Here is a 57,671-nt window from a genome sequence, read left to right as displayed (position 1 = left end):
TCTTATTTGCTGTTCATTTAATGATTCGATGTGGATTTGCATCAGGCTGATACGTTGTCCAGAAGCATCATCAAGGATAGGGTGTGCAATCAAATAAATATGATTTGCGTGTTGATTGAAGATATTTAAAATGGAATCAAGGAGGAAAGGTTTGTTATCGTTGACGAGCGTGATAACGGTTATAGGTTTATCATTACGAGTCAGATTTTGCTCAAAGCAGATAGTATTTTTTCCTGTTTGGTGTAGATTAAAAGCTTCGATAGCGATGGTTGCAGCTTTTTGGAGTTCTTTGTCCTTATAACAGATAATATCTTCTTGATCGGTATGAGAAAACAAGATTTGTTTTATTTTATCCTGATTATTTTTTGCCTCTGACGCTGTTTGTTTTAACATAATAATCTTCCCTTTTTTGTGGCTTTTTTCTATCTATAAGAACAAGCTTTTATATTATTCCTCTACAGTGTATCATTTTCTTTGTGCAGGGAGTAAGTAGTTTATTAGATAATAAAATATTTTTTTCATTATTATAGTAATGATTTGACATTCTTAAGAAAATATTTTGCGACGGTAAAGGGACATTTTAGTGTTTTATATGTTAATAGTTTACTCTTTATACACAAAATGAAAGCAAATATAAAATGATGCATTTGCCAGATAGGCTTTTAAGAGGTTATCAATCCTTTATAAAAAATCATTTTTCATATAAAACAGAGCATTATCGAAAATTGGCGCTTGAAGGACAAAAACCAGAAGTTTTGGTAATTGCTTGCTGTGATTCGCGTGCGATACCAGAAATGATTTTTGATGCTAATCCAGGTGAAATTTTTATGCTGCGCAATGTAGCAAATTTGGTTCCCCCTTTTTCTCCTGATAGCAAATATCACGCAACATCAGCGGCAATCGAATATGCAGTACGGTTGCTTGAAGTAAAGCATATCGTTGTTTTAGGTCATGCCCGTTGCGGGGGGGTTAGGACTGCACTTGAGGGAACATGCAATTCTTTGCTATCAAGTGATTTTATTTGTCAATGGATAAGTCTTTTGGCGCCAGCAGCAAAAATAGTGGCCAGCAATAAATCGCGGATCACGCAAGAGGAACAAACAGCATTAGAGCAACTTTCTATTCTTCATTCATTGAGAAATTTGGAGACATTTCCATGGATAAAAGAGCGTAAAGATCAAGGCACTTTGATGTTGCATGGGGCGTGGTTTGATATTTTAAATGGCAGCTTGTGGAGTCTGGAGCCCGAAACCGGCAATTTTGTGCGCATCGAAGTTAAAAGTTTTGGGTAGCTGTGAAGGTTTTCTTATATCTTTTTGCTTCATATAAAGAGATACTGTATGATAAATCTTGACAAAGTAGGGGTTTTATTGTTTGAAGAAGCGAGCTTTCAGTGACAAAATTAGCTTGGAGCCACCGACTGGGACCCCGTTTACGGGTATAAGGAGATCTCAGAGGTCAACATCCGATGACGCGGTGCATTGTCGGATGCTGTTTTGGTTTGTTGTGATGTAGCAATGAGGTGAGGAATGTTTGAATCTCTGCAAGAGCGGCTTGGTTCCATTCTGTCTAGTTTGACAGGGCGTGGTGCTTTGTCAGATCAAGATGTCGTGGCGGCGCTGCGCGAAATTCGTCGCGCTTTATTGGAAGCTGATGTTGCCCTTGATGTTGCTCGTTCTTTTACCGATAGGGTTCGTGAAAAAGCTGTTGGATCCGCAATTGTTAAATCAATTAAACCCGGACAAATGGTTGTTAAGATTGTTCACGATGAGTTGGTCAATATCCTTGGAAGTGAAGGCGTCTTAAGCGATTTAAATGCTCCGGCTCCTGTTGTTATTATGATGGTTGGTTTGCAGGGGTCTGGAAAAACAACAACAACAGCAAAGCTTGCAAAGCGTTTTACGGATAAACACAATAAAAAGGTCTTAATGGCGTCCTTAGATACACGCCGTCCTGCAGCACAGGAACAATTACGTCAATTAGGTGAACAGGCAAAACTTGCAAGTCTGCCTATCATTGCAGGACAGTCCCCTGTCGATATTGCGGAGCGTGCAGTACAAGCAGCTAAATTGGGTGGTTATGATGTGCTTCTTCTTGATACAGCAGGTCGTAACCATGTTGATGAAGCTTTGATGATCGAGTTAACTGAAATTAAAGCTTTTTCCCTTCCTCATGAAATTATGTTGGTCGCTGATAGTCTTACGGGTCAAGATGCTGTTCATCTTGCGCGTTCTTTTGATGAGCGGGTAGGAGTTACAGGGATTATTTTAACACGTATGGATAGTGATGGCCGTGGTGGTGCCGCTCTTTCAATGCGTGCTGTTACCGGTAAGCCGATTAAAGCAATTGGAACTGGTGAAAAATTAGAGGATCTAGAAGAGTTTCATCCTAGTCGTGTTGCAGACCGTATTTTGGGAATGGGCGATATCGTTTCTTTAGTTGAAAAAGCAGCCGAAACGATGGATCATGAAAAGGCAGCAGCTTTTGCAAAAAAAATGCAAAGCGGAAAATTTGACCTTAATGATCTTGCAGATCAATTACAGAAAATGAAAAAGCTTGGAGGTATGGGGGGGCTTATGGGGATGCTCCCAGGTTTGGGGAAGATAAAAGATCAGATTGCAGCAGCAGGACTTGATGATCGTTTATTTAATCGTCAATTGGCTATTATTTCGTCAATGACGCCTACAGAACGTGCTAATCCAGAGATTTTGAAACATAGTCGTAAGCAGCGAATCGCGAAGGGATCTGGAACGAGTGCCGCTGATATTAATAAGCTTTTGAAGATGCATCGCCAAATGGCTGATATGGTAAAAGCTATGGGAAGTAAGGGCAAAAGTGGCTTGATGGGAAAAATGTTTGGAGGACTTGGTTCTAAAATAGGGCTTGGTGGTATGGGAAATTCTGGAACTATGCCTGATTTGTCAGAGTTTAATCCAAAACAATTATCAGCACTACAAAAGCAGATTGAAAATGGTAATGGAAGCAGAGCATTACCTGGACTTCCAGGGCATGAACCTATATTTCCTGGTCTTTTAAATAAGAGCACTGCCGATAATGGGGGAAAACTTCCTCAGCGTCCCAAGAAAAAGTGAGATGCAAAGAGGGAAGGAAATATGATGCAGGAGAAAATATTGGGCGAATTAACGAATTTAAGGGCGTCCATTGATAATTTTGATGCAACGTTAATTTATATTTTAGCAGAGCGTTTTCGTTGCACAGATGAGATTGGGAAATTAAAGGCTTGTCATAATTTGCCTGTTACAGATTCTCTGCGTGAGCAACGGCAAATAGCGCGTTTGCGTCGATTAGCCATAGACAGTCATCTTGATCCTGATTTTGCTGAGAGATTTTTAAAATTTATCATTAAAGAAGTTACGCAGCACCACAAAATTATTGCTGAAGAGCAAAGACCAAAGAAAGTAGATTTATTAAATGAAAGCCAGAACTGACAATAGGAGATAAAATATGGCATTGAAAATTCGTTTGTCCCGTGGAGGTTCAAAAAAGCGTCCTTACTATCATATTGTCGTTGCGGATGCACGTAGCTCGCGCGATGGGCGGTTTCTTGAGCGTGTTGGTGCGTGGGATCCAATGTTGCCTAAAGATGGGGTGCGTGTGAAACTTAACGAAGAGCGTATCCAATATTGGCTTGGTCAAGGTGCGCAGCCGACAGATCGCGTTTTGCGATTTTTGGATTCTGCTGGTTTAAAGAAGCGTCCAGCTCGTCATAATCCACGCAAAGGTGAACCTGGTGTAAAGGCACAAGAGCGTATAGCTGCAGCAAAGCAAGCTGCTGAGGAAGCAGCTGCTGCAGAAGGAGCGTGATTACCTCGAACATAATTTAAGTTACATTTAAAAGTTTTTATATAATAGCTATAATCTCGCGTTTTTATCTGTAAAAACAGATTCTCTATAATCTATAAGGAGAGAAGCTGATTTTTAAAAGTCAATGGCGCGGCCTTTAATTTCCCAATCTCCATAGCGTGAAGGGTCTTTGCCGCCGCGGCCGCTTTTCTCTAAGGGTTGGTCTTCATTTATTGCTTGTTTACGTCTTTCTTCAGCCTCATTTAATGCACGTTGTGCTTCAGGAGAAAGGGGTTGAAGTTTAGCGGCCATAGCATTTTGTTTGCATATTGTTTTGTCTTTGTTGTCCATTTTATACCTCTATTTTATTGAAGAAGCAGAGAGAAAATCCCATTATATAATGATTATATAATATAGAAAGATTATATTTTTACGGAGCTTTTGAGTAATGAATGTGATGCGTACCGCAATGCTTTTAGCTTTTATGACTGCTCTTTTTATGGCGGTTGGTTATCTCATTGGGGGGGGCAGTGGTATGGTTGTGGCGCTTTTAATAGCGGGAGGTTTAAACTTTTTTTCTTATTGGAACTCAGATAAAATCGTTTTACATATGTATGGTGCTCGTGAAGTTGATCAGCATTCGTCACCAGTTTATTATAAAATTGTAAGCGATTTAGCTCAAAAAGCTTCTCTTCCTCAACCAAAGGTTTACGTTATTGATAGTGCACAGCCAAATGCTTTTGCCACAGGACGTAATCCTGACAATGCAGCTGTTGCTGCGAGCACTGGATTGTTAAAACAGTTGAGTGTTGAGGAGGTTGCTGGGGTTATAGCTCACGAATTGGCACATATTGAGCATCGTGATACGTTAACAATGACGCTGACTGCAACAATTGCAGGAGCAATTTCAATGCTTGGTAATTTTGCTCTGTTTATAAGGGGGTCGCGTAGTTCTTCAGAACACCATCATGGTTCTGGAGTGCTCGGGAGTCTTATTGCTATGTTTGTCGCACCTTTTGCAGCTATGCTGGTGCAGATGGCTATTAGCCGCACGCGTGAATATGCTGCTGATCGCAGAGGTGCTGAAATATGTGGTAATCCCTTATGGTTGGCTTCGGCGTTGCATAAAATTTCCGGTGGTGGATATACGATCTATAATGAAACGGCTGAACATAATCCATCAACAGCACATATGTTTATTATTAATCCTCTGAGTGGTGGAGGAGCTGATAGCCTTTTTTCAACTCACCCATCGACAGAAAATCGCATTGCAGCTCTTTGTAAGCAAGCAGAAGAGATGAGGGGGTTAATGGCTAACAATATGAGGTGGAATGAAAAACATGCTTTTCATGAAAAAAATAAGGGTTTGGACTATGGAAATCTGAATTACAATGATAAATTCAGTGAATCAGGTGATCAGGAGCCAAATGCTTCCCAGCGTGTGACAAAGCGCCCTTCTTGGCTTTGTTATGGAGGGTCAAAAAAGTCTCATCGGTCATAACTTTTAGGAGAATACAGGCATTATTTTAAAACATAAAAAAAGTGGGGCGTGTGTTTGAAAAAAGCTGTTCCAGGATTAGAAGTGAGGCAAGTATGTGTTCGTTTGTTAGGGGCTGTAGTTAATAGGCATGTGTCTCTTTCTGGTTTAACGGATAATGAGCATGGACACCCTCGGTATTTAAAGCTTTCACATAGAGATCGCTTATTGTGTCGAGCTATTTTGGGCACGGCATTACGTTGTCGAGGGCAGATTATAGCTATTTTATCGCGCTTTTTGACGCGACCTATACCTTCACAAGCATTTTCTTTGCAGCATCTCCTGCATATTAGTGTGGCGCAAATTCTCTATCTTGATATTCCTGATCACGCTACGATTGATTTAGCAGTGCGTGTGGCTAAAATTGATCCTCGTATACGTCGTTTTTCAGGACTCGTGAATGCTCTTTTACGTAATATCGCACGTGAGGCGGTATTTTTACGTCAACAAACTCCTACTATTGAAATGATTCCAGGGTGGTTTAGACAAATTTTAGTGTCAAACTATGGAAAAGAAAAGGCTGATCAGATTTTAGCAATTCAAACCATTGAACCGCCTCTCGATTTGACTGTTAAATTTGATAGTGTTGGGTGGGCAAAACGGCTTGGAGGTGTTGTTTTGCCAAACGGTTCAATTCGTTTAAATCATTTGGATTGTTCTGTCTCCGATTTACCAGGATACGGAGAAGGCACTTGGTGGGTTCAGGATTTTGCAGCTGCTCTACCTGCTTGTTTACTAGGAGATATTCATGGCAAACAGGTTGCTGATCTTTGCGCGAGCCCGGGTGGAAAAACAGCTCAATTAGCTTTGCAAGGCGCTGATGTGACTGCAATTGAGATGTCTGCTAGTCGGATGAAGCGTTTAAAGGAAAATATGGAGAGACTGCATTTTTCAGTTTGCTATTTTGAGGGCGATGTAAGAGATTTCCGTCCTAACAAACTCTTTGATGCCGTTTTACTTGATGCTCCTTGTTCTTCTACAGGAACGATACGTCGTCATCCAGATATTTTATGGACTAAATCAGCTGATGATATTCTCCAACTAGCAGCATTGCAATATGATTTGCTTTTAGCAGCAGTTGCTTTGGTAAAAAAGGGGGGACGTATTATTTTTTCCAATTGCTCGCTGGCAAGAGAAGAAGGTGAAGATCTCATAGAGAAAATTTTATCGACATGCAATGACATTATTTTAGAGCCTATTTGTAGAGAAGAAATGGGCGCTATGGCGCATTTGCTTTCTGCTAAGGGAACTTTGCGTACGACACCTGCTGATAGTTGTCATGAAAATTTTTATGCCGAGAAAAAACTTTTTTTAGGAATGGATGGTTTTTTTGCAGCACGCTTCCGTAAAGTGATTTAATTAACGGTTCATTTACTAAAATGGCTGAAATTGTGCTTGGTGAAAGCATATACGGAGATGAGGTTGTGGCGGTTTTAGTAAAAAGTTCTCAAATAAAGGTATCAGATTTTGTATATATGACTCATCAATTGATGTGGCGTTTATGGGTAGGACCGTTATTTCGCTGGAGGTTTTCTGGATTTCGTCCTAATAAAATTTTGGCGCACCCCATTGATTTGTATGTAGCTGACCCGATGATGGCACATGAATTTTATCATGGTCGCTTTGCTTTTTCTGGTCGTATTGTTCATTCTGGTGCTGTATCACCTTTTTTATTAGTTCCACCAACATCAGAATGGGAAGCGGATCTTCATAACTTTCATTGGTTGCGGCATATGACAGCAGCAGATAGCGATTTAGCTGCAGCGCATGCGCGTTCGTTGGTAGAAGACTGGTTTGATCATACTGGGAAGAAGGTAAAAGGGATTCCTTGGAGTGGGTCAGTTGTGGCACGCCGTTTGATTTCGTGGATTGGTCATTCGCAAATGTTGTTGGAAGGTGCAAGTGAACGATTTAAAAAGCGTTTTTTGCGGGCGCTTGGTTTTCAATTTCGCTATTTACGTATAGTAATTTGCGGTATGGAGCGTAATGATCAACGCTTACAAGCAGCAGTAGCTTTGACATTTGCATCTCTTGCTTTGCCTGTTTCTGCGGCAATAAAGAAAAAGGTGCAAGCCTGCCTCATTGAAGAGCTTTCGAATCAGATTCTTCTTGATGGTGGACATATTTCGCGTAGCCCTGCAATTTTGCTCAATTTATTATCCGATTTATTATCTTTGCGTCATCTTTTTGCGCGCAGTAATGAAACAGCACCGCGTATTTTAATTGATTCTGTTGAGCGTATGTTGCCGGCTTTACGATTTTTTATTCATGAGGATCAAACATTAGCACATTTTAATGGCGTTGGATCTACTATGTCTGAACGCTTATCAACGGTTTTAAAGCTTGATGAAACGGCAGGGCATCCTTTTAGTTATGCACGTTACTCAGGATTTCAACGTTTACAAGTGAATCAAACAACCGTGCTGGCAGATACAGGGAAGTTTCCATCACGTTCTGCTGCAGAATATGCTTGTTCGGGGTGTTTGTCTTTCGAAATGTCTTCACAAGGAAGCCGCTTTATTATCAATACGGGTGTTAATCCCTATGGGGGGGAGGAGTATCGACAGTTTGGGCGTTTTACTGCAGCACATTCAACGGCAACGGTTAACGATTGTTCAGTCGGTACCTTTCGTAAAAAAAGAGGGAGCGATACTTCCTTTTTACTTGAAGGGTCAATGGATGTTAAAGTACGGCGCATAGAAGATGCAAAGAAGATTGGTTTTGTTGCAAGTCATGATGGTTATGTACGACCTTTTAATCTTATTCATGAACGTGGGCTTATTTTAGCGACAAATGGCGCAATAATTGAGGGTTTTGATCGCTTTTTTATGCCTCAAAAGGGGCGGTCAAATAGACAAAAAGTAGCTCAAAATCAACAAAATAATGTTGCTGTTCGGTTCCATCTTCATCCACAAGTTAAGGTCAATTATGATGGGAATTGTGTATATTTAACCGTAGATGATGAACAAGTATGGCAATTTATATCACCTGATGCTGATATTTGTCTTGAAGATTCGATTGATTTTACGGGATTAAAAGGCCCGCAGCGCACACAGCAAATTGTTTTATATTTTCGTCCTGCATTCCAAGAAAAAGTTCGTTGGCGTTTTATTCGCCGGCGGGTAAAACAATGATTCGCTTTTTTATGGTTTCGGTCAAAATGATATTATTCTTTATATGCTAAATGTGCTAGAGCAGAGGCATTTGTGCTCTTTTGATATCATTTGATTAATGTGAGTTACAGGCGCGTTTTTCTTAAGTTTTAACCATTTTATTTTGAGGTTTTTTGTATGGGTGTTGTTGCAAAAAATTTTCCTATCCCTGGTCTTCATCAGGTTCGTCGTGCTCTTCTTTCTGTGTTTGATAAAACTGGTTTAGTTGCGTTTGCCCAAGCACTTCACACTTACGGTATTGAATTAATTTCGACAGGAGGAACAGCTAAAGCATTACTGGCTGCTGGTTTGCCCATAAAAGATGTTTCTGAAGTTACTGGCTTTCCAGAAATAATGGATGGACGCGTAAAAACACTCCACCCTTTGATTCATGGCGCTTTGTTAGGAGTAAGACAAGATCCAAGTCACGCGGTTGCTATGGAAAAGCATGGCATCAATGGGATTGATCTTGTGGTTGTGAATCTTTACCCTTTTGAAGAGATCTCCCAATCTGGAGCTGATGAACACACAATTCTTGAAAATATTGATATTGGTGGGCCTGCAATGATTCGCGCTGCAGCGAAAAATCATGCTTATACCGGCATTATAACAGATATTAGTGATTATGATGTAGTTCTGGATGAATTAAAGGGGCATGATGGGTGTTTAAGTTTTGTGATGCGGCGTCAATTGGCATTGCGTGCTTATGAGCGTACAGCTGCCTATGATGCAGCTATTGCAGCGTGGTTCGCACGAGATTTAAAGGTTGAGACTCCATCTTGGCAGAGCTTTTCTGGCCATCTTGAAAGTGTCATGCGCTATGGGGAAAATCCGCATCAAAAGGCGGCATTTTATCGTAATAAAGACAAACGCTTTGGTGTTGCAACAGCAAAACTCGTGCAAGGAAAAGCGCTCTCTTATAACAATATGAATGATACAGATGCGGCATTTGAACTTGTGGCAGAATTTGATCCGAAAAAAAAAGCTGCTGTTGCTATCATTAAACATGCCAATCCTTGTGGTGTTGCAGAAGGCCACAGTTTGAAAGAAGCTTATTTAAAAGCACTTATGTGTGATAATGTTTCAGCATTTGGTGGAATTGTTGCTTTAAATCAGCCCCTTGATGAAGAATGCGCCAAAGAGATTATCAAGATTTTTACAGAAGTGATTATTGCTCCTGATGCGACAATGGCTGCGTGTGAAGTTATTGCACAGAAAAAAAATCTTCGTTTGTTGATAACAGGTGGTGTTCCTGATCCACGTTATGGAGGGTTGATTGCAAAGACACTTTCAGGGGGGATTTTAGTGCAATCACGTGATAATGTTGTTGTTGATGATCTTAAATTAAAAGTGGTGACAAAGCGTGCTCCAACTCAGGATGAAGTGCGTGATCTTCAATTTGCTTTTCGTGTAGTGAAGCATGCTAAATCAAATGCTATTGTTTATGCGAAAAATGGTGCAACAGTTGGAATTGGTGCTGGTCAGATGAGTCGAGTTGATTCAGCTAAAATTGCTGCGCGTAAAGCTAAGGAAAGTGCGCAAAGAGCAGGATTAACAGACTCTCTCGCTAAAGATTCTGTGGTTGCATCGGATGCATTTTTTCCTTTTGCAGATGGTTTATTAGCAGCCGTTCAAGCTGGTGCAACAGCCGTTATTCAACCTGGAGGATCCATGCGTGATGAGGAAGTTATTGCAGCTGCTGACGCGCATGATCTGGCTATGGTTTTTACGGGTGTGAGGCATTTTCGCCATTAATAACTTTTTTAATACTTGATTTTTGGGGACAGACAAGTTTTTTATGAGCTAGGTGCACGTTAGTTTGCAATTACCTCACATTTGTAATTTTTCCTACTTTATACCTATAAAGGTGTAAAACTGTCTCTTTAAATTTATAAACTAATACTGAGTGGTCTTGGTATTAATTGTGGTGATATTGATTCGATTGCATAACGTTATGTACACAAATTTTATTGATTTTTAGTGGTTGCTTAAAAGCGTGTTTTCTTTGAAAAAATTGTATTTTTTAGATTACAAATTACAAGTTTAGCGATGGGAAAAGAGGATGTGTTTGTGTACCTTGTTCAGGGTATTTTGAGAAAAATAATTATAAAAAGTATGTTTTATGAAAAATATTTAACACAATTTTTTAAGGATAGAGAGGGTATTAGGTGTGTGTTTTTAGATTAACTTTTCTGTTGTAATAAGAAAAGAGAAGCACCTAAAATACCAGCAGCTAAGGTAAACCAAGTGATCGCATAGATAAGATGGTTATTTGAAAAATGTACAACAGTTAGACCAGCAATGGGAAGTTTTTCCTGCGTTGCTGTTTTTTTGCCAGCATCAATGAAATAGGGAGCAACAGTGGATAGGTCAAGTTTTTTTGCCATGGCTGGGAGGTCGCGTGTATACCATAAGTCATGGGCGGGATTATTTTTACGTGGAAAAAGACCATTTTTTTCACTCATGCGTAGAAGCCCTATGATTGTAGTTTGCTCCGTGCTGGTGATAGGATGTGGGTTAGGTGTGCTATTCGTAAATGATTGTTCTGGATTCTTAAAATGATTGCGTGCATCCATAGGAATAAAGCCACGATTTATGAAGGTTAGGGCATTGTCTTCTGTCTGTAAGGGGGTTAAAACCCAATAGCCACTGGTATTTTGAGCGACAGCAGTGACGAGAATATTTTTACCGATTAGAAACTTTCCAGTAATGATAACAGGTTGATATTCATCTTTTTCAAAAGTAACATCTGCCCATTGGTTTTGCGGTGGTGCTTTGATAGGAGCTAAATGAATACGCTGATTAGCGCTTGTGATCAAATTGGTTTTCCAATTTAATCTTTGTATTTGCCACACACCTAGTGCACTGAAGATCAGAAAAAAAAATGCACATAATATACTAAACAAAATAGAAGAGAAGCTGATATGTCTATGTTGAAATTCTGTCATGGGGCACAGTTTATTTTCTTCATAATTAATAGTCCCTTTTAGCACGATGCGCGCTGAAAAAAAACATTTTGTATGTACTTTAATAGGAAAAGATGAGAAAATCAGCAGATAGGGAGTCTAAAAGGTTTTAATAAAAGGCTTGACCTTTTGTTGCCAACACCTTATTAGAAACACAAATTTCTTAGTGATACTCAGTTAAAGCGGGCTGTTTTTTGTTTATTCATTCTGTTGTGCTGACATTAGGATTTTAGAGTTTTTTTAGTTTAAAGGTGAAGTTTATGTCTCGTGCGTGCGAATTGACAGGAAAAACGGTTCAATATGGCAATAATGTTAGCCACGCGAATAATAAAACCCGTCGTCGTTTTTTACCAAATCTTTGCCATGTAACGTTGATTTCAGAAGCATTACAGCAAAATTATCGTTTGCGTATTGCGGCAAGTGCTTTGCGTTCTGTTGAACATCGCGGTGGCCTTGATGGCTTTTTGATTAAAGCTGATGATAGGGAGCTATCGCAACGGGCGCGTTTGTTAAAACGTCAAATCGTTAAGAAAAAGGCGGAACAAGTTGCGTAACCGCTTGTGTCAATTACCACAGTTCTAGACTATTTGCTTTTATTTTCTATCATTTGATCGCTAGTTTTTGGTTGATTCTGTTTGCTAGGTTAAAAGTCTGTTCTCAGAATGTGGTTTTTGCCGAGTAGTAAGAGACATATATGTCGTTTTCTAGCTTTGCAGTGTGTTTTGTTTTGACTGTTTCTGATGTTTTTTGTTCTCAGTAATTATCTATTGGTTCGAATGGGTTCTTGAAGCTTATAGTGCTCTTTACGTATCTAGTAGCTTTTCTGATCAATGATATGACGAATCGTTTTTATATAGTTTGGTTGTGTCGCGGCAATATAGGCTTATGCTGATTTTTGTTTAGATGACTTCTCAATACGGTTGTCATTTCTGGCTTTATGACGTCAAGTAAGGTGAAAGGCTCTTTGGAAGCAGAATGGGTCAACTGTTATCGTTGTATTTTTTCCTTTGTTTTTTATTGAGCAGATAACAGGCTATGGTTAAGTGTTCTATTGTGGGAAATATGGAAGTCTTTGAGTTTGAAGTTCCAGTTTGATTCTCTTTTGCTTTTTGTAATTTTTTCAGTAAAAAGACGTTATAAATTTATTTATCTAGTCCTCTATGGAGTAGTTCTTAGTTTTAAAATTCCTTATTTATCAAAATAGTTCAAAAGGTAATTTGCGTTTGAGGTGTCAAATAATAACGTCTACTCTTTTGTGTTATTTAAAATAAAGAATGTTTCTGTTGTTCTTTGTGAAGGAAACACTTTAGGGTGTATTTATATTTGATCGTGTATGCGCTTAAATATTTAAGTACAGCCTATATAACTTAAAGCCGATGATTTCATAGAACTTTTCTTAAAGTTCTTTATGAGGGTAAATTTTTTTATTGCTAAAGAGTTCTGCTAATTGTTTTGTTATTGCGCCGGCTAGTTCTTCTGCATTCATAATAGTGACAGCACGTTTATAATAGCGTGTGACGTCATGACCAATTCCAATGGCAATAAGTTCTATGGGTGAATGTGTTTGGATTTTTTGAATAACTGCGCGCAAATGTTTTTCAAGATAATTGCTGAAATTAACAGACAACGTTGAATCATCAACAGGTGCTCCATCAGAAATGACCATGAGGATGCGACGTTGTTCATGTCGTGATAGAAGACGTTGGTGAGCCCAAATGAGTGCTTCACCATCAATGTTTTCTTTCAGCAATCCTTCCTGCATCATTAAACCTAAATTGCGTCGTGCTCGACGCCAAGGTGTATCAGCACTTTTATAAATGATATGACATAAATCATTAAGACGTCCAGGATTACTGGGTTTGCGTTGATTAATCCATTGTTCGCGCGATTTTCCTCCTTTCCAAGTTTTGGTAGTAAAGCCTAAAATTTCAACTTTGACTCCACAACGTTCAAGAGTTTGCGCCAAAATATCTGCACAACCGGCCGCAACAGCAATAGGCCGTCCTCGCATTGATCCTGAATTATCAACGAGCAAGGAAACAACGGTATCACGAAATTGAATACTGCTCTCCATTTTAAAAGAGAGTGGGTGCATTGGATCAATAATAAGACGTGGAAGTTGTGCTGTATCGAGATATCCTTCCTCAAGATCAAAATTCCAACTACGATTTTGTTGCGCCATAAGACGGCGCTGTAAGCGGTTTGCTAAGCGTCCAACAATGCTTTGAAGATGATTAATTTGCTTATCAAGATTATGACGCAAATGATCTAATTCGTTTTCAGAACAAAAATCTGTTGCTTCTAAAATTTCATCAAATTGACGTGTAAAAATTTTATAATCAGCAAGCTCTTCCATTTGTTCTGAAACAGCGAGAAAACGCTTAGATTTGTTTAATTTTTCTTGTTCAAAGCTTTCTTGATTGTCTTCAGTTTTATTATTGGCGTTTAATTGAGTCGTTTGTGTTTTTCCCTCTTCTTGTACATCGCTTTCTTGTTGAGCAATTGCTTGCTCTTTACTTTGAGCATGTTTTTCGTTTTCGCTTTCTTCTTCTCCTTGGTCTTGAGGTTTATGTTCGTTTTTTAATTTGTTATTGTTGACACTGTCAGAATTTTCTTCTTCTAGTTGATGAGTTAACATCTTGAGTGAAATAAGAATTTGACGAACGATTTGTGCAAAGGCACGTTGATTGTGAATATGGCGTGTAAGTTCATTGAGTTCTGCTGCGGCTTTTTGCTCAATTGTGTGGCGCCATAATTCTAATACAGGTCCAGCTTCTTTAGGGGGAGGGCGCTTTGTTGCTTTTTCGCGCAATAAAAGTGCAAGTGCTTCTTGGATGGGAGCTTCACTTTGTGTACTAATCTTTTGATAATGAGCTCTTTGATATTTGTCAGCAAGCATGATATCAATATTTTTTGCAATTCCCTCCATGGATAAAGTGCCAATCGCTTCAACACGTGTTTGTTCGAGGGCGTTAAAGACGGCACGTGCTTCTAATTCTACCGGAACAAATCGCATGTGAATATGGCTATTATGCCATGCTTTATATAAGGCCATAGAATCGCCTAATCCGCGAGTGACAAATATATCTTTATTTGTGGTATGTTGTGGCAGTTCTGGTAAGCGTGCATAATTTTCATTGAGCGATGGTTTATTATGACTAAAGGTAACTTCAAGGTTTCTTGCGCCGGAAATTGCGCGAATACAATTGGAAATAGCTTTCTGAAAAGCTTTAGCATCAAGGGTGTTGGAGGAGGGGTTTTTTGTCCGATTTTGGCTGTTATTGCCAGCTCCTGCGGTCATGGTTGACGTATTCCTTAAGGCAAGACACTATGAATGAGCGATTCAGGAAGCTCTTGTCCAAAGGCACGTTGATAAAATTCTGCAACAGTGGAGCGTTCGAGCTCATCGCATTTATTGAGAAAGGTTAAACGAAAGGCAAACCCAATATTTTGAAAAATTGTGGTATTTTCCGCCCAAGTAATAACAGTGCGCGGGCTCATGACTGTTGAAAGGTCTCCGTTTATAAAAGATTGGCGTACCATATTAGCAACATGAACCATTTGTGAGATTGTTTTTTTCCCTTCAGCTGTCTGAAAAGATTTTACCTTTGAATAAACAATATCAACTTCTTTGTCATGAGGAAGATAATTTAATATCGTGACAATAGACCAGCGATCCATTTGGGCTTGATTGATTTGTTGTGTTCCATGGTAAAGACCTGTTGTATCACCAAGACCGATTGTATTGGCTGTTGCAAAAAGACGAAATGCCGGGTGAGGGGCAATGACACGGCTTTGATCGAGTAAGCTTAGCCGCCCAGAAGCTTCAAGAACGCGTTGAATGACGAACATAACATCGGGTCGACCTGCATCATATTCATCAAAAACAAGCGCAATATTGTTTTGATAAGCCCACGGTAAAATGCCTTCTTTAAACTCAGTAATTTGTAGGCCATCTTTTAAGACAATGGCATCTTTTCCCACTAAATCAATACGGCTGACATGGCTATCTAGATTAATCCGAATACAAGGCCAGTTAAGACGTGCTGCAACTTGTTCTATATGCGTCGATTTTCCTGTACCGTGATAGCCAGAAATCATAACACGACGGTTAAATGCAAAGCCTGCTAAAATCGCTAAAGTTGTTTGCTGATCAAAGCGATAATTGGGATCTAAATCAGGAACGTGAGAGCTCTTTGTACTAAAAGCAGGTACTTTCATATCAGTATCGATATTAAATAGATCACAAGCACAGAGCGTAATATCGGGCACGTTTTTAACTGTAGGATTTGTTTTTGTCATTATTTTTCTAAAGGGAAAGAGATGCTATTTATTTAACTTTTTTATTCATTGGAAAACGATACAAGAGTTAGAGCACTTATGCAATGCTCTATAATGGGAGTCTTTTGTATGAAAGGGATATTTTGCCATATATTTTCTTGAGTAGGCAATAATCGTCTGAGTTAGAGCATTGTTTCGTGCGGGTGGGCACTTGTCTTAAATTAACAGAGACCAGATTTTTTGAGTAAATTATAGGCGTTTAGAACATCGCGAAAGCGCTCTTCTGAAGATCGATTGCCACCATTGGTATCTGGATGGTGCCTTTTGACCAATTCTTTGTATTTTGTTTTGATATCTTCAGCTGAAGCGTTCGCTTTTAAGCCCAATGTATCAAAAGCTTTGGCTTCTAAAGGTTTCAATTTTCTTGAAAAACGACTGGAGGAGTGGCGTTGGGTAAATAGAGAAAATGGGTCGCGCATACGGTTTTGGTAGGCAGCTGTTCCAGAGCGAATTTTTGCATAGTTGGCTGCTGTTTTTTTCGATACGCTATTGCTATTGCTAAGATCGGTAGGCCATGTGGGGCGATGCCCAGTAAGAGCATCTTTTTGAAATTTCGCTATATCTTTATCGCTAATATTAGAAAAATAATCAAAGTTTTTATTATAAGCACGCACATGATCAAGACAAAAGTATAGATATTGTCCCTCATAATTTCGACCTGCTGGTGCTTTATGAAGGCCTGATTTTTCACAACCTTCCCATTGACACGGTTGTGTTTGTGCTTCAGTAGGTTTCTTTTTACTAGAGCTGACTCGAATTGAGTCAAATAATTTAGATGTCGTTACCATATGTTTGGTGTATGCAAAATTGATTGATTTTACAAGAATTGACTTTTGAAAAATTTATTTTCACACTGATTTGCTGATAAAAAGACTCAATTTCTGTTGTCCATTTAATAAAGGAACAAAAATGTCTGCTGTAATTAAAACAACAATTACGACGAAGCTCCAAGATGCTTTTTGTCCGCAGAAACTTGAAGTGATTAATGAAAGTCACCTTCATGCTGGACATCCTCATGAGGAACATGCTTTTGATGGTAAAGGGGAAACGCATTTTCGAGTGAAAATTGTATCTTCTTCTTTTTCAGGTATGACTCGAGTCGAGATACATCGGGCGATTTATAAAGTTTTACAGAAAGAGTTAGCAACATGCGTTCATGCTTTAGCAATTGAGGTTGAAGTTATTTAACGTATTTTGGGGTTCAAAAATTTTTCAGGCACGAGGATGGGCTTTTTGATAAACTTCCAACAGACGATCTGTATCAACGTGAGTATAGACCTGTGTGGTGGATAAACAAGCATGGCCGAGGAGTTCTTGAATAGTACGTAAATCACCTCCGCGTGCTAAAAGATGTGTTGCGAAAGAATGACGTAGTGTATGGGGTGTAGTGGTTGCTGGTAGCCCAAGGTTTGCACGTAAGTTGCGAACGACTCGTTGAATAATTTCTGGCTTTAAAGTGCCTCCTCGAATACCGCGAAACATTGGTTGGTTATCCGTTAAAGGGTACGGGCAGCATTTGAGATAATTCTGAACTGCTTCGTAAACAACTTTGATGAGAGGTACAAGGCGTGTTTTTCCACCTTTTCCAGTTACGAATAAACTTACCTTGTCAGGATCAGAAAATTGTTTTGGTGTAAGTGCTAGAGCTTCTGATATTCTCATACCACAGCCATAAAGAAGCATTAAAACAGCAGTATTGCGTGCAATGACCCATGTTTCATTTTCCTGTTGATTATCTTGTTTTACAATATGAAGTGCTAATTTGACAGGCAGAGGCTTTGGTAAAGATTTTGGCTGTTTTGGAGTTCGAACAAGTTTAGCAGCAGGAATCTTTACAATACCCTCACGCGATAAGTAGTTGAAAAAAGAGCGTAAACCAGCCATTCCTCGATTTAAAGAGCGCGAGCTTATATTGTGCGTGCGGCGATAAGCCAGATAAGCGCGAAAGTCAATTACGCGTAAATTGGCAAGATCATCAAATGCTGGTTCGTGCCCAAGGTGTTGACAGAGAAAAGACAAAAATTGTCGTGTATCACGTTCATAAGCTTGTACTGTTTGTTCAGACAGACGACGTGTTTGTAAAAGGTTATCTAACCAGCTTTTCCTTATGGATAAAACGGCGTGATCTGCTGGAACAAAAGAGATATTTTTGTCTTTTCTACTATCATTTTTGGTAGACATTTTTAGTTAAGAGTCTCTTTCTTTTTAGATTTTTCGTTATCTAAGTTATCATCCTTTTTCTGAGATTTCGTTTCTTGGTTTTTATCACTTTTTAGAGAGAGTATTTTTAAAAGATTATTCATTGACATAAGATGTGCAAAAATCTGCCCTAAAAAGCCGTTTTTATGAAGCTTAGCAAGCTGATGAGCAGATAGTTTATTTAGTTTTTCTTCATCAACAATCCAAAAATCTTCTAATTGTGCTGAAAGACCTTTTTCATTTTTAACATTAATTGATTTTTGGCTCAAGAGATCCATCTCCACAAGCGTATCAATAAACTCAGAGGTTTTTTCCATTGCAACTTTAAAGCTTTCAAGAAATTGAATGCGCTCTTCCATAAAGGGTGAAATAGATCCATCTGAATTAAAAAGTTCTGTTCCTGTAACCTCATTAAACATGCCTGATTGTTGATCAAAACAAACAGAAAGTTCTTTTTCATTTGGAATTTGTGCCAGGACGAAAGGATAACGACGGACAAAAGCCGGAACATAAGTATTTTGTTTCCAATTTTCGTTGGAAACGATATAGTCATTTTCGTCGTTAGAAAGACCTACAAGAGCAGCAGATGTATAGTGCTGTTTCTCTTGTTCATCTTTTGCGGACATAAATAGAATTGGATAGTCTAAAGCAGCTCGAAAATATTCACTGCTGGCTAAAGGAACCCAATGGGTATCTTTGGCAAAAGACATGTTATTTGGAGGAGCAAACTTTAGATTTTTATGAGTCATTTTGTTGATTGGGGTTACATCTTTGTAGAAGAGCATAATATTTGCCATAAGATTTCTCCTTTTATTAACTTTTGTCACCAAAAAAGGTCTTTGAGGAAGATTTTGATATGGCAACAAGATTTAATAGGTAGTTTAGAGATTTAAAGATCCATTTGAAAAGAAAACTTTTGTATGGAAGATAATCGAAAAAAGCTTAAAAATAAAGTCCATCTTGCTACTGTTGGCTTAGCACACGGCATAAAAGGGCACGTTTTGGTTAAAATATTAGGTACTGAGCCACAGCGTTTACGTACTTATGGTGTTCTTTATGATGATCTAGGGCGTTCTTATGAGATTGTAACTCTTAGAATGAAAAAAAATAACGCGGTTATACGGTTTAAAGGGGTTGAAGAGCGCGCAGCTGCTGAAGCTTTAACGGGGATTCGTCTTCATATTATGCGTGATCAGTTGATTGATGATTTAGATGAAGATGAATTTTATCAAATAGATTTAATAGGACTTCAGGTTCAAGATTGTGTAGGGCAAGTTTTAGGTGAAGTAAGCGGTTTTTTTAATTTCGGAGCTGGTGATTTGCTTGAAGTGCGTTTAAATACACGCAAAACAGTGTTCATTCCATTTAGTAAGGCAGCGGTACCAAAAATTTGCATTGCTTCTGGTTTTCTTGTTGTCGATTCTTTAGCAGCTGGTTTAAGCAATGGGGAAGAAAATAATGGAAGGAAGGAATCAAGTTCAAAAATCAAGGCGTCAAAAAAATATGAGAGAATGCAAAAATGACGTTTCAAGCTCGTGTGTTAACACTTTATCCTGAAATGTTCCCTGGGTTATTAGGATATTCTTTAGCAGGGCAAGCTTTAGAAAAGGGGATATGGTCGCTAGAGACAGTGCAGATTCGGGATTTTTCTTTAGATAAGCATCGAAGTGTTGATGACACACCAGCTGGTGGTGGTGCAGGTATGGTGATGCGGGCTGATATTTTAGCTGCTGCACTTGATAGTTGTCCACACGATTCGCCAAGATTATTGATGAGTCCACGTGGGCGGCCTTTGAATCAAGCTTATGCACGTTCTTTAGCACAGGGTTCAGGCGTTACATTGGTTTGTGGACGTTTTGAAGGAGTGGATGAGCGAGTCATAGAAGCGCGGGAATTGGAAGAAGTATCTATTGGTGATTATATTCTTTCAGGTGGAGAAACAGCAGCCTTAGTTCTCTTAGATGTTATTGTGCGCCTTTTACCTGGGGTGATGGGGAATAAGCTTTCTGCCGAGTATGAAAGTTTTGAGAATGGGTTACTTGAGTATCCTCAATATACGCGTCCTTCTATTTTTGAAGGGCGTGGTATTCCACCGGTGTTGATGTCGGGTCATCACAAAGTTATCGCCGAGTGGCGTCAACAGCAAGCCGAATTGTTAACATATCAACGTCGTCCTGATCTTTATGCTCTTTATGATAAAAATCGTCGGAAAACTTGATTCATTTTGCAAGATGGTGTATTGCACGGCACACTTTCTGGAGAATTTTTTCGTAAAGGGTAAGGGTAGATCCAAGTTAGAATTAGGGGATGGTGTATTCGCTCCTGTGTAAGGCATAGCCTAGAGAGTTTCTTTTCTACGTGTAGAAAATGCTTTTGTGGCAAGAGTTGAGCGCTCTGACTGTTCGAAAAGAACATGAAGTATAAAGGATAGACAAATGAATATTATTGCCCAGCTTGAAGCTGAACAATGTGCAAAAATTGAAGCAAAACGCCAGTTGCCAACATTTCAGCCAGGAGATACAGTACGCGTCTTGGTTCGTGTAACTGAAGGGACAAGGACACGTGTTCAAGCTTATGAGGGAGTTTGTATTGCACGTTCCGGAGGTGGTCTAAATGAGACCTTTACAGTGCGCAAAATTTCTTATGGTGAAGGCGTTGAACGTGTGTTTCCAGTTTATTCTCCCTTGATTGAAGGAGTTGAGTTGGTGCGTCGAGGTAAAGTTCGTCGTGCGAAGCTCTATTATCTGCGTGCTTTGAGAGGTAAAGCTGCACGTATCGCTGAAAAAAGAGATTATAGGAAAAAAAGTGCAAAGCTTGTCGAAAAGGTAGAAAAAGCACCTGCTGAAGCAGATGGTGGTGCGACGCAAACTGCTGAATAAGTATTTAAACTGCTTGCTACTGGAGTTTATGAAAAAGCGGCTTTTGTCGCTTTTTTGTATGGTAAATTGATGTTGTTTGCCATTAATGGAGGGGCTCCAGTATTAGAATCATAGAAAGTTACATGCCATTGATTTGTGTTAGTAGAACTGAAAACAATGGAAAAAATGCTTGTTTATATTTGATAAACGATGTTAGACCTTTGACGTGAAGAGAAAATTATACTAAACAAGGTGAGTTTTATGACTTTTGTTTGTAAAACAATCGGTTTTTTTCTGCGCGACCTTTAATCCGTTATTTGAGACAACCGACCTGTAGTTATTGGTCATTTAGATGCCAAACAAGTAGAAACGATAATGCATTTGGTCGTTTTGTACGAATCTCCTCGTTCATGACGCAGTTGCAGTAAAAGTTCAGGTCAGGATATTTTATGACAAAGACAACTAGGACAAAAGAGCGCCCTCGCGCCCCCCATTTAACTGTTTATCGTTGGTCTATAACTATGGCGATGTCAATTGCTCATCGTATAACAGGTATAGCACTTTATTTTGGAATAGTATTCCTCGCTATTTGGTTAATTTCGGTTGCTAGCGGGAGTGAGACTTTTAGGATGGTTAATGGAATTTATGGTTCTATGCCTGGGCTTTGTATTCTATTTCTTTACACACTTGCTGGAGTTCATCACATAGTTGGCAGCATTCGCCACATTATTTGGGATATGAAGCCTTGTCTGTTGATGAAGGAAAAGGCAACATTAACGGCTTGGACGACAGTGTTTATTTCTCTTATTGTCACTCTTATGATTTGGATTATTGGATATAGCGTTGTATAAATTTGAGGGGTGGAGAAAGCATGAAGGAAGATTTTCGAACAGAACTTGGAAAGGCGCGTGGACTTGGGAGCGCGCATGAAGGAACAGAGCATTTTTGGCGAGAGCGTTTGTTAAGCTTTATTAATTTGCCGTTTTTGGTATTTTTTATTGTTTTGATTCTTTCACTCGTTGGAAAAGACTATAGCGTTGTGCATGCAAGGCTTTCACATCCTGCTGTTTCTGTCGTGATGATCTTGATGATTTTGTCATTCCTCTATTATATGAAGCTTGGAATGCAGGTTGTTATTGAAGATTATATTCCGCATGAAGCTGTGCGGATATTATTTTTTGCATTAAATATTCTATTCTGCTTTATTTTGGGTGGTGTAATTATTTTTGCTCTTTTAAGAATTGCATTAGGGGGTTAATAATATGGCGGATACACGATCATCTCTGAGTGCGAGAGCAGGTAACACCTCTTATCAGTGTGTAGATCATAAATTTGACGTTGTTGTTGTTGGTGCAGGGGGCGCGGGTTTGCGTGCGACGCTCGGTATGGCTGAACAAGGATTAAAAACTGCGTGTATTACAAAAGTTTTTCCAACGAGGTCACACACAGTTGCAGCACAGGGTGGTATTGCAGCGTCACTTTCTAATATGGGACCCGACAATTGGCAATGGCACTTGTACGATACAGTGAAAGGGTCTGATTGGCTGGGCGATACTGATGCGATGGAATATTTGGTGCGGAATGCACCGGCTGCTGTCTACGAATTAGAGCATTATGGGGTTCCTTTCTCGCGTACACAAGATGGAAAAATTTATCAAAGACCCTTTGGAGGGCATACGACAGAGTTTGGAGAAGGACCTCCAGTTCAACGGACTTGTGCTGCAGCAGATCGTACTGGGCATGCAATTTTACATACGCTTTATGGGCAGAGTTTAAAGCATAAAGCACAGTTTTTTATTGAATATTTTGCGCTTGATTTGATCATGTCTGATGGTGTTTGTACCGGTGTTGTGGCATGGAACCTCGATGATGGAACAATACACCGTTTTTCTGCCAAGATGGTTGTTCTTGCAACAGGTGGATATGGACGTGCTTATTTTTCCGCGACATCAGCTCATACTTGTACAGGTGATGGTGGTGGAATGATTGCGCGTGCTGGGTTGCCGCTTCAGGATATGGAATTTGTTCAGTTTCATCCCACGGGTATTTATGGTTCTGGATGTTTAATAACAGAAGGAGCTCGGGGTGAAGGGGGATATTTGATCAATTCTGAGGGGGAACGCTTTATGGAGCGTTATGCTCCTTCCTTTAAAGATTTGGCTTCACGCGATTTGGTTTCGCGTTGTATAACACTTGAAATTCGTGAAGGGCGCGGCGTTGGTCCAAGAAAAGATCATATGTATTTGGTGCTTAACCATATTGATCCCGCTATATTGCATGAGCGTTTGCCAGGGATTTCAGAATCAGCACGGATTTTTGCGGGTGTTGATGTGACTAAAGAACCTATTCCTATCATTCCGACTGTTCATTATAACATGGGTGGTATCCCTACAAATTACTATGGGGAAGTTTTAAATCCAACAGCTAATTCACCTGATTGTATTCAACCAGGTTTGATGGCTGTGGGTGAGGCTGGGTGTGCCTCTGTTCACGGAGCCAATCGTCTAGGTTCAAATTCGTTGATCGATCTTGTTGTGTTTGGGCGTGCAGCCGCAATTCGTGCAGGCGAAGTGATTGATCGTGATACAGAAATTCCACCTATTAATGAGGTAGCTGTTGACGAGATTATAGCACGTTTTGATCGTTTACGTTTTGCTCATGGGGGAACGCCAACAGCTGTATTACGCGAAAAAATGCAACGCACAATGCAAGAAGATGCCGCTGTGTTTCGAACGGCAGGTTCTTTGCAACAAGGATGTCAGCGGATAAGTCAACTATGGGGTGAATTATCTGATCTCAAGGTAACAGATCGTTCGTTGATATGGAATTCTGATTTGGTTGAAACATTAGAACTCGAAAATCTGATGGTTAATGCAATTATGACTGTTTATTCTGCAGAAGCACGTTTGGAAAGTCGAGGAGCTCATGCGCGTGAAGATTATCCAGAGCGTGACGACAAAAATTGGCGTTGTCATACGGTTTCGCGTTTGTCAACAGATGGTAAGGTGACATTGTCATATCGACCTGTTCATGTTGATCCATTAACATCTGAAGAAGATGGCGGTATTGACTTAAAGCGTATTGCACCTAAGAAACGTGTTTACTGAGGGGAGAAGGAACTATGGTACAAATTAAGCTTCCTAAAAATTCTCAAGTAAAAGCTGGAAAAGTTTGGCCTAAGCCTGAAGGTGCTACAAAGCTAACGGAGTTTCATATTTACCGTTGGTCGCCTGATGATGAGGAAAATCCCCATCTTGATACCTATTATGTAGATCGTTCAGCTTGTGGACCGATGATCCTTGATGGGCTTTTATTTATAAAAAACCATATTGATCCGACTTTAACACTTCGGCGATCATGCCGTGAAGGAATTTGTGGTTCGTGTGCAATGAATATTGATGGAACCAATACTCTAGCCTGTACAAAAGGTATGGATGAGGTGAAGCATCCAATTAAGGTTTATCCTTTACCTTCTATGCCTGTTGTTAAAGATTTGGTTCCTGATTTGAAACATTTTTACGCCCAGCATCGTGTCATTGAACCTTGGTTGCAAACCGTTTCTCCTGAGCCTGCAAAAGAGTGGCTGCAAAGTTATTCCGATCGCCAAAAAATTGATGGTCTTTATGAGTGTATTTTATGTGCATGCTGTCAGACATCGTGTCCAAGCTATTGGTGGAACGGAGATCGTTATTTAGGACCAGCTGTTTTGCTTCAAGCATATCGCTGGATCGCTGATTCGCGTGATGAAATGTGCGGTGAGCGTCTTGATAATTTAGAAGATCCTTTTCGGCTCTATCGATGCCATACAATTATGAATTGTGCACAAACTTGTCCTAAAGGCTTAAATCCAGCTAAAGCAATTGCTGAAATTAAAAAGCTCATGGTTGAACGTCGCTTGTAAAAATAGGTTCAACACAGAGGGATACTGTAAAGCTATTTAGCGTGTTGTATACCTTTGAGGTGTTTACACAGGGTTCAGTTTTGAAAGCTTATTTTTTCTGAGGATTTTAACATGAAATTTAATATTTCTTCTGGATACAATGGGTAATTCATTGAGAAAATTTGTCTTAATGTGAAAATAAGGTTGTAGTAGAGGATGTGCGTTTTCGCTTTTGTTAAAAAGTCATATTGAATTGTGATAAATATCATAGATGTTAATTCTACATTCTTTCATCCGTACTAGTGGGAAAAGGCTTTTGCTATGTTTAAATTGTAGTTTCAATTGTTTCATTAATGATAATTACGGGGAACTATCAGAGAGGCTGAAAGAGAGGAGTTATTTTCAAAAATTTAATTCAATAAAAAGCTGTGCTATGTCACACAGCTTTTTATTAGATTTGGTAAAATCACTTATATTGTGAGAAACTTTTAACCTTAAATTATTTTCGATTTAGAAAAAATCGGATCATAGAAAACTTCAGAGAGTTTCCGATCTTTAAAATACAACACTACATCAACTGTCGTATAAAGCACTAGCTTGATCATCTGTATGTCAAGTTGACGGCCAACCTCTGATCTTTTGATGAGTGTTGCACATCGTTCGAATGTTTGTAAGGCATTGTTAGCATGCGTTGTTGTAATTGATCCAGGGTGTCCAGTATTTAGTGAATTGAGGTATTCCCATGCCTCATTACCGCGCAGCTCAGCGAGAAAAATACGATCAGGCGATTGGCGCATACATGCATCTAAACATTCATCGACCGTCGCGCGATCCGCGCTGTTCCCGTAAAGCATATGCACATGATTAGGGTGATTTGGTAAAAAAAGCTCATGAACATCTTCAATCGTGATAATACGTTCTTCAACGGGTACTTTTTCTATCAAAGAGCGGGCAAATGTCGTTTTACCTGATCCTGTTTTACCTGCAATGATAATATTACGTTTATAAAGTACACATTTTTCTAGAAAATCAATAATCTTTCGATCGCGTTTGAGCTTTAATAGTTGAGCTTCAAATGGTTCTAATCGTGTGAAATCTTGCTTTAATAAGAAACTATTTGATTCTTTTTCTGAAGGTTTATTGAAGCTCACATCTATAAAACTATCGAATGTACCTTCGTGATCAAGCTCCTCTAGTGTTTTAACTATAAGAGAATGCTTACGAATCATAAATGATAGCGTACCATCGAGAACAGCTGGGCTTTGTACAATTGTACCGCGCTGCCCCCCAGGCAATAGTACATAATTTATGCTTTTAGGAACCATACCATTATAGACGATAATAGCCGTAATAAGCGTTTGTAAAAAAGAACTCGTAAGTTCTGGTGCACTGTGTACTTGCCAACCCTCAAAGCTTTTTGTCCATATTTCACAGGGGCGGCAAATTGATAATTCAGTAATTTTGGGATCTTCTAAGAAATGATCAAGCGGCTGTAAAAGCTGTGCAACTGCTTGATCTTTCTGTACTTGATTAGCGTGTGACGAGACTGTAGACATCGCTGAAATCCAAATCACGAGCAATCAAAATATTAATCCGCTCGCCCTGATTTTTGTACAGTGTTGGTACAATGTTGATAGAGTTTTGGAGAACATCCATGACAACTGCTTCAGCTTCTCCTTGCCCATTTTTAGACTGTTGTTCTCCTTTTTCTCCTTTTCCTCCTTTGGTAATTTTACTTGTTACCCATTCTCCTAAGCTATTTCCTAAATTACTGATTATGCTAATCATGATTGCACCACTAAATCGTTCCCAGAAGTGTCTATCAACCCAACCCCCTAAACCAGATTCTCCAAGTGGGCCAGTACCGGGCGAATCAAGATTTACAACAACACCAGAAGGTGTTTCAACACGCGACCATTGCACGAAAACCCGTGCTTGCCCTTGTTGTAGTCCGCTTTGATAAAAACCGACAACTTTTGAGCCACGATCTAGTAAAACAACTCGACCACTTGTAGAGTAAACATCACGTGTTAAATAACATGTAGTCATTCCTGGCTGTGTCGTGATAATTTTTGTTTCTAATACACAATCTATTTGGGTTCCTTGTGTGATCAAAAGATCACGATTGCGCAGCTGAGCTGCAGATGATTGGCTTAGCCGTATAGGCTGCAATTTGTCTGAGAACTCACCACCGCCTCTGTCACCAGAGTTGCTAGATTTTGAATAATTTTCAGAGGTTTCACTGCCTCCACCATTATTAAGGTTCGAGTTTAACATACGTTGACGAGCCAACATTTCGGCATCTTTGACCAATTGTGGTGGCATGGTTGTTTGGAAAAGCTGAGCCAAAGACGATGGAAGATTGCGTAGTTGCTCCTCTATTTGTGCCTGTTGACCTGATTCTTCTATGGATTTCTCTTCTGTGACTTTTGGTTCCTCTATGACTGGAGGAATATAGCTTGGTATAATTTGTTGCACTATTTGCTGCGGCTTTTTTTCCTCAGCATTTGCAGCATTGCGCATTTTTAAAGCTTTCCAAGATAGCGCAACTGGTACCGCTACTATGATGACGATCCCTACTATTAATAATACACGCATACCGGGAATGGTTGGGCGACGTTCTACATCGAGCTCGGATTTACCATAATCACCTTCAATAGAGATTTGTTCGGCGTAGTTTAAATTTTCGCCTGTGTTGACTTCATCTCCTTTCTTACTGCAGAACATCATTTATCTCCTTTATTGATACGACGAACCACCGATGATATTGTTCCGGTCGTGTTTGGTACGCCATTGGGATCATAAGATTCGTTAAAGACAGCAAGAACCCGTCTCCCAAGTCGTATGAGCCATTTAGGATTGACCTTGTGAACAGCGATGATATTATTGGAATTGCCCACGATAGTACGCGGTATGAGACTTTCATTGCCTTCGGTATCCACTAAATAAATTGACGGCATGTCCATGTTGGCAGAAAACTTGAAGTAGGTAATGCGTCCGTTATCCCAGGCATTTATCGGGGCAATATCTTTGTGACCGCTCATGGTGTAGTTTAGATTATAACCATTTATGTTTTTACTAAAACCATGCTCAATAGCAGCACGTTGAGTGTTTTCTTGCGATTTTTGAGTATCTGAATCGGGATAGACGAAAGCTAATTCGTAGGTAGATTCAGCGCGGTCATTGCGGAACTGTAGTCGAAATTTATAACTGCGCTTATCAGTAACAACGATAAGGTTGGTATTGGCAAGTTCAGCTTTGGGTTTAATAAAGATATGCCGCCCCTTATGCGCAAAAGCATAGGCATCAGAATCACCGAAGGCATGGGTAATATAGTGTTCACCGTCTTCAAGGATGATGTGTGTTGCTACACCAAGAACAGTTTCAATCTGAACTACATCAGCTGCGTTATAAGTTACATAACGAATCCGGTGATCATACTGTGAATTGGAGGGGGTTTTGAGCGCCTGCACGGGCATCGTATAAAACGAGGCTAGTAAGACAACAAACGCAAGTTTTCTCATAACAATCAATCCCTTAATTATTAAAAACTATTTCCGGATCAGCGCGGTAACTTGTAACTTGGAAACCAAGGGGATTAAGCAATCGATCAGATGATTTCATGGGTGCATCGATATAAGTATATCCAATCGTCGCAATTTGGTCTTCTTTTTTCCCTGTTGAGCCATTAATATCCTGTTGGTGGGTTGTAAAACGCACGGTTGCTTGTCCATTTCCGTTTGGCTGGATAGAACGCACTTTAACTGTGATGCGTGCCTTGTTGGAAAGCACTTTATCGCGAGCGTTTTCACCCTCATAAATTTTGTAAAATTCCTGTTGAACTGCTGGTGCACTTAAAAGCGCTGTTGTATCATAATTTAATTGAATGGTATCGTAGTCATAGGTTTCGCGGTTAAGGACATATTGATTAAGCCAATATCTGTCTACAATTTCACCATAACTGGTTTCGTGCTCGCGCATTATAGAAACAGTATCAACTGCACCAGTGGTATTATCAACGCGTAAGACTAAAGGCATGGGAGATGGTTGAGAAAAACCTATTACCCCACATATCATACCAAATATTCCAAAAACGCTAAAGACACCCACTATCCGCCATGCTAGCCTACGCGATTTCATAAATTCATTAATCAGTTCACGTTCCAAACCTCGACTTTCTTCATAATAGCTGCTAAGTCGTTCGGACTTTACCGGTTTAACTTCTTTTTTCTTCATATCGCTCCTCACTGAATTTCCGCAGGGACTTCTTTATTAATAGGGACTCGATTCCAATTGCTCGGTTGTTTTGGCTTTGGAGCCGACGTGCAAGCCGATAATAAAAGACTCACAATCAAAATTGTAAAAATGATTGGTTTCATCTTAGCATTCCTTTTTTAAACTATTTAATATTCTTTATCAATTATCTATCATTAATTCAATTTTGATTTAAAAAATATATAATCATGGTTTTTATTTTATTTTTAAGTCTATTCATTAAACAACGAGGTAAATATTATTTATTCTAAACTTGATCATTTGGTTATACAGTTGTCATTAGAAATAAAGAGACTACTTTCCCTATCTCGCTGCACATGATAAGCTATCCATAGATGATAAAAGAGATGGCTATAGCGATTGATATGATAAGAGCAATTAGAGGCAATTGCTCTTAATAAAATTTTGGTGATAGATTGATATGATACACGATCAATTTTACTGAAAAATTGTGTAAACCCTTCTAAGACCATAGCAGTTCTCTTTAATGACTTTTCATTTGTGTGAGTGATAACCATAATAATATTGTAAAAATTTCACTGTGAGGATCGTATAGTTGGCATTTTCGTATTTTTACTATCCAGAATTCTCATATTACGTTTATGCTTTTGTTGGCTAATAAATGCTTGTTCTACGTTGCGTAGATGAGCCGCCATTTGCAACTGTGTTGCTTCATTTTGGCTCATGGCTAATTGGATCTTAAGCTGCGTTTGTAATTCGGCAATGCCTTTTAGATCTTTCGTTTCACCGATCATGTTTAACAATCCTAAGATTTTTCCCGAACGATCTTCTATTTTCTCAGAAATTTTCAAACTTATAAATTTGTCGACCATTGCTGCGTGTTGGCTACGGTCATTAATAGACTTTCGTATATTTTCAAATTTTGAGCTATTTTCTTCTACGCTTTTGAATTCTTTTTCAAATTCTTCAAGTTTCGTTTTAAGACCGTTATTTGCCGGTAGAAATTTATCTTTGTCATAGGATAGATGTAAACTTTTAAGAAAAAGCGCTTCTTCCTCTTTGAGATCTTTGAGCGTTTCAGAATCTTTAGCTATAGCGCTATATATCTTATCCAATTGCTCGGATTGTTTTTTTATCTCATCAGACTGTCTTTTTAGCGTATCTAAAAAAACATTACCGTTACTTTGCCCGTTATGCCTTGCATTTGATACGTGCACCACTCCTTGTTGTAAGGTTTGTAATGACTGCAGCCCTTTATATCCGGTAGGTAAGAAGGCAAGTCGATAGTCGCGATTCATAATTGCATTTCCAAAACTTGGTGTTGCTAAGATTAGACTTATTATCGCTATAATAACCGATTTTTTCATTTTCACTCTCTCCAGCAGCCTGTTAATTTCTCCAACATGTACATAGTACAAAACTGAAAATAACATTGCTCTTCACTGAATTTTTGCAGGGACTTCTTTATTAATAGGGACTCGATTTCAATTGCTCGGTTGTTTTGGCTTTGGAGCCGACGTGCAAGCCGATAATAAAAGACTCACAATCAAAATTGTAAAAATGATTGGTTTCATCTTAGCATTCCTTTTTTAAACTATTTAATATTCTTTATCAATTATCTATCATTAATTCAATTTTGATTTAAAAAATATATAATCATGGTTTTTATTTTATTTTTAAGTCTATTCATTAAACAACGAGGTAAATATTATTTATTCTAAACTTGATCATTTGGTTATACAGTTGTCATTAGAAATAAAGAGACTACTTTCCCTATCTCGCTGCACATGATAAGCTATCCATAGATGATAAAAGAGATGGCTATAGCGATTGATATGATAAGAGCAATTAGAGGCAATTGCTCTTAATAAAATTTTGGTGATAGATTGATATGATACACGATCAATTTTACTGAAAAATTGTGTAAACCCTTCTAAGACCATAGCAGTTCTCTTTAATGACTTTTCATTTGTGTGAGTGATAACCATAATAATATTGTAAAAATTTCACTGTGAGGATCGTATAGTTGGCATTTTCGTATTTTTACTATCCAGAATTCTCATATTACGTTTATGCTTTTGTTGGCTAATAAATGCTTGTTCTACGTTGCGTAGATGAGCCGCCATTTGCAACTGTGTTGCTTCATTTTGGCTCATGGCTAATTGGATCTTAAGCTGCGTTTGTAATTCGGCAATGCCTTTTAGATCTTTCGTTTCACCGATCATGTTTAACAATCCTAAGATTTTTCCCGAACGATCTTCTATTTTCTCAGAAATTTTCAAACTTATAAATTTGTCGACCATTGCTGCGTGTTGGCTACGGTCATTAATAGACTTGCGTATATTTTCAAATTTTGATCTATTTTCTTCTACGCTTTTGAATTCTTTTTCAAATTCTTCAAGTTGCGCTTTAAGACCGTTATTTGCCGGTAGAAATTTATCTTTGTCATAGGATAAATGTAAACTTTTAAGAAAAAGAGCTTCTTCCTCTTTGAGATCTTTGAGAGTTTCAGAATCTTTAGCTATAGCGCCATATATCTTCTCCAATTGCTCGGATTGTTTTTTTATCTCATCAGACTGTTTTTTTAGTGTATCTAAAAAAATTCTGCTGCTATCTTGTTGTCCTGTTTGTCCTCTCATTGATGTTTGCATTGTTCTTTGATATTGGGGTGCTGCTCCATATCTCGGTGAAGGCGTTCTTTGAATCGAGCTTCCATACGGTGAGTTAAGGTTATTATACCGATGTTCGTCATCTATGATTGAATTTCCAAAACTTGGTGTTGCTAAAACCACACTCATTATCGCTGTAATCGTTAATTTTTTCATTTTCACTCTCTCCAGCAGCTTATTTGTTACCCTTTCCAATATTTACATTGTTGCAAAGGGGATAATGATATTGCTCTTCACTGAATTTCGAAGGGATTATTTTATTAATTAGCTTTGATATTCCAATTTCATAATCGTTTTTATTTTAGATATGATGTGTAAGCCGATAATAAAAGATTCGCAATTAAAAATTATAAAATGAATTTAATTTAATTTCTTTTTTAACCATTTTTCGTCTTCTATATATTATTAATCATAGTTACATTTTTGACTAAAATATATAGCGCGATTTTTTCATGTATGCATTAAGCTACCGCGCAAATATCATTTATCACGCTACTGAACTTTGATTATCTAGCAGAACGGTTATTGGCATTTAATTTCAATAAATGTCCAAACGTAATACCTTTTGCTAAGGTGCTTGCAAGGCTTGATAATTTCAGCAACAAGACAATGGAAATAATAGACAAGGTGAGAGCTCCGCCAAGCGCATAGCTGACATTCTGTTCACCATTAAATTGCAGATCTTCCATGTAAGCCGCAAAGATATTGATCATGAGCTTAAACACAGTTGATAAGAGTATCATGAGAATGATGTAGCTCAACAGTTGTGTTGCCCATCGTTCAAAGAAGCGATGTGTTGGTTGCCAAAGCAAAGCAATGATAAAGACAGGCCCCAGTGCGAAGAGAAGGGAAAGAGCACTTTGTGAAAATAAAATAACTGCACCACCAATTGCAACCAAGCTGCTTGTTGCAACCAAGATAAGAATACCAAAGAGTGCGTAAAGAAGTCCATCAGAACCTAAGAAAGCAGATTCTTCGAAAGCTTCGCTTGCGCGTTTAAATCCTTCTTCAGCTGCTTTATTAAGTGAATTGCTAAAGGGTTCGTTTTGAGATGTCTTACCTGTCAGGGCATTTGAAAGTTCAGTGGGTAAATTGGAGACGAAACTGCTCATACCTCCCTGAGACCATCCTGCAGAGAATGCAATTGAAGTAATAATGCTCACGCGTAAGCAACGGTTCACAAACTCAGTGAGTGGCATTTCTATCACACCACGCATGATAAGCCATCCATAGATGATGAAAGAGACGGCTATAGCAGTTGATAGGATGGGAGCAATTGCGATGATTGCCTCTGATGAAGTTTTCGTGACATATTGATTTATTACATCATCAATCTTACCGAAAAGCTGTGTAAACATTACTAAGGCCATAGCATTCCTCTTTACGAATTTTCATCTTTTTTGAAGAGGGAGTGTTGGTATTTTAGATCTATTTATGCAATTTGATACAACACTCTTCATCAGGATTATTTGAGACAGATCAGGTTCTCAATGCTATCCCTTCAAAGTGTGGGATAGCTTAATTTTTACGTATTTTTTATTTCTAAAAATAGAAAACTAATCTATCATGTTCGTTTTCTAAAACTTTACTGTATAGCTGGCATTGCTGTATTCTTACTTCCAAGAACTTTCACATTGCGCTTGTGCTTTTGCTGGTTGATGAGTGCCTGTTCTGCATTGCGTAAATGTGCGGCCATTTGAAATTGTGTCGCTCCATTTTTACTCATAGCTAATTGGGCTTTAATATGTGTCTGTAGCTCGGCAACACTTTTCCCGTCTTTCACTTCCTTGATCTTTTTTGATAACCCTAAGATTTTTCCTGAAAGATCTCCTACTTGTTCAGAAGCTTGTACGCTTATAATCTTGTCAACAGCTGCTGCATATTGGCTGTGTTCACTAATAGATTTGTGTACATCACCAGATTTTAATGAAGTATTTTTTTCTTCAATATTTTTTAATTTTTTTTCTAATTCTTCAAGCTGTGTGCGAACTTCTTTCTCATTAGCTAATAGGAACTTTTCCTTTTGATAAGACAAATATATTTTTTTAGGGAAAAGAGGCTTTGCATCCTGAAAACTCCGAGCAGTAGCTTGAGGATTGCTAACTGTAATAGCATCACGTATCTTCTCTAATTTCTCGGTTTGTTTACTCTTCTCATCAGATTGCTTTCTTATTGTATCGAAAAAAATCCAGCTCTCTTGTCCTCTCCTTTGCACTTGCCCTGAGTTTTGGACTTGATCAAACTCTCTCCCTCTCATTTGATGATTTTGTCCTCCTTGCCATGGCGTTGTTGTTCCTTGCTCTGGTGCTTTTTTTGATGTTAATGATACTCCTTGCTTTGGTGTTGACACTGACCCTGCCGATTGTCCTGATCCTAGATTCGAATTTTGTACCGTTTGCGATTGTTGTGCAGGTTGTGGTGTAAGTTTTTGTGTAGCTTGTTGTGCAAGTTGTGGTGTAGCTTGTGGTGTAGCTTGTTGTGCAAGTTGTGGTGTAGCTTGTGGTGTAGCTTGTGGTGTAGCTTGTGGTGTAGCTTGTTGTGCAAGTTGTGGTGCAAGTTGTGGTGCAGGTTTTAATTGTGGTGCAGATTGTTGTGTTGACACTGACCTCGCTGGTTGTCCTGATCCTGGATCTGCACTTTGTACCGTTTGCAATTGTTTTGCAGGTTGCGATTGTTGTGTTGACACTGACCCCGCTGGTTGTCCTGATCCTAGACTTGAACTTTGTACCGCCGGTTGTTGTGCAGATTGTAGTGGTCGTTTTTGGAAGTCTAATGTAGGTGGTAGTATGCTAGATCGCTGAGTCGAGAGCACTATTTTTCCTGAATTCGCCTTAACCATTTGCCCACCTGGCGGTATTATTATTCCTTTTGATGCTAATGCTCGATGTGATGGTGCAGATCGTTTTCCTGCTGATACTGTTGATTTTGGTCTTTTCCCTGTTTTTGCTGTTGCCCCTTGTCCTGGCTGTTTCGTCTGTCCTTGTGCCGTTGATGGCCTTACTGCTGCTACTGATGCTGTTTTTCCTCCTGTTGCTGTTTTTCCTCCTGCTGCTTTTTTAGGTGGCAATGTTGCTCCTGCGGCCTTTGGCGCTGCTGCTTTGGCGGCCGGCTGTTTTGCTTTAGGAGCTGGTTGTGCTCCTGCTCTTGATTTTCCTAGAGCTGCTGCCTTTTCTTGTTCTAGTCTTTTTAGTGCTTCCTCCCTTGCTTTTTTTTGTGCTGGATCCATTTCTGTTCCACTCGAGCCTCTTCCAGGGCCGCCAATATACCCACCACCATATGTAGGTGCTTTTTCAAGACCTCCCATACCTAAACTACGGTAGCCGCTATGTCCTGTCATATATGGTGTACGCGATGGATGCCCGTAATTTGGAGCTGAATTTCCAAAACTTGGCGTTACTAAAACCACACTCATTATCGCTGTAATCGTTGATTTTTTCATTTTCACTCTCTCCAGCAGCTTATTTGTTACCCTTTCCAATATTTACATTGTTGCAAAGGGGATAATGATATTGCTCTTCACTGAATTTCGAAGGGATTATTTTATTAATTAGCTTTGATATTCCAATTTCATAATCGTTTTTATTTTAGATATGATGTGTAAGCCGATAATAAAAGATTCGCAATTAAAAATTATAAAATGAATTTAATTTAATTTCTTTTTTAACCATTTTTCGTCTTCTATATATTATTAATCATAGTTACATTTTTGACTAAAATATATAGCGCGATTTTTTCATGTATGCATTAAGCTACCGCGCAAATATCATTTATCACGCTACTGAACTTTGATTATCTAGCAGAACGGTTATTGGCATTTAATTTCAATAAATGTCCAAACGTAATACCTTTTGCTAAGGTGCTTGCAAGGCTTGATAATTTCAGCAACAAGACAATGGAAATAATAGACAAGGTGAGAGCTCCGCCAAGCGCATAGCTGACATTCTGTTCACCATTAAATTGCAGATCTTCCATGTAAGCCGCAAAGATATTGATCATGAGCTTAAACACAGTTGATAAGAGTATCATGAGAATGATGTAGCTCAACAGTTGTGTTGCCCATCGTTCAAAGAAGCGATGTGTTGGTTGCCAAAGCAAAGCAATGATAAAGACAGGCCCCAGTGCGAAGAGAAGGGAAAGAGCACTTTGTGAAAATAAAATAACTGCACCACCAATTGCAACCAAGCTGCTTGTTGCAACCAAGATAAGAATACCAAAGAGTGCGTAAAGAAGTCCATCAGAACCTAAGAAAGCAGATTCTTCGAAAGCTTCGCTTGCGCGTTTAAATCCTTCTTCAGCTGCTTTATTAAGTGAATTGCTAAAGGGTTCGTTTTGAGATGTCTTACCTGTCAGGGCATTTGAAAGTTCAGTGGGTAAATTGGAGACGAAACTGCTCATACCTCCCTGAGACCATCCTGCAGAGAATGCAATTGAAGTAATAATGCTCACGCGTAAGCAACGGTTCACAAACTCAGTGAGTGGCATTTCTATCACACCACGCATGATAAGCCATCCATAGATGATGAAAGAGACGGCTATAGCAGTTGATAGGATGGGAGCAATTGCGATGATTGCCTCTGATGAAGTTTTCGTGACATATTGATTTATTACATCATCAATCTTACCGAAAAGCTGTGTAAACATTACTAAGGCCATAGCATTCCTCTTTACGAATTTTCATCTTTTTTGAAGAGGGAGTGTTGGTATTTTAGATCTATTTATGCAATTTGATACAACACTCTTCATCAGGATTATTTGAGACAGATCAGGTTCTCAATGCTATCCCTTCAAAGTGTGGGATAGCTTAATTTTTACGTATTTTTTATTTCTAAAAATAGAAAACTAATCATATTCGTTTCTTAAAACTTCACCGCAATCGTATAGTTGGCATTGCTGTATTCTTACTATTAAGAATTCTCATATTGCGCTTGTGCTTTTGCTGGTTGATGAGTGCCTGTTCTGCATTGCGTAAATGTGCAACCATTTGTAATTTTGCGTTTTCATTTTGGATCATAGCTAATTTAGCTTTAATACGTGCTTGCAGTTCAGCAATGCCTTTTAGATTTTTTGTTTCATCAATTTTTTTTACCAGTTCTAAAATGTTATTGAAACGATTTTCTGTTGTTTGAAAAGCTTGTAAACTTACAGCTTTGTCTATAGCCGCTGCATATTGACTGCGTTCATCGATGGATGTGCGCGCATCATTGATAGAATCGTTACTGCTTTCTTCTTTTAGAATATTTTTGAGAAATACGAGTATTTCAGGGTTTTGATTTTTACTGTAGATTGATTGTGGATTCTTAAGAAAAAAACTGTTTTTATTGATTTGTGTAGTACCAAGTCCTTTATTCTCTGTTATAGACTCATGTATTTTCTCTATTTGACTTAGCTGTTTCCTATTCAACTCAAGATGTTGTTTGATTAATTTGATAATATCTTGCTTCGGATTTGAAGGAGGTGGTGCTGGCTTTGGGGGAGGACTTGCCTTTTTAGTGGAAGCACTAGGAAAAAGCCAACCAAAATCCGGTGTTGATCGTTCTAATTCTGCTGCGCCTGCTCCAAACCAATGTGCTGCTAAACTTGGTGTTGCAAAAATTATTGTTATTATTATTGAAAGAACTAATTTTTTCATGTCGTTCTCCTATCAGCTTTTACATGTTGCAAAAAAATTGGCAACCATATTGCCGGATCGTCGCCTACCTCGGCGATGATCGCTTCGACCAACTCTGCACTGTCAGGTGTTCCCGATAAAACTAAGAGTTCGTCATTAAAGTCTCGTTCGACAGTTTTTCCACCGATCTGCATATGAAATTTGCTTAAATTTAACTCCGCCAGTGCGGATTGATCGCCTTGTTTGATCAGAAATTGGCGACTAAATTCACCAAGTTCTGCTACCAATTTAAATTCAGCATCTGTTAATTTGAAACCTTCTGTATATTCTTCGTAATTTGCTTTTGGATTTGCTAGAAAAATATAAGTTGCACATTGCTGAATTAGCGTTTTGGCAATGTTGCTTTCTAGTGCATCACCAGGTTCTTGGGTTGCGAAAACAAAAATACCATTTTGTTTACGTATAGTCTTTTGTTTATTCTTTGCTAAATCCTCAAAATATGGATCTTGCAAAGGTTTCCAAAACTCATCAAAGATATACATAAATCGTTGCCCACTAATCATTCCTTCTGTGCGATAAAGCAGATACATCATTACTGGGGTGCGAGTTTCCGCATTATCTAAAAATTCAGTGGTATCAAAGCCATAAATTTGATTTGTCGAGAGATCAAGTGCATCAACGGGGTTGTCAAACAGCCATCCATAATCGTTACCTTCACACCATTTTAGTAAGCGAGAGTGAACGGTCGGACGCGCGTTATAATCACTCAAACGTGGGTTTGGTAAGAATTGTACTAGGAAAGACAAGCGACGTAATGATCTATCAATATTGTTACTCATAATAGCTGTAACAGCTTGATTAATTTCCTCTTCATCGCGGTGTGTAACTTCGCCACCTGCTTCTGCCAATTTTTTAACAAACTGTTTAAGAAAAATTATGTTATCTTGTGTTGGCGGGAGTTGAAATGGGTTAAAACCACTTGGTCTACCCGTTTTAAATGCGAGATATCGGCCGCCCATCGCTCGAATAACAATCTCCATACCACGATCTTTATCAAAAACAACAGTTGTAGGTCTAAACTTCTGTGCTTGCGCTAACAGAAATCCAAGTAAAACCGTTTTACCAGAACCAGATTGCCCAATAAGCGCAGTGTTTCCCAGAAGCCTTTTGTCTGTTGCATCCTCTTCAAGTTGGGAAGCATGAAAATTAAAATAGAGTGGTGTTCTACTTACGGTCTTAAGAATTGTAACCGCCGGCCCCCATGGATTTCCAGTCGGCTTACCTGACATGAAGTTATGGAAAGATGAAAATGATAAAAAGTTAAGTGACGTAATTGGTGCGGGACGTGGCCGCCATTTCCAATTTGCGGGGAGTTGTGCCCAATAACCAGCCTCTATAGCTAAGTCCACGGGTTTTGGTAAGACTGCAACATCCAGCATAGCTGCACTTGCTTTTGCCATATAATCGCGAACTTTTTGAACGGTATCACCATAAATGGTTAATGTACAGTGATGTTCGCCCATGACAAAATGTCCACTTATGAGTTGATTCAGCGCTTCATCAATTTGTGCAATCTGGCTTGTGGCAACATCGCGAGCATCGATAAGATTGCGCTGATGCCGCTGTAAATAATTTTTAGCAGCGTGCCGTGAAAGTACAGAAAAACTCTGTGTCAGTATGAATTCAAAATCACTTTCCAGTAGAGTGTTGAGTTGCCCTGGTTTAGTTGTGACATCGTATTCTTTAATTTCCATCATCCCAAATCGGCGCATCCCAGTGGATGTCCGCAACTCACCAATGGAACCCCATTTCGAGAAAAAAGGTCGATTGATACACATGTAATCGGCAAAGCGATCTTGACAGATTGGCATAGGCCGATATTCGCTATTAACAAGCATGCCAAGAAATTCGAGAGCAGAGGAATAAGCATAGCCATTTTTTTCATAAGCACCAAGAAGCTCGACACCATAATGCTTGAGAGACTGACCTAGGGTGCGGTTAATCTCATTAAGAGTCTTTATACACGATTCTTGACGCATCTTTTTTTGATCAAGCGTTTCACGTTCATGTTGAGAAAAAAATGATATAATTTTGTCAGTTATCGGCTGAAAAACAATCGTTAAATATAGATCATTAACCATTAAGTTATAGCCAGTGAAACTCTGCCTATATTTCTCATCAAGTTGATGACAAAACATTTGATCAAATGTTGAATCAGGATATTCATAAACGCGGCGACGCACAATATGTGTCCATAACGACAAATTAGCTGATGCAATACCACGTAAAATATTGTTTAGTTCCTTGATCCATTGGAAAATATCTTCTTCTGAAGCACTTTGATGCGAACGTCCATCAATTTTCCAAACTGATAAGTACTCTGCGTTTTTGGTAGAGATAATCGTGTCTGTAATATGATGTGAATAGGGTATAAACAAACTTACTGGTGTCTCTGACATGAGCAATTTGCTGCTTTCAACAGCTTTCATGCTTATCTCCTTTTGCTATAATTAGAGGGACTGTAACTTGATGCGCCCCAAAAGCTTTTGTTGCGATTGCGAAATTTTGTATCAATCCACAACCACCAGATACGAAATGCTTTGTCATCATTTTTGGTGATTTGCACCATAATGAACCATAATGGAGGAGCCATTAACCACAAAAAAATGTTTATCGTCATAGCAAAAGAAGCTACTCCTATAACCATAGATATAGCCGGGATCATTGGTACACCCCAAACTGTTGGAACGCGAGTCGCACCTTTAAATAAAGGGAATTCTTCATGTTTTTGTGGTTTCATGGTAGATTCCGATTAGTTAATATGAAATAATATATTGCTAATGTAGAATGCTGCACCAGCTATGATGACACTAAACGACCATCGTGCAAATGTAGCACTCGCGATGAGACGCAATAAATAAATAATCAGTAAAAATACAAAAACGATAGCAGCGATGAGAGGAACAAGCATACCTAACCCATAATACATACTCATTAAAGTATCTACACTGACTGTTGCTTGAACATTGGTTTTTGCGTGAACATATGTAGACTGAGTTGCTAAAAACATGATTACCGTCATAAAAAGAGCACCAATTTGTCTCTCAATTTTTGCTCGAAGAGCATTGAAGTATTTCACATTTTTTACTTTAACTATAGTTGAAGTTATCATAAACAATATTCTCCTCTTACAGTACATTTTACAGTATAAGTGAAATTATTACTGAAATATCATACAACCGCTGAATATAAACCTCACTTTCTAATAAAATTTGTGTTAAATCATTTTAAATTAAGCTGCTCCTGGAATACCCGGCAATAGCATATTGCTGATTGATGCTGCTGATCCAGCGATGATCACTCCAACGGACCAACGTAAGAATGTATCTTTTTCAATAAACCGCCCTGCATAACTAATAGCTAAGCACAAAAGTATAACAGCAGCAGCGAAAGGAATAACTGTATCCAATTCTGTCTTCAGTTTTCCTAGAGCCTTATTAACTTTACTTAAACCATTGTTAGCAAGTGCAGGGTTATCTATAAAAAATACAGTCATAGCTGCAGCAGAAAAAGTGATTTTATTTTTCATTTTTGATTGAAAAGTTTTTAAATATCTCATGTTATTTTCTCTAACTAAAATTACTCAAATACATTCTTTATTACTGTTGCAGTATTAAGTGACGTTGCTATTTATGTCTTTAAATAGTTTTGTATCAAAAATTATTTTAAATAAAACATTTTGTATTAAATTAACTTTAATAAGATTAAAGTAGCATATCGCTGATTTCTTTTGCTGATCCAGCGACTATTACCCCAACAGACCAACGTAAGAATGTATCTCTTTTAATGAAGCGTCCTGCATAACTAATGGCTAAGCACAAAAGTATAACAGCAGCAGCAAAAGGAATAACTAGATCCAATTCTGTTTTCAGTTTTTCTAGAGCCTTATTAGCTTTACTTAAACCATTGTTAGCAAGTGCAGGATTATCCATAAAAAATACAGTCATAGCTGCAGCAGCAAAAGTGATTTTGTTTTTCATTTTTGATTGAAAAGTTTTTAAATATCTCATGTTATTTTCTCTAACTAAAATTACCCAAATACATTCTTTATCACTGTTGCAGTATTAAGTGACGTTGCTATTTGTGTCTTTAAATAGTTTGTATCAAAAACTATTTTAAATAAAACATTTTGTATTAAATTAACTTTAATAAGATTAAAGTAGCATATCGCTGATTTCTTTTGCTGATCCAGCGACTATTACCCCAACAGACCAACGTAAGAATGTATCTCTTTTAATGAAGCGTCCCGCGTAACTAATGGCTAAGCACAAAAGTATAACAGCAGCAGCAAAAGGAATAACTAGATCCAATTCTGTCTTCAGTTTTCCTAAAGCGGTTCTGGCTTTAGATAAATCCTTGTTAGCAAATGCAGGATTATCCATAAAAAATATGGTCACAGCTGCAGCAGAGAAAGTTATCTTGTTCTTCATTTTTGATTGAAAAGTTTTTAAATACTTCATGTTATTTACTCTACTTAAAATTACCTAAATATATTTTTTACCACCGCTGCAGCATAAGTGATGTTGCCATTCACATGTCTACAACCATTGGATTAAACTCCACTTTTAAATAAAACATTCTGTATTATATCGTTTAAATAAGCCTCCAAATTTTATGCACCTTTAAATAGCAAATTACTGATTGATGCTGCTGATCCAGCGATGATCACCCCAACGGACCAACGTAAGAATGTATCTTTTTCAATAAACCGCCCTGCATAACTAATAGCTAAGCACAAAAGTATAACAGCGGCAGCAAAAGGAATAACTTTATCCAATTCTTCCTTTAATTTTTCCAGAACCTCTTTAGCCTTGGTTAAACCAGTTTTTTGAGCAAATGCAGGATTATCCATAAAAAATATGGTCACAGCTGCAGCAGAGAAAGTTATCTTGTTCTTCATTTTTGATTGAAAAGTTTTTAAATACTTCATGTTATTTACTCTACTTAAAATTACCTAAATATATTTTTTACCACCGCTGCAGCATAAGTGATGTTGCCATTCACATGTCTACAACCATTGGATTAAACTCCACTTTTAAATAAAACATTCTGTATTATATCGTTTAAATAAGCCTCTAAATTTTATGCACCTTTAAACAGCAAATTACTGATTGATGCTGCTGATCCAGCGATGATCACTCCAACGGACCAACGTAAGAATGTATCTTTTTCAATAAACCGCCCTGCATAACTAATAGCTAAGCACAAAAGTATAACAGCGGCAGCGAAAGGAATAACTGTATCCAATTCCCCCTTTAATTTCTTTAGAGTTTCCCCAGCATTGGTTAGATTTTGAGCAAGTGCAGAGTTATCCATAAAAAATACAGTCATAGCTGCAGCAGCAAAAGTGATTTTGTTTTTCATTTTTGATTGAAAAGTTTTTAAATATCTCATGTTATTTTCTCTAACTAAAATTACCCAAATACATTCTTTATCACTGTTGCAGTATTAAGTGACGTTGCTATTTGTGTCTTTAAATAGTTTGTATCAAAAACTATTTTAAATAAAACATTTTGTATTAAATTAACTTTAATAAGATTAAAGTAGCATATCGCTGATTTCTTTTGCTGATCCAGCGACTATTACCCCAACAGACCAACGTAAGAATGTATCTCTTTTAATGAAGCGTCCTGCATAACTAATGGCTAAGCACAAAAGTATAACAGCAGCAGCAAAAGGAATAACTAGATCCAATTCCCCCTTTAATTTCTCCAGAGTATCTCTAGCATCACCTAAACCATTTTTAGCAAATGCAGGATTATCCATAAAAAATACAGTCATAGCTGCAGCAGCGAAAGTGATTTTGTTTTTCATTTTTGATTGAAAAGTTTTTAAATGTTTCATGTTATTTATCCTGATTAAGATTAAAATTTCCACAAACAACACCTCTTTCATGGAGAAATTTAAAAAGATATTTGGGATCAACCCAAGTTCTTAATTTTCCTCTCTGCGTAAGAAGTGCATATTTATTCGGTTTGCCTGTTATTGGATCATCTGCAACAAACGTAAAATACCATTCCCTCTCTGAGCGCATCACAATTGTAACTTCGCGTGCTGCTTTTTGACTAAATGCTATATCAACGCTATTTTGTTCTATCATTTTCATTTTTTGGCCCTCAATTAGAAGAGATTTCATACAATCTTACTAATTAGAGCTTTAATACTCTTTTATCTAATTTTCATAAATGCACCCTGTAAAAATTTAAGTTTTAGTTCGTAAATACTAAAAGTGTTCTTTTTGCCACTTTCTAAATAGGGAGCAATCTTCTGCTGTAAAAGCATCACAAAGACTACCCGTTGTCTGTTGAAACATATCCACCAACTCTTTTGGGGAGACAGCAAAGAGGTTCATTATAACTGTTTGTTTTTGCACTTTAGTTTGAAGTTGCATAAATCCTCGTAGTTGGCCATTTAAAGATTGAGATGTGGAAAATTCTACTCCAACACATGAGGAAACTCTTTCTCCATAAGCACTTACAAAACCACGCTTAACATCTTTGATGTTGTAACAACTGAGTGCGGTCTGTAACCTAGTTTTTTTGGAGTTATATTTTGACCCTGCACATTCATAGAAGCAAATTATAATGTCTCGCACAGCTTTAAGTTTTTTATATAAATCGAACAAACCAAAGAGAGAGAAGCGAAGCCATTTAAGATCTCTTATATCGCTTCTTTCTAACCCTATGTATAAGTTATATTGATTATAGTTAAGCTGATCGACAGATATTCCTATTTTCTTATATGAAGGTGATCGACATAATCGTCCTCGTCTGCCATCAACTCCGAGCGCATAGATACTTCTCAGCGATTCGTACATAACGACAGTTGAAAATATTGTGGAATAAATAGCCGTAGGTATGCATAAAGTAGCGAGCATCATAGGGTTCAAAACAGTCATTATAAGTACACCAAATGATAGAAAGTTTTATTAATATCAACATCAGTGTTATGCAGATTTTGTGAATGCTGCTGCACTGTATTGTCGTAAACTTGTGAAATGAAATCACTTAATGCAAATCCAAGAACAAGTTTCTTGTGAGCATAATTTTTGTTGCTCATGAGGATGTTTTTGGCGTATGCTAACATGTGCCCAACCGCGTCAACATATGAGGTTAAGTTAAACATATTACGCCAATTAAAAAAATCACGATCATTTAGATTTCGAAGAGAGAGATAACATTTAAGTGATGATTGTTTTTCTCTTTTTATTAAGACTGACTGGTCTATGTGATTCTCTATTGGTGCTCTTTCGAAAGATGACTTATATGAAATAAAAGCCAACTGCATACCCAAATAATTCTTATTTCTAGAGTGAATTGTTATATCGTCATGTATGAAGGGCTTGTTCTTTCCCAAGTCCTGACATAGTTTATATACTAGCAATTTGTATTTGTTTTTGGTCTCTGGCCTATAGGAATTAGAGAGGAAAAACGGCGCTGCTGCACCCTGACTCTCGATTCCAGTGATTGAACTGAAAAAGGACACTGTGGTGACAATCGATGCACGAGTAAGTAATTCTCTGTGGTTCAAAGTACATCTCCATAACAGTGATATATTCATCACAACTATAATTTCGACAAGAAACAAAGGGAAATTGTCTATAAATTATGTTCAAAATATGACAAGGCATAATTCTTTTTTGCAAGGGAGGTAATAGGGTGAATGATTTCAAGGACATGAATCTTGCTGAATTACAGGAAATGCGTGCTCAAATTGACGTAGAATTAAAAAAACGGCAAGCTAAAGAAAAGCAACATGCAAGGCAAAAAATTCTTGAAATTGCTCATGCGCATGGGATTGATATCGCTGATCTTGTAAGCAAAGAACGTTGCTATAGAAACCCCAATAATCAATGGGAATTATGGAATGGACGTGGGCGTAAACCTAAGTGGATTAAAGAGTGGTTGGAAAGTGGTTATTCGCTTGAAGAATTAGAAGTGACATAGTAGCATATTTACAATATCCATAAGATATATAGAATTGACTTATAAGTTAAAGTAGTAAATTTTTGCGATAATTTACTGCATTAAATATTTATACATTATGTATTTTAATCTTTAAAAGTGCGGGAGTGGTTGGGTTCGCTCAATTATATGAGAAGTATGAGTGAATTCATTCAAGAGGAGGGTTTTCATTATATTTATTTACTCTGCGTGCCGATCATGTTGATCTGAGAGGCTTTTTTGATTGTGATTTGTGTTTGTACAGATAGAAGGCATGCAAATATTTCCCCATTTTTAGAGCTATGAAGTGGTTTTTGCGTTTTTAAAGTATATCATAAAAAGGTATCAACAACTCTTCCTTTAGTGCAGTAGATATAAAAGAGTGAGTGAATGAGCTTACCTTTAAGCTTTTCGTATAATGCGTGAGGGTGAAAAGCTGTGTTTAAATTTGTTTGTTGTCCAGTGATGAAACAGTAAAACACTTTTTTGTGATATTTGTGGCCAAACTTTATAAAATTATCATATATACATCTATGCTTTTAAAGTCTCATATTACAAAAGATGACTTATAGTAAAGAGGCTTTAAAGAGAGAAAGTTTTGGTAATTGTTTTTTATAGATTGATTTGGATAAAAGAACGATTCGTGAATAGACTACAAAGCGTGGGAGTTCTTGTTTTTTACTAGAGAGGGAGTCCACGTAAAAGGCGCGGAGCGTTTGGAGTGAGTCCAGAGGCTTCCTGAATAAAATAGTTTTTCATTTTAGGCATTTTATTAACAATTCCAAGTCCGGCATCGCGGAGCATTCGCAAGAAAGTGTTATCATTAGAAAAGAGTTTGTTAAGCCAGTCATTGCTTAGAGCCATACGCACAATTTCGAAACGTCTCCATCTTTGATAACGCTCGAGAGTTGTAAGAGATCCAATATCGAGACCCAATCGCACTGCTTCTATAATGACTTCGGCCAGAGCAGCACTATCGCGTAGTCCTAAATTGAGTCCTTGTCCCGCGATAGGGTGAATTGTATGAGCGGCGTCACCGATAAGAGCAAAGCGAGGCTTAATACATTGGCGTGTTAAAGAGAGGGTTAAGGGGAAAGTTTGACGTTCACCATTCCAAGAAAGTTTTCCTAAACGAAGACCAATACGTTTTTCAATTTCTGCTTCAAAAATAATAGAATCAGCCTTTAGGTAATATTGAGCGGTTTGATGGTTTTCATTCCACACAATGGCTGATCGATTTCCTTTGAGAGGGAGAAGAGCAAAAGGTCCAGCAGGTAAAAAATGTTGGACTGCTTGGCCATGATGGGGTTTTTCATGTTCAATTGTGCATATAATTGCTGTTTGTTTATAGGGATGAGAAAAATTCTTAAGGCCTGCTTTTTTTCGTAATTGAGATCGTGCTCCGTCTGCTGCAATCAGCAACTTTGTTTGCCAGATTTTTTCATTGCTTAAAGTGACACTTGTGTGTTGGCTTTCTTGGTGAAAATCAACGACACGTACATTTTCGATAAAAGTGATATTAAGATCTCTTGCACGATGTTTTAAAGCAACGATGAGCTTTTTATGTTCAACTACCGCAGCAAAGGGCTCGTTGTGAGTAATATCTTCTTCAAAAGTTAGAAAAGTTGGTTTGAAAGGATCATTTGTGCCTGCATCAGTGATTATCATTGAATGGATGGGTTGGGCATAGGGCTCTACATCTTCCCAGCATTGTAATTGTTTAAACATGCGAATGGAGGCTGCGGCAAGGGCGGTTGTTCGTATATTTGAAGCGAGGATGCTTTCTGAAGGAGATGCATCAACAATATTGATTCTCAGATGAGGTGCAGCCTGTTTAAGTGCTATTGCAAGTGTCAAACCAACAGCTCCACCCCCCGCTATCAGGAGGTCACATTGCTTTGTATTGTTATCGATATCAGAATACACAACACTTCTTTTTATTATTTTTAAACAAAATTAATACCTTTCTAAAATATTATTTTTATAATCTTAAAGAAAATTATTATAGTTACGATGGTTAAAGCTGTGTTAACGTTTTCGAATCACAATTTTATAACTCTTTAATTGAAGTGCAAGGGGGATTGATATAAAATTTATGGGAGTTTTGTGTTTAGGATTGATGGATGCATCAGAATTCTTCTCCTTATGATTTATTAGAAGCACCACATGATTTATTAGAAGCGCCGCGCTCTCAGGGTTCACCACTTATGAGGATGTTTTTGCGGCAGATTGGTGTCTTTATTGGGCTTGGCCTTTTGGGCTTCATTATTTTTTGCGTCTTAGCTTTAGCAACTTGGAATATTGCAGATCCATCACTAACGTATGCAAATACGAATGAGATTACAAATTTTATGGGATGGCTAGGTGCTATTTTTTCAGATTTTGTCATGCAGTTTTTTGGTTTGGCAAGTCTTGGTATTTTATTACCTCCATTATTTTGGTCGTTCCTTTTATTGGCACAGAAAAGTATCCATAATTTAATTTTTCGCTTTTTTTTGTGGGTATTATCAACAATTTGTCTTTTAGTTTCTTTTGCTCTTATGACACCTGTTGCTTCTTTTACCTATTGGCCATTACCAATAGGTTTGGGTGGGGTTTTAGGGGATCAAATTTTAAATGCTGTTTATTTAATTTTTCCTCCCGTTCTTTCTTCTTTTCAGAATGTGCTTTTGGGAGTTTTTCTCGCATTTTTAGGCATTGTGATCGCTTCTTTTGCTGGTAATGTGGTGTGGCGTCGCCAGAGAAATGAAAAAACAGAAAAGAATATCGAGAAGGTTGAGAGTGTGGATCCAATCTTCGATGTATCCAAAGATGAAGAAAATTTTGCAGATGAAGTACAGAACGGTTTTTTTGCTACAATTTTTGGAGCAATTTTGCATTTTCTCTATTTTTTACAAGCACGGCTTTTCCATTTTTTTCGCTCCAATCGGCGCTCTGGTAAACGAGAAAAGTCATTTGATCGGATTGAACCAGTTTTCTTTGATCAAAAAATGAAAGACGAAAATCATCAAAATGAGCCATCGGCTTCTTCCGTTAAAAGTCGTGTTTTAAAGCCTTTAATAGCCTCTTCAAAAAATGGTTTTCTCCTTCCTCTCTTGGATTATCTTGCAGTTTCTTCACCAGCAGTAAAAGATGCAAAGCTTTCTCCTAGTTCTTTAAAAGCAAACTCTCGTGAGCTTGAGGGTATTTTGTTAGATTTTGGAGTTAAGGGAAAAATTATTGATGCTCGCCCTGGCCCAGTCGTAACTTTGTATGAATTTGAACCGGCTGCGGGCATCAAGTCTTCTCGTATCATCGGTTTAGCCGATGATATTGCACGTTCTATGCGTGCGATTTCAGCGCGTGTTGCGGTGGTTCCAGGGCGCAATGTGATTGGAATAGAATTGCCCAATGCAACACGTGAAATGGTCTATTTACGAGAAATCTTGCAGGCGCAAGAGTTCGCAGATAATAAAGCAAAATTGGGACTTGCTTTAGGTAAGTCGATCGGTGGTGAAGCAGTAATTGCAGATTTAGCAAAAATGCCACATCTTTTGGTGGCAGGCACAACAGGATCAGGAAAATCTGTTGCCATTAATACTATGATTTTATCACTCCTTTATCGTATGACACCTGAACAATGTCGTTTAATCATGGTGGATCCTAAAATGCTTGAGCTTTCGGTCTATGATGGGATTCCACATTTGTTAACACCGGTGGTAACAGATCCTAAAAAGGCGGTAATTGCGCTGAAATGGGCCGTTCGTGAAATGGAAGAGCGCTACAGTAAAATGTCAAAAGTTGGTGTTCGAAATATTGATGGATTTAATGCGCGTCTCAAGGAGGCAGAAAGTCAAGGAGAAGCAATGACGCGTACAGTGCAAGTTGGATTTGATCATGAGACCGGTGAACCCATTTATGAAACAGAAACACTTGATTTAAGTCCCATGGCCTACATCGTTGTCATTATTGATGAAATGGCAGATTTGATGATGGTTGCTGGCAAAGATATTGAAGGAGCGGTACAACGTTTAGCACAAATGGCGCGTGCTGCTGGTATCCACGTGGTTATGGCCACCCAGCGCCCTTCAGTGGATGTGATTACAGGAACTATTAAAGCCAATTTCCCTACACGCATTTCTTTTTCTGTGAGTTCAAAAATTGATAGCCGAACAATTCTTGGCGAACAAGGGGCGGAACAATTATTAGGACAAGGAGATATGTTGTTTATGATGGGAGGCGGGCGCATCCAACGTGTTCATGGGCCATTCGTATCTGATGATGAAGTTGAGCAGGTTGTTGCCCATCTCAAAGCACAAGCAATGCCTGATTATCTGGAAACTATTACGCAAGAATCTACTGAGCATGGTGCTGATGTTTCTCTTACTTCTTCTCCAGCAGATGATCTATACAGCCAAGCTGTCGCAGTTGTTCGTCGTGATCGGAAAGCTTCAACTTCTTATATTCAACGTCGCTTAGGTATTGGCTATAATCGCGCCGCTTCACTCATTGAGCGTATGGAAGAAGAGGGTATCATCAGTTCTAGTAATCATGTGGGTAAACGGGAAGTTTTAGTTCCTGCTGAAGAAGAATCCTTTTAAAATAGAAGTCTTGAGATCTTTTCAAAAAATATTCTTTAAAGAAGGATCCTCATCCATCATTTGTCATCTTGTATTTAAGACAAATATGTATTGCTCAGGAGTATTTATGAAAACGTTTTTTTTATCTTGGAAACGAATATTTGGATTTGCTAAAGTTATTATCTTTTTGTTTTTTACTTTCCCTGCTTCGTCGCACTCATCCAGTCAGGTTATTCGAGCGCAAAATGTTGCCAATCGTTTTGCAGCAATAAAAACAATGACCGGTGATTTTATTCAGTTTAGTCCAAAAGGAAAAATAACCGAAGGAACATTTTATTTAGAGCGTCCGGGTAAGATTCGTTTCACTTACAAAAAACTGCCCTTACAGATTATTGCAGATGGTAAATTTGTAGGCATTAACAATCGTGCTTTAAATACTTGGAATTTTTCTAACCTTTTTCAAACTCCTATGAAGTTTTTATTGAGCGATAAAATTGATGTATCATCAGGACGTTTGTTGGCATTTCGTGAAGATCCTGGGGCGGTTACGATAGTTTTGCGTGATAAAACTATTGGCAGAGGACAAATAAGGATGGTTTTTGATTCTAAAAGCTATGCTTTGCGGCAATGGACAATTGTTGATCAGCAAAATTTGGAAACGACTGTTCAAATCATGAATGTACGCACAGGTGTTAGGTTTGCGGATGGGATGTTTAAACTTCCCTATAAAAATACTGCAGTATCGCGTTATGGGAAGTGAAATTAATGTTATTTCGTATTGCGACTTGGAATATCAATTCTATTCGTTTGCGTCTTGCGCAGGTTTTTGAATATTTGAATAAATTTCCTGCGGATGTTTTGTGTTTACAAGAAACAAAATGTCCAGATACCTTATTCCCACGTGAAGCTTTTGAGGCTGCGGGTTATAAGTACATTGCATTGAGTGGACAGAAATCTTATAATGGTGTAGCAATTGTTTCACGTTTACCTTTCAGAAGTGTTGAAAAACGTTTATTTTGTGAAAAACAAGACTGTCGTTATGTTTCAGTGGTTGTTGAAGTCTATGGCAGGGGAGTGCGGATTCATAATTTTTACGTTCCCGCTGGGGGTGATGTTCCTGATGCTGATTTAAATGAAAAATTTCGTCATAAACTTGACTTTTTAGAAGAAATGTCTTCTATCCCTGCTAATCAGGGAGATGGTTTATCTTCTCTTTTAGTGGGTGATCTGAATATTGCTCCTTTGGCAGACGATGTTTGGTCTCATCAGCAATTGTTACGAGTTGTAAGTCATACGCCGATAGAAACTGAACGTTTACAAGCTCTGTGTGTTCAAGGTGGTTGGGTTGATTTGATGCGTGTACATGTTCCTGTTCCTGCTAAGCTTTACACATGGTGGAGTTACCGTGCACGTGATTGGGCTCTTTCTGACCGTGGTCGGAGGCTTGATCATATTTGGTCTTCTCCAGATTTGGTTTCTTCTGTTTCTGATCTTTCAATTTTTCGTACTGCACGGGGGTGGGAGCGCCCTTCAGATCATGTGCCGGTACAAACTATATTTGATTTTTCACAATGAATTTGAAATAAGTTTGGTAAATAAAACATTAATAGGTTGATTCTGAAAAATTGTTGGAGAATAGATGCCTATCAGAAATCTAAAGTTTATTATTTTAAAGAATTTATTTAATGTTTTTTTATGTTTTTTTATGTTGTCAGGATGTACAGTTGGTCCTGATTATCATAAAACATCGTTTCGTGTTCCAGGAACTTGGGGACAAAAGTCTGCTCGGACATCTCCGCATTCAGTTGTACTCGCAGAGTGGTGGCGGTGTTTGAATGATCCTATTCTAAATGAATTAATACAATATGCTGTTTCTGGAAATAATGATGTCGCCGTTGCCAAAGCACGGGTGCGCGAAGCGCGTGCCAGTTTAGGGCAAACGGTTGGATATCTTTCGCCAAGTGTGGCAAGCTCAATTTCAGGAACCCGCAGTTCTGGGCGGTCTGATACGTCTTTCAGCCAGTATAATAGTGGTTTTGATGCTAGCTGGGAGCTTGACTTTTTTGGTGGGCATAAACGAGCAGTTGAAGCAGCGCGTTATGGTCTTGAAGCGGTCGAGGAGGATATGCGTGCCACAATGGTAACTCTATTGGGAGATGTGGCAACCAATTATATTCAAGTGCGTGGTTGGCAACAAAAACTGTTGATTGTACAGAACATTGCTGCATTACAGCGTAAGACATTTGAGTTGGTACGCGCCAAATTAATAGCTGGTGATGCGTCAGAGCTTGATGTTTCAAATGCGCAAGCGCAAATGGCTAATACAGAAGCAGATATACCACAGATGGAAGCTAATTTGACAATGAGTATTCATCGTCTGTCCGTCTTAACGGGTCGCGTGCCTACAGCTTTGAAGGATCTTTTGCAAAAGAGCGCTGACAAAGAGGCAGAAATTCCGCAACCACCATGGCCGATATCAGCAGGAATTCCAGCTGATATTTTGTTAACACGCCCGGATTTACGGCGGGCAGAGCGCCAATATGCGCAAGCTACAGCGCGTATTGGTCAGCGTGAAGCTAATCGCTATCCAGCACTTACCTTAACTGGTAATATTTCAACAGTTGCAATGACAATTGATCAATTATGGAAAGATTCAACAATTGGATGGTCTTTGGGGCCGAACCTTCGTTTTCCCTTTTTTAATGGAGGACAGGTTGTGGCTTCTATTGCATTAGCGCGTGCACAGCGCGATCAAGCTTTTATTGCATATCGAGCTGCTGTGTTAGAAGCTTTAGAAGACGTAGAAAATGCATTAGTGAAACTAACTAAAGAGCACCAGCGTTTAGAAAAGCTGGTTGTTGCGAATGCATCTTATCTGAATTCATTAAAACTGTCACAGCGTCTTTTTGAAAATGGAAACAACAGTTTTCTTGAATTATTAAACGCTAATCGTTCCTATTATTCTTCGCAAATGGCGCTTAAAGATAGCCGTATTTCTTTGGCTATCCAATATATTGCACTGATGAAAGCACTGGGTGGTGGCTGGGATGGCACAGTTGACGTGTCGCGCCCAGAAGTAATCGATGGTGTTAGCCATTTGCGTATGAAGGTCAGGCGATGAAAAAGAAACTAATCAAAAATTTTATTACAAAACGCAAAAAACTTTCCCTATTTTTGGGTGTTTTGTTTATTATTAGCTTTTTTCTGTGTATCCGTTCTCTTTTCTTTGAAACCTCTAAGCCAGCTTACATAACAGAAGTGGTTAAGCGTGGTGATATTGAAGAAAGTGTTTTAGCTTCTGGACTTGTGCGCCCTTATCGGTTGGTTGCTGTTGGTGCACGTGCAACAGGGCGTGTTGTGTCAATGCATGTTTCTCCAGGGAGTGTTGTCAAAGAAGGTGATCTTTTGGCAGAAATTGATCCTACAGATCAGGAAAATGATTTGAAAAGAAAAAGAGCAGCGTTATCCTATTATCGTGGGAATTTGATAGAACACGAAGCTTATCTTTCTCTTGCTCAAAAAAATTTAGATCGTCAGAAAAAGATGATCGAAGCGCGTGCAGTTTCACATGCTAACCTTGATGATGCTGCGGCACAAGTGAAAATACGTGAAGCACAAATTATTCAGCTTCGCGAACAAATTACACAAGCGCAAATTGATGTGAATAGTGCAGAAGTTAATCTAGGTTATACACGGGTGATAGCTCCTTCAGCGGGAACAGTTTTAGCAACGATTGTGGAAGAGGGGCAGAATGTGAATGCTGTGCAGTCAGCACCAACAATTGTTATTTTAGGTGACTTATCAAAGATGACAATCAAAGCACAGATTTCAGAAGCTGATATTCTGAGGGTTCGTGCTGGACAACCTGTTTACTTCACAGTTTTAGGCGATTCACAGCGTCGTTATGAAGGAACTTTAGAAAAGGTAGAACCTGCACCTGAATCGATTCGTGCAGATGTGGCTATTAATCCTAGTGCTATGGGAAGCTCTAGTTTAGCGTCATCGGCTATCTATTATAGTGGAATTGTCCATGTCGATAATAAGGACGATTTTCTGCGTACTTATATGACCGCTCAAATTCACATTATATTAGGTCGAGCTAAAAATGTTTTGTTGGTTCCAAGTAGTGCTTTACATGATGAGACAAAAGAACGTAAAGCTTGGGTTTCTCTTTTGGTAGGGCATAACAGGGTGGTTGCAAAACAGGTAACCGTTGGGCTCAATAACAAGGTTATGGCAGAAATTGTTTCTGGGCTTGATGAAGGAGATGTAGTTATTACTGGCTCAAGCAATGGGCTAATGCCAGATGTGTACAGCGAAGATGAGATCTAAGGCATGAAAACAGAGCAAGCAGATGCTATTCTCGTTTTGAAAAATATTGTGCGCAAATTTCGTGCAGGTGAAACCTTTATAACTGTTTTGAAAAACATCAACCTTACCATTAAGCGGGGGGAAATGGTGGCTATTGTGGGAACGTCCGGTTCAGGAAAATCCACGTTGATGAATATTTTAGGTTGCCTTGACCGTCCAGATTCTGGCCATTATTGGATTTCAGGTAAAGAAACAGCGACCCTTGTTTCTGATGAATTATCGGCTTTGAGACGTAATCATTTTGGATTTATTTTTCAGCGTTATCATTTGTTGAATGAATTGACTGCTCTTGGCAATGTTGAAATTCCAGCTATTTATGCAGGGTGTTCAGCCAAAAAAAGACAAGAACGCGCAAAGAACCTTTTAACACGCTTAGGTATGGGAGATCGTGTGAATCATCGTCCAAACCAGCTGTCTGGTGGTCAGCAGCAACGTGTATCTATTGCTCGTGCGTTAATGAACAATGCCGAAGTTATTCTTGCAGATGAGCCAACTGGTGCATTAGACAAACAAAGTGGTCAAGAAGTGTTGCGTATTTTGGATGAGCTTCATCAAGAAGGTCGCACGATTGTTATTGTAACACACGATATGCAAGTGGCTGAAAGAGCAGAGCGTATTATTGAAATTAGTGATGGGGAAATTATCGCTGATAATGTCTCAAAGACTGCAAAAACAAAAAAAACTAGTCAGACTCTTTATAGAAAACAAAATCTGAAAGATCAACAATCGTTTGATTTTTTCCGTTCTGCTTCTGAGCGCTTTCGTGAAGCATTTATCATGGCTTTGTTGGCAATGAATGCGCATCGAATGCGGACTTTTTTAACAATGCTTGGGGTGATTATCGGTATTGGTGCAATTATTGCTATGGTGGCTTTAGGAAATGGTGCACGAGAAAAAATCTTAGAAAATTTTAAGAGTTTAGGTTCTAATACGTTGACAATTTTTCCTGGAAAAAGCTTTTCTGATCCACAATCAGAAAAAATAACCAGTTTGGTTGAAGCGGATGCAGATGCTCTTTCTGGATTATCTTATATTTCTGGTGTGACACCTCAGATTTCAGCAAGCTCAACGATACGTTTTGGTACAGTTGAAGCAAATACTGTAATGATAGGAGTGGGAGAACAATTCTTTCAAACACAGGGTCTGAAAGCTGTTGAAGGACGATTGTTTGATAGGAAAAGTGTGCATGATCGGGCGGTTGATTTAGTGATAGAAAAAGAAGCAATATCTGTTCTTTTTCCTCATAGTCATGGGAGTCCTATCGGCAAAGTCGTCTATGTAGGGCAAGTCCCAGCACGTATTATTGGTGTTGTGGCTCCCAACAATAGTGTAAGTGCATCAAATACATTGCAGGTTTATTTGCCCTATACAACAGTGCAAACTCGTTTTTTAGGAACAACAAATGTTCGTGCAATTACTCTTAAGATTGCTGACAATGTCGACTCGCGTTTAGCAGAGACTATGATAGAGCGTTTTTTAGTTGCTCGACATGGTGAGAAAGATTTTTTTATTAGAAATTCAGAATCATTTCGTGATCGTATCATAGAAAGTACGCACATTTTAACGCTTTTAGTTTCTTCAATTGCAGCTATTTCGTTGATTGTGGGTGGTATTGGGGTGATGAATATTATGCTGGTTACTGTTTCTGAGCGTGTCAATGAAATCGGAGTACGTATGGCAGTTGGTGCACGTCAGAGTGATATTTTGCAGCAATTTTTAATCGAAGCGGTTTTGGTTTGTGTGATAGGTGGTGGTTTGGGAGTTCTATTTGGATTTTCAATCGGTGGTTTGTTTGTATTATTTAAGGCGCCTATCTACCTAATGTATACGATTGATTCAATTATTATGTCCTTTGTTTTTTCAAGTGCGATTGGGGTGTGTTTTGGTTTTTCGCCAGCTCGTCAAGCTTCACGACTTGATCCTGTGGTTGCTCTCTCTCGTGATTAAACGGTGTCAATTACAAGGAGATCATAAATTAATTTTACTTTAAATGAGGTGTTCATAAAAAATATCGATCGGGGGGTGATTCTGTTTTGATTAATTTGTATTTTATACATAGAAGGTTTGCTAGACACATTATATGATTGGGAATGACATGGTTGTAATACAAATTAAACCAAGTTTGGTTCCTTTATTAAGATTATATTTGGTTACCCAAAAATTAAATTTTTCTTTGTATTCAGTAATAAAAACTTCTTGTGTATGTTCACATTTTTTAAAATTGTATTTAGTTTTATTGTTTTCTGGTTCATCTTGAAATATTTGCGCAGCTTTTGCGAATTACTCTGATTTTATCCTAAACGAGAAAAAGGTTCATTGAATAGAAGTTTATTTATACAACCACACTCTTTTAAATCCTGTGAATTTCTTCCTATGTTAACAGATAGAGGACGAATAGAATCTTTTAATTTATTCGAAAGACGGGATATTATCATCCATAAAGACATATGAAGGTGTTCGCATAGACATTATAAATTAAGATCTGACAAAATCCAATATTTCGTGAGTATATCTGTTTTCATAGTGAGAAAGGTATCATGTCTTAAAACAATAACTTCCTGTAACCAACATCGTATATTGTTAGAGAGATGGTTCCATTGTGTGATTGAGCATGATACAGTAACGATAATAAAAAAGAGCTGTTTATCTCATATAATAATATATTTTTTATTGGAGAAAAGCATAATTTAACATGTCGTTTTGATACTTTTTCCCGTTCTTTAAGGGTGTCAATTGCATCGAAAATTATAGGAATATATGTATTCTTCGTCTATTGCCCTCTTGTGTATTCTAACATTTAGTAAATGCTCAATGTCGCTATTTTTAAAATAGCCAGTCAATTTTATCTTAAGCATTCAAATTTAATTCACGAAAAGGCGCTCTATCAAGTGTTTGTTTAAACGAAACACCCGATGGGTATGGGTGATGAATGAAATGGATACCTCATCATTTTTCTTTGTTAAATTATTATAAGCAGGAGTGTACGATCCAAAACTTATTCAGGAAACAGCTTTTTTATTTTGGGTCTCATTTTTAAATTTTAAAACTGTGTTTGTTTAAAGAGGAGTGGCGGATATCAGAATCAGTTTGTGTAGGAAAGTGGACATTTCAGTGGTTATTTTTATGCAAGATTACTGTGTCTTGGATTCTTAAATGGTGCAAGTAGGGTACTTTTAAAATGTATAAAAACTGATGCGCAAAGGTCAAAATATGGTTCTAATATAAACTCCGATAGTTTTGGTATATTCGAATGCCAGAATGCGTATTTGATTGATTTGTTGTATTGAGTTTTCAGGACTGCTGTTTTTAACAGGATAGGCAATAAAATTTACGTTGGGCATTAAATATTTTAATTCACGCAGAGAACGCCACATGTGATAATCATGGGTAACGATATAAATTGTTTTATAATGATACTTTTTGATCCAAGCGGTGCTTTCTTCTGCATTTCCTTTTGTGTTAATTGCTTTATGTCCGATATCAATGCA

The 57,671-nt window shown here is 38.3% G+C and carries 56 protein-coding genes (2 of these 56 cut by a window edge); 24 read left to right on the top strand and 32 right to left on the bottom strand.

Going from position 1 to position 57,671, the window contains the following annotated elements; translation table 11 throughout:
• Window positions 1–393, bottom strand: partial view of an NAD-glutamate dehydrogenase gene (locus tag WCP78_RS00880; protein ID WP_336278632.1) — the start only. The gene continues 4,317 nt to the left of window position 1, outside the view; only the first 393 of its 4,710 coding nucleotides appear in the window; it begins with the start codon at window positions 391–393; its stop codon lies off the left edge, out of view.
• Between the two features lie 245 nt (window positions 394–638).
• Here WCP78_RS00880 and WCP78_RS00875 point away from each other — a divergent pair, with 245 nt between their 5' ends.
• The 4 genes from WCP78_RS00875 (at window position 639) to rpsP (ending at window position 3,825) form a co-directional block, all read left to right on the top strand.
• Window positions 639–1,292, top strand: a complete 654-nt coding sequence (locus WCP78_RS00875) for a carbonic anhydrase (RefSeq protein ID WP_336278631.1) — start codon at window positions 639–641, stop codon at window positions 1,290–1,292.
• A 237-nt stretch (window positions 1,293–1,529) separates the two neighbouring features.
• Complete coding sequence (gene ffh / locus WCP78_RS00870; protein WP_336278630.1) at window positions 1,530–3,092, top strand: signal recognition particle protein; 1,563 nt, start codon at window positions 1,530–1,532, stop codon at window positions 3,090–3,092.
• 24 nt (window positions 3,093–3,116) lie between these two features.
• On the top strand, window positions 3,117–3,449 hold the full coding sequence (locus tag WCP78_RS00865; RefSeq protein ID WP_336279102.1) for a chorismate mutase: 333 nt from the start codon (window positions 3,117–3,119) through the stop codon (window positions 3,447–3,449).
• A gap of 16 nt (window positions 3,450–3,465) precedes the next feature.
• On the top strand, window positions 3,466–3,825 hold the full coding sequence (rpsP, locus tag WCP78_RS00860; RefSeq protein ID WP_336278629.1) for a 30S ribosomal protein S16: 360 nt from the start codon (window positions 3,466–3,468) through the stop codon (window positions 3,823–3,825).
• Between the two features lie 114 nt (window positions 3,826–3,939).
• Here the strand turns inward: rpsP and WCP78_RS00855 are convergent, their stop codons facing one another.
• A complete protein-coding gene (locus WCP78_RS00855; protein WP_336278628.1) occupies window positions 3,940–4,155 on the bottom strand; it encodes a DUF1674 domain-containing protein in 216 nt (71 codons plus the stop codon).
• Window positions 4,156–4,252: 97 nt separating this feature from the next.
• Here WCP78_RS00855 and htpX point away from each other — a divergent pair, with 97 nt between their 5' ends.
• From htpX to purH, 4 genes are all read left to right on the top strand, one after another.
• Window positions 4,253–5,305, top strand: a complete 1,053-nt coding sequence (gene htpX, locus WCP78_RS00850) for a zinc metalloprotease HtpX (protein WP_336278627.1) — start codon at window positions 4,253–4,255, stop codon at window positions 5,303–5,305.
• Window positions 5,306–5,359: 54 nt separating this feature from the next.
• Window positions 5,360–6,700, top strand: a complete 1,341-nt coding sequence (locus WCP78_RS00845) for an RsmB/NOP family class I SAM-dependent RNA methyltransferase (protein ID WP_336278626.1) — start codon at window positions 5,360–5,362, stop codon at window positions 6,698–6,700.
• A 20-nt stretch (window positions 6,701–6,720) separates the two neighbouring features.
• Window positions 6,721–8,475: a heparinase II/III family protein gene (locus tag WCP78_RS00840; protein ID WP_442895293.1), complete on the top strand. Its 1,755-nt coding sequence runs from the start codon at window positions 6,721–6,723 to the stop codon at window positions 8,473–8,475.
• A 156-nt stretch (window positions 8,476–8,631) separates the two neighbouring features.
• Window positions 8,632–10,248: a bifunctional phosphoribosylaminoimidazolecarboxamide formyltransferase/IMP cyclohydrolase gene (gene purH / locus WCP78_RS00835; RefSeq protein ID WP_336278625.1), complete on the top strand. Its 1,617-nt coding sequence runs from the start codon at window positions 8,632–8,634 to the stop codon at window positions 10,246–10,248.
• Window positions 10,249–10,676: 428 nt separating this feature from the next.
• Here the strand turns inward: purH and WCP78_RS00830 are convergent, their stop codons facing one another.
• Window positions 10,677–11,441, bottom strand: a complete 765-nt coding sequence (locus tag WCP78_RS00830; RefSeq protein ID WP_336278624.1) for an SURF1 family protein — start codon at window positions 11,439–11,441, stop codon at window positions 10,677–10,679.
• 278 nt (window positions 11,442–11,719) lie between these two features.
• Here WCP78_RS00830 and rpmB point away from each other — a divergent pair, with 278 nt between their 5' ends.
• Complete coding sequence (gene rpmB / locus WCP78_RS00825; RefSeq protein ID WP_336278623.1) at window positions 11,720–12,013, top strand: 50S ribosomal protein L28; 294 nt, start codon at window positions 11,720–11,722, stop codon at window positions 12,011–12,013.
• An 842-nt stretch (window positions 12,014–12,855) separates the two neighbouring features.
• On the opposite strand, the gene cobT is transcribed toward rpmB, so the two are convergent.
• The 3 genes from cobT to WCP78_RS00810 all read right to left on the bottom strand — a co-directional run bounded on the left by cobT (window position 12,856) and on the right by WCP78_RS00810 (window position 16,588).
• The gene (gene cobT / locus WCP78_RS00820; protein ID WP_336278622.1) at window positions 12,856–14,760 is read right to left on the bottom strand and encodes a cobaltochelatase subunit CobT; all 1,905 of its coding nucleotides are present in this window, start codon (window positions 14,758–14,760) and stop codon (window positions 12,856–12,858) included.
• Between the two features lie 14 nt (window positions 14,761–14,774).
• Window positions 14,775–15,761 carry a cobaltochelatase subunit CobS gene (gene cobS / locus WCP78_RS00815; protein ID WP_336278621.1) on the bottom strand — a complete coding sequence of 329 codons (987 nt, stop codon included), beginning with the start codon at window positions 15,759–15,761 and terminating at the stop codon, window positions 14,775–14,777.
• 200 nt (window positions 15,762–15,961) lie between these two features.
• Window positions 15,962–16,588 (bottom strand): J domain-containing protein, encoded by a 627-nt coding sequence (locus tag WCP78_RS00810; RefSeq protein WP_336278620.1) that lies wholly within the window; start codon window positions 16,586–16,588, stop codon window positions 15,962–15,964.
• A gap of 121 nt (window positions 16,589–16,709) precedes the next feature.
• Between WCP78_RS00810 and WCP78_RS00805 the strand changes: the two genes are divergently transcribed.
• On the top strand, window positions 16,710–16,988 hold the full coding sequence (locus tag WCP78_RS00805; protein WP_336278619.1) for a BolA family protein: 279 nt from the start codon (window positions 16,710–16,712) through the stop codon (window positions 16,986–16,988).
• Window positions 16,989–17,012: 24 nt separating this feature from the next.
• Here WCP78_RS00805 and WCP78_RS00800 read toward each other — a convergent pair whose 3' ends face one another.
• Entirely contained in the window at window positions 17,013–17,981 is a 969-nt protein-coding gene (locus WCP78_RS00800) for a tyrosine recombinase XerC (protein ID WP_336278618.1), read from the bottom strand.
• A gap of 2 nt (window positions 17,982–17,983) precedes the next feature.
• A complete protein-coding gene (locus tag WCP78_RS00795; RefSeq protein ID WP_336278617.1) occupies window positions 17,984–18,796 on the bottom strand; it encodes a SapC family protein in 813 nt (270 codons plus the stop codon).
• A 123-nt stretch (window positions 18,797–18,919) separates the two neighbouring features.
• Here WCP78_RS00795 and rimM point away from each other — a divergent pair, with 123 nt between their 5' ends.
• From rimM to WCP78_RS00760, 7 genes are all read left to right on the top strand, one after another.
• Window positions 18,920–19,522 (top strand): ribosome maturation factor RimM, encoded by a 603-nt coding sequence (rimM, locus tag WCP78_RS00790; protein ID WP_336278616.1) that lies wholly within the window; start codon window positions 18,920–18,922, stop codon window positions 19,520–19,522.
• Window positions 19,519–20,217, top strand: a complete 699-nt coding sequence (trmD, locus tag WCP78_RS00785) for a tRNA (guanosine(37)-N1)-methyltransferase TrmD (RefSeq protein ID WP_336278615.1) — start codon at window positions 19,519–19,521, stop codon at window positions 20,215–20,217. The genes rimM and trmD overlap by 4 nt, the downstream gene beginning before the upstream one ends.
• Before the next feature lie 217 nt (window positions 20,218–20,434).
• Window positions 20,435–20,878: a 50S ribosomal protein L19 gene (gene rplS, locus WCP78_RS00780; protein WP_336278614.1), complete on the top strand. Its 444-nt coding sequence runs from the start codon at window positions 20,435–20,437 to the stop codon at window positions 20,876–20,878.
• A gap of 428 nt (window positions 20,879–21,306) precedes the next feature.
• Entirely contained in the window at window positions 21,307–21,708 is a 402-nt protein-coding gene (gene sdhC / locus WCP78_RS00775) for a succinate dehydrogenase, cytochrome b556 subunit (protein WP_336278613.1), read from the top strand.
• A 20-nt stretch (window positions 21,709–21,728) separates the two neighbouring features.
• The gene (gene sdhD / locus WCP78_RS00770) at window positions 21,729–22,115 is read left to right on the top strand and encodes a succinate dehydrogenase, hydrophobic membrane anchor protein (RefSeq protein WP_336278612.1); all 387 of its coding nucleotides are present in this window, start codon (window positions 21,729–21,731) and stop codon (window positions 22,113–22,115) included.
• 4 nt (window positions 22,116–22,119) lie between these two features.
• Window positions 22,120–23,964 (top strand): succinate dehydrogenase flavoprotein subunit, encoded by a 1,845-nt coding sequence (gene sdhA / locus WCP78_RS00765; RefSeq protein WP_336278611.1) that lies wholly within the window; start codon window positions 22,120–22,122, stop codon window positions 23,962–23,964.
• A 14-nt stretch (window positions 23,965–23,978) separates the two neighbouring features.
• Window positions 23,979–24,758, top strand: a complete 780-nt coding sequence (locus WCP78_RS00760; RefSeq protein WP_336278610.1) for a succinate dehydrogenase iron-sulfur subunit — start codon at window positions 23,979–23,981, stop codon at window positions 24,756–24,758.
• 473 nt (window positions 24,759–25,231) lie between these two features.
• Here the strand turns inward: WCP78_RS00760 and virB11 are convergent, their stop codons facing one another.
• The 22 genes from virB11 to WCP78_RS00645 all read right to left on the bottom strand — a co-directional run bounded on the left by virB11 (window position 25,232) and on the right by WCP78_RS00645 (window position 44,208).
• On the bottom strand, window positions 25,232–26,293 hold the full coding sequence (virB11, locus tag WCP78_RS00755; RefSeq protein WP_336278609.1) for a P-type DNA transfer ATPase VirB11: 1,062 nt from the start codon (window positions 26,291–26,293) through the stop codon (window positions 25,232–25,234).
• Window positions 26,268–27,464, bottom strand: coding sequence for a type IV secretion system protein VirB10 (virB10, locus tag WCP78_RS00750; RefSeq protein WP_336279100.1), 1,197 nt, complete (start codon window positions 27,462–27,464; stop codon window positions 26,268–26,270). Before virB10 ends, virB11 begins: the two co-directional genes overlap by 26 nt.
• Window positions 27,464–28,261: a P-type conjugative transfer protein VirB9 gene (virB9, locus tag WCP78_RS00745; RefSeq protein WP_336278608.1), complete on the bottom strand. Its 798-nt coding sequence runs from the start codon at window positions 28,259–28,261 to the stop codon at window positions 27,464–27,466. The genes virB10 and virB9 overlap by 1 nt, the downstream gene beginning before the upstream one ends.
• A gap of 13 nt (window positions 28,262–28,274) precedes the next feature.
• On the bottom strand, window positions 28,275–28,973 hold the full coding sequence (locus WCP78_RS00740; protein ID WP_336278607.1) for a VirB8 family type IV secretion system protein: 699 nt from the start codon (window positions 28,971–28,973) through the stop codon (window positions 28,275–28,277).
• 8 nt (window positions 28,974–28,981) lie between these two features.
• Complete coding sequence (locus tag WCP78_RS00735) at window positions 28,982–29,116, bottom strand: TrwH protein (RefSeq protein ID WP_336278606.1); 135 nt, start codon at window positions 29,114–29,116, stop codon at window positions 28,982–28,984.
• A 432-nt stretch (window positions 29,117–29,548) separates the two neighbouring features.
• Entirely contained in the window at window positions 29,549–30,340 is a 792-nt protein-coding gene (locus WCP78_RS00730; RefSeq protein ID WP_336278605.1) for a TrbJ/VirB5 family protein, read from the bottom strand.
• A 639-nt stretch (window positions 30,341–30,979) separates the two neighbouring features.
• Window positions 30,980–31,798, bottom strand: a complete 819-nt coding sequence (locus WCP78_RS00720; protein WP_336278604.1) for a TrbJ/VirB5 family protein — start codon at window positions 31,796–31,798, stop codon at window positions 30,980–30,982.
• A 350-nt stretch (window positions 31,799–32,148) separates the two neighbouring features.
• Window positions 32,149–33,012, bottom strand: coding sequence for a TrbL/VirB6 family protein (locus tag WCP78_RS00715; RefSeq protein ID WP_336278602.1), 864 nt, complete (start codon window positions 33,010–33,012; stop codon window positions 32,149–32,151).
• 215 nt (window positions 33,013–33,227) lie between these two features.
• Window positions 33,228–35,081: a type IV secretion system protein gene (locus WCP78_RS00710; protein WP_336278603.1), complete on the bottom strand. Its 1,854-nt coding sequence runs from the start codon at window positions 35,079–35,081 to the stop codon at window positions 33,228–33,230.
• Window positions 35,082–35,431: 350 nt separating this feature from the next.
• Window positions 35,432–36,295, bottom strand: coding sequence for a TrbL/VirB6 family protein (locus tag WCP78_RS00705; protein WP_336278602.1), 864 nt, complete (start codon window positions 36,293–36,295; stop codon window positions 35,432–35,434).
• Between the two features lie 211 nt (window positions 36,296–36,506).
• Window positions 36,507–37,271 carry a TrbJ/VirB5 family protein gene (locus WCP78_RS00700; protein WP_336278601.1) on the bottom strand — a complete coding sequence of 255 codons (765 nt, stop codon included), beginning with the start codon at window positions 37,269–37,271 and terminating at the stop codon, window positions 36,507–36,509.
• Window positions 37,268–39,739 carry a VirB4 family type IV secretion/conjugal transfer ATPase gene (locus tag WCP78_RS00695; protein ID WP_336278600.1) on the bottom strand — a complete coding sequence of 824 codons (2,472 nt, stop codon included), beginning with the start codon at window positions 39,737–39,739 and terminating at the stop codon, window positions 37,268–37,270. The genes WCP78_RS00700 and WCP78_RS00695 overlap by 4 nt, the downstream gene beginning before the upstream one ends.
• A gap of 2 nt (window positions 39,740–39,741) precedes the next feature.
• Entirely contained in the window at window positions 39,742–40,050 is a 309-nt protein-coding gene (locus tag WCP78_RS00690) for a VirB3 family type IV secretion system protein (RefSeq protein WP_336278599.1), read from the bottom strand.
• A 12-nt stretch (window positions 40,051–40,062) separates the two neighbouring features.
• Window positions 40,063–40,422, bottom strand: a complete 360-nt coding sequence (locus WCP78_RS00685; RefSeq protein ID WP_336278598.1) for a conjugal transfer protein — start codon at window positions 40,420–40,422, stop codon at window positions 40,063–40,065.
• Between the two features lie 120 nt (window positions 40,423–40,542).
• Window positions 40,543–40,869, bottom strand: coding sequence for a VirB2 family type IV secretion system major pilin TrwL (trwL, locus tag WCP78_RS00680; RefSeq protein ID WP_336278597.1), 327 nt, complete (start codon window positions 40,867–40,869; stop codon window positions 40,543–40,545).
• A 145-nt stretch (window positions 40,870–41,014) separates the two neighbouring features.
• Window positions 41,015–41,320, bottom strand: a complete 306-nt coding sequence (gene trwL, locus WCP78_RS00675) for a VirB2 family type IV secretion system major pilin TrwL (RefSeq protein WP_336278596.1) — start codon at window positions 41,318–41,320, stop codon at window positions 41,015–41,017.
• A gap of 144 nt (window positions 41,321–41,464) precedes the next feature.
• The gene (gene trwL / locus WCP78_RS00670) at window positions 41,465–41,770 is read right to left on the bottom strand and encodes a VirB2 family type IV secretion system major pilin TrwL (RefSeq protein WP_336278595.1); all 306 of its coding nucleotides are present in this window, start codon (window positions 41,768–41,770) and stop codon (window positions 41,465–41,467) included.
• Between the two features lie 152 nt (window positions 41,771–41,922).
• Complete coding sequence (gene trwL / locus WCP78_RS00665; RefSeq protein WP_336278594.1) at window positions 41,923–42,240, bottom strand: VirB2 family type IV secretion system major pilin TrwL; 318 nt, start codon at window positions 42,238–42,240, stop codon at window positions 41,923–41,925.
• Between the two features lie 152 nt (window positions 42,241–42,392).
• On the bottom strand, window positions 42,393–42,704 hold the full coding sequence (trwL, locus tag WCP78_RS00660; protein WP_336278593.1) for a VirB2 family type IV secretion system major pilin TrwL: 312 nt from the start codon (window positions 42,702–42,704) through the stop codon (window positions 42,393–42,395).
• A gap of 144 nt (window positions 42,705–42,848) precedes the next feature.
• Complete coding sequence (gene trwL / locus WCP78_RS00655; RefSeq protein ID WP_336278592.1) at window positions 42,849–43,154, bottom strand: VirB2 family type IV secretion system major pilin TrwL; 306 nt, start codon at window positions 43,152–43,154, stop codon at window positions 42,849–42,851.
• A gap of 1 nt (window position 43,155) precedes the next feature.
• Entirely contained in the window at window positions 43,156–43,416 is a 261-nt protein-coding gene (korA, locus tag WCP78_RS00650; protein WP_336278591.1) for a KorA family transcriptional regulator, read from the bottom strand.
• A 117-nt stretch (window positions 43,417–43,533) separates the two neighbouring features.
• Window positions 43,534–44,208: a lysozyme family protein gene (locus WCP78_RS00645; RefSeq protein ID WP_336278590.1), complete on the bottom strand. Its 675-nt coding sequence runs from the start codon at window positions 44,206–44,208 to the stop codon at window positions 43,534–43,536.
• A 760-nt stretch (window positions 44,209–44,968) separates the two neighbouring features.
• On the opposite strand from WCP78_RS00645, the gene WCP78_RS00640 reads away from it, so the two are divergent.
• Complete coding sequence (locus WCP78_RS00640) at window positions 44,969–45,256, top strand: H-NS histone family protein (protein WP_336278589.1); 288 nt, start codon at window positions 44,969–44,971, stop codon at window positions 45,254–45,256.
• 678 nt (window positions 45,257–45,934) lie between these two features.
• Here WCP78_RS00640 and WCP78_RS00635 read toward each other — a convergent pair.
• Window positions 45,935–47,179: a ubiquinone biosynthesis hydroxylase gene (locus WCP78_RS00635; RefSeq protein WP_336278588.1), complete on the bottom strand. Its 1,245-nt coding sequence runs from the start codon at window positions 47,177–47,179 to the stop codon at window positions 45,935–45,937.
• A gap of 197 nt (window positions 47,180–47,376) precedes the next feature.
• Here WCP78_RS00635 and WCP78_RS00630 point away from each other — a divergent pair, with 197 nt between their 5' ends.
• From WCP78_RS00630 to WCP78_RS00605, 6 genes are all read left to right on the top strand, one after another.
• The gene (locus WCP78_RS00630; protein ID WP_336278587.1) at window positions 47,377–49,833 is read left to right on the top strand and encodes an FtsK/SpoIIIE family DNA translocase; all 2,457 of its coding nucleotides are present in this window, start codon (window positions 47,377–47,379) and stop codon (window positions 49,831–49,833) included.
• 106 nt (window positions 49,834–49,939) lie between these two features.
• Window positions 49,940–50,572 (top strand): outer-membrane lipoprotein carrier protein LolA, encoded by a 633-nt coding sequence (locus tag WCP78_RS00625; protein ID WP_336278586.1) that lies wholly within the window; start codon window positions 49,940–49,942, stop codon window positions 50,570–50,572.
• 5 nt (window positions 50,573–50,577) lie between these two features.
• Entirely contained in the window at window positions 50,578–51,387 is an 810-nt protein-coding gene (locus tag WCP78_RS00620; protein ID WP_336278585.1) for an exodeoxyribonuclease III, read from the top strand.
• 64 nt (window positions 51,388–51,451) lie between these two features.
• Window positions 51,452–52,933 carry an efflux transporter outer membrane subunit gene (locus WCP78_RS00615; RefSeq protein ID WP_336278584.1) on the top strand — a complete coding sequence of 494 codons (1,482 nt, stop codon included), beginning with the start codon at window positions 51,452–51,454 and terminating at the stop codon, window positions 52,931–52,933.
• Window positions 52,930–54,144 (top strand): efflux RND transporter periplasmic adaptor subunit, encoded by a 1,215-nt coding sequence (locus tag WCP78_RS00610; RefSeq protein ID WP_336278583.1) that lies wholly within the window; start codon window positions 52,930–52,932, stop codon window positions 54,142–54,144. Before WCP78_RS00615 ends, WCP78_RS00610 begins: the two co-directional genes overlap by 4 nt.
• A gap of 3 nt (window positions 54,145–54,147) precedes the next feature.
• Window positions 54,148–56,130 carry a MacB family efflux pump subunit gene (locus tag WCP78_RS00605; protein WP_336278582.1) on the top strand — a complete coding sequence of 661 codons (1,983 nt, stop codon included), beginning with the start codon at window positions 54,148–54,150 and terminating at the stop codon, window positions 56,128–56,130.
• 1,256 nt (window positions 56,131–57,386) lie between these two features.
• Here the strand turns inward: WCP78_RS00605 and WCP78_RS00600 are convergent.
• Window positions 57,387–57,671, bottom strand: the 3' portion of a protein-coding gene (locus WCP78_RS00600) for a YdcF family protein (RefSeq protein WP_336278581.1). The gene runs 399 nt beyond the window's last position; 285 of the gene's 684 nt are visible here — the last part of the coding sequence; its start codon lies beyond the right edge, outside the window — the gene reads right to left on this strand; it ends in the stop codon at window positions 57,387–57,389.

It is taken from the genome of Bartonella occidentalis, assembly GCF_037070875.1.
Lineage (GTDB): Bacteria > Pseudomonadota > Alphaproteobacteria > Rhizobiales > Rhizobiaceae > Bartonella.
This window is presented reverse-complemented; position numbering and strand designations above follow the sequence as displayed.

Coding starts and splice junctions, on each gene's coding strand:
- WCP78_RS00875 (WP_336278631.1), top strand. CDS start 639: ATGATGCATTTGCCAGATAGGCTTTTAAGAGGTTATCAATCCTTTATA.
- ffh (WP_336278630.1), top strand. CDS start 1,530: ATGTTTGAATCTCTGCAAGAGCGGCTTGGTTCCATTCTGTCTAGTTTG.
- WCP78_RS00865 (WP_336279102.1), top strand. CDS start 3,117: ATGCAGGAGAAAATATTGGGCGAATTAACGAATTTAAGGGCGTCCATT.
- rpsP (WP_336278629.1), top strand. CDS start 3,466: ATGGCATTGAAAATTCGTTTGTCCCGTGGAGGTTCAAAAAAGCGTCCT.
- WCP78_RS00855 (WP_336278628.1), bottom strand. CDS start 4,155: ATGGACAACAAAGACAAAACAATATGCAAACAAAATGCTATGGCCGCT.
- htpX (WP_336278627.1), top strand. CDS start 4,253: ATGAATGTGATGCGTACCGCAATGCTTTTAGCTTTTATGACTGCTCTT.
- WCP78_RS00840 (WP_442895293.1), top strand. CDS start 6,721: ATGGCTGAAATTGTGCTTGGTGAAAGCATATACGGAGATGAGGTTGTG.
- purH (WP_336278625.1), top strand. CDS start 8,632: ATGGGTGTTGTTGCAAAAAATTTTCCTATCCCTGGTCTTCATCAGGTT.
- WCP78_RS00830 (WP_336278624.1), bottom strand. CDS start 11,441: ATGACAGAATTTCAACATAGACATATCAGCTTCTCTTCTATTTTGTTT.
- rpmB (WP_336278623.1), top strand. CDS start 11,720: ATGTCTCGTGCGTGCGAATTGACAGGAAAAACGGTTCAATATGGCAAT.
- cobT (WP_336278622.1), bottom strand. CDS start 14,760: ATGACCGCAGGAGCTGGCAATAACAGCCAAAATCGGACAAAAAACCCC.
- cobS (WP_336278621.1), bottom strand. CDS start 15,761: ATGACAAAAACAAATCCTACAGTTAAAAACGTGCCCGATATTACGCTC.
- WCP78_RS00810 (WP_336278620.1), bottom strand. CDS start 16,588: ATGGTAACGACATCTAAATTATTTGACTCAATTCGAGTCAGCTCTAGT.
- WCP78_RS00805 (WP_336278619.1), top strand. CDS start 16,710: ATGTCTGCTGTAATTAAAACAACAATTACGACGAAGCTCCAAGATGCT.
- WCP78_RS00800 (WP_336278618.1), bottom strand. CDS start 17,981: ATGTCTACCAAAAATGATAGTAGAAAAGACAAAAATATCTCTTTTGTT.
- WCP78_RS00795 (WP_336278617.1), bottom strand. CDS start 18,796: ATGGCAAATATTATGCTCTTCTACAAAGATGTAACCCCAATCAACAAA.
- rimM (WP_336278616.1), top strand. CDS start 18,920: ATGGAAGATAATCGAAAAAAGCTTAAAAATAAAGTCCATCTTGCTACT.
- trmD (WP_336278615.1), top strand. CDS start 19,519: ATGACGTTTCAAGCTCGTGTGTTAACACTTTATCCTGAAATGTTCCCT.
- rplS (WP_336278614.1), top strand. CDS start 20,435: ATGAATATTATTGCCCAGCTTGAAGCTGAACAATGTGCAAAAATTGAA.
- sdhC (WP_336278613.1), top strand. CDS start 21,307: ATGACAAAGACAACTAGGACAAAAGAGCGCCCTCGCGCCCCCCATTTA.
- sdhD (WP_336278612.1), top strand. CDS start 21,729: ATGAAGGAAGATTTTCGAACAGAACTTGGAAAGGCGCGTGGACTTGGG.
- sdhA (WP_336278611.1), top strand. CDS start 22,120: ATGGCGGATACACGATCATCTCTGAGTGCGAGAGCAGGTAACACCTCT.
- WCP78_RS00760 (WP_336278610.1), top strand. CDS start 23,979: ATGGTACAAATTAAGCTTCCTAAAAATTCTCAAGTAAAAGCTGGAAAA.
- virB11 (WP_336278609.1), bottom strand. CDS start 26,293: ATGTCTACAGTCTCGTCACACGCTAATCAAGTACAGAAAGATCAAGCA.
- virB10 (WP_336279100.1), bottom strand. CDS start 27,464: ATGTTCTGCAGTAAGAAAGGAGATGAAGTCAACACAGGCGAAAATTTA.
- virB9 (WP_336278608.1), bottom strand. CDS start 28,261: ATGAGAAAACTTGCGTTTGTTGTCTTACTAGCCTCGTTTTATACGATG.
- WCP78_RS00740 (WP_336278607.1), bottom strand. CDS start 28,973: ATGAAGAAAAAAGAAGTTAAACCGGTAAAGTCCGAACGACTTAGCAGC.
- WCP78_RS00735 (WP_336278606.1), bottom strand. CDS start 29,116: ATGAAACCAATCATTTTTACAATTTTGATTGTGAGTCTTTTATTATCG.
- WCP78_RS00730 (WP_336278605.1), bottom strand. CDS start 30,340: ATGAAAAAATCGGTTATTATAGCGATAATAAGTCTAATCTTAGCAACA.
- WCP78_RS00720 (WP_336278604.1), bottom strand. CDS start 31,798: ATGAAAAAATTAACGATTACAGCGATAATGAGTGTGGTTTTAGCAACA.
- WCP78_RS00715 (WP_336278602.1), bottom strand. CDS start 33,012: ATGGCCTTAGTAATGTTTACACAGCTTTTCGGTAAGATTGATGATGTA.
- WCP78_RS00710 (WP_336278603.1), bottom strand. CDS start 35,081: ATGAAAAAATCAACGATTACAGCGATAATGAGTGTGGTTTTAGTAACG.
- WCP78_RS00705 (WP_336278602.1), bottom strand. CDS start 36,295: ATGGCCTTAGTAATGTTTACACAGCTTTTCGGTAAGATTGATGATGTA.
- WCP78_RS00700 (WP_336278601.1), bottom strand. CDS start 37,271: ATGAAAAAATTAGTTCTTTCAATAATAATAACAATAATTTTTGCAACA.
- WCP78_RS00695 (WP_336278600.1), bottom strand. CDS start 39,739: ATGAAAGCTGTTGAAAGCAGCAAATTGCTCATGTCAGAGACACCAGTA.
- WCP78_RS00690 (WP_336278599.1), bottom strand. CDS start 40,050: ATGAAACCACAAAAACATGAAGAATTCCCTTTATTTAAAGGTGCGACT.
- WCP78_RS00685 (WP_336278598.1), bottom strand. CDS start 40,422: ATGATAACTTCAACTATAGTTAAAGTAAAAAATGTGAAATACTTCAAT.
- trwL (WP_336278597.1), bottom strand. CDS start 40,869: ATGAGATATTTAAAAACTTTTCAATCAAAAATGAAAAATAAAATCACT.
- trwL (WP_336278596.1), bottom strand. CDS start 41,320: ATGAGATATTTAAAAACTTTTCAATCAAAAATGAAAAACAAAATCACT.
- trwL (WP_336278595.1), bottom strand. CDS start 41,770: ATGAAGTATTTAAAAACTTTTCAATCAAAAATGAAGAACAAGATAACT.
- trwL (WP_336278594.1), bottom strand. CDS start 42,240: ATGAAGTATTTAAAAACTTTTCAATCAAAAATGAAGAACAAGATAACT.
- trwL (WP_336278593.1), bottom strand. CDS start 42,704: ATGAGATATTTAAAAACTTTTCAATCAAAAATGAAAAACAAAATCACT.
- trwL (WP_336278592.1), bottom strand. CDS start 43,154: ATGAAACATTTAAAAACTTTTCAATCAAAAATGAAAAACAAAATCACT.
- korA (WP_336278591.1), bottom strand. CDS start 43,416: ATGAAAATGATAGAACAAAATAGCGTTGATATAGCATTTAGTCAAAAA.
- WCP78_RS00645 (WP_336278590.1), bottom strand. CDS start 44,208: ATGACTGTTTTGAACCCTATGATGCTCGCTACTTTATGCATACCTACG.
- WCP78_RS00630 (WP_336278587.1), top strand. CDS start 47,377: ATGCATCAGAATTCTTCTCCTTATGATTTATTAGAAGCACCACATGAT.
- WCP78_RS00625 (WP_336278586.1), top strand. CDS start 49,940: ATGAAAACGTTTTTTTTATCTTGGAAACGAATATTTGGATTTGCTAAA.
- WCP78_RS00620 (WP_336278585.1), top strand. CDS start 50,578: ATGTTATTTCGTATTGCGACTTGGAATATCAATTCTATTCGTTTGCGT.
- WCP78_RS00615 (WP_336278584.1), top strand. CDS start 51,452: ATGCCTATCAGAAATCTAAAGTTTATTATTTTAAAGAATTTATTTAAT.
- WCP78_RS00610 (WP_336278583.1), top strand. CDS start 52,930: ATGAAAAAGAAACTAATCAAAAATTTTATTACAAAACGCAAAAAACTT.
- WCP78_RS00605 (WP_336278582.1), top strand. CDS start 54,148: ATGAAAACAGAGCAAGCAGATGCTATTCTCGTTTTGAAAAATATTGTG.